Below are 48,411 nucleotides of genomic sequence, written 5' to 3' on the forward strand. Positions count from 1 at the left end.
GAAAGTGATAAAAATAGATGAAGAGCGTGTAAAAACTATTATGAACGTTGCCTTACAAATTGCAGCAGGTTTAGCTATTTTAAGTGAACCATTTTTACCGTTTACATCTAATAAGCTTAAGAATATACTAAATATCGATTCAAGCGCAGGTGATGGTCTAAATTGGAATGATGTTTCAACAAAAGAAGCTTTATTACAATCTGAACATCAAATAAACCAAGCCGAGCTATTATTTAGAAAAATTGAGGACAGTGAAATACAAACACAATTAGATAAGTTAGAAGCAACCAAAAAAGCGAACCAAAACGAAAACAAAAAACTAATGCCACAAAAAGATACCATAACATTCGATGATTTTTCAAAACTAGATATGCGTGTTGGCACTATTATCGAAGCTGAAAAAATGGCAAAAGCTAAGAAGCTTTTAGTTTTAAAAGTAGATACTGGCTTAGATGTTAGAACCATTGTTTCTGGTATTGCAGAAAGTTTTAAACCAGAGGAAATAGTTGGTAAAAAGGTTACTGTTTTAGTAAACCTTGCACCAAGAGCTTTACGCGGTGTTGATAGTGAAGGCATGATTTTAATGACTGAAAATGCCGATGGAAAATTAGTGTTTGTAAATCCAGATGAGGATAGTGTTGGTAATGGGGAAGGGATAAACTAAATACGATTTAAATATAACTTAAAAAGCCTTGGTGAATATTCACCAAGGCTTTTTGTTTTTAAATAGAACCCCGTTATAGACGTAATTATACTTTTAGGTTTTAAGGTGATATCCGTAAATCTTCAAAAAAAGAAAAGAAAGAATATTAAATTCTACACAAATACCTTCTATGGCTTGATTTCAATACCTAATAATGGGTATTTTTAAAAGTTCTAAACGATTTTACATGCAATTACTGCCATATATACTTAAATATACCCAACTACCAGAGAAGGGGATTCAAAATACTATTGAGCTTTTAAATGCCGATTGTACCATACCTTTCATTTCTAGATATCGTAAAGAAAGAACTGGTAATTTAGATGAAGTTCAAGTTGGTGCAATCGTTCAATTTAAAGAACAGTTCGAAGCACTAGAAAAAAGAAAAAAAGCGATAATTAAAGCTGTTGAAGATCAAGGGGAATTAACAGCTGAACTGAAACAAAAGTTCGCAAATTCTGAAGATCTTACCCAGTTAGAAGATTTATACCTCCCATTTAAAAAAAGTAAAAAGACAAAAGCAGAAGTTGCGCGTAAAAAAGGATTAGAGCCTTTAGCAAAAATCATTATGGCACAGCGTAATGATGATATCGAATTTACGGCTTCTAAATACCTCAGCAAAGAGGTAGAAAATGAAGATGATGCTTTAGAAGGCGCTCGACATATTATTTCTGAATGGATTAATGAACGTACAGATATAAGAAGTTCCATAAGATCTCAATTAGCACGATTTGCTATTATTAGTACCAAAGTAATTGGCACGAAAAAAGATGATGAAAAGGCGCAGAAATTCCGTGATTATTTTGACTGGAGCGAGCCTTTAAATAAATGTCCGTCGCACCGATTATTAGCAATTTTACGTGCCGAATCAGAGAAATTTATCCGGGTTAAAATTGAGCTAGATGACGAACGATTACTGGACCGAATTGAAAACAGAATTATAAAATCAAATAATGCCTGTGGCAAACAAATTATGCTTGCCATTGCAGATGCATATAAAAGGTTGCTTTTTCCGTCCTTATCCAACGAACTATTAAAAGTAGCCAAAGAAAAAGCAGATGAAGAAGCAATTGCTGTTTTCTCTAATAATCTAAGACAATTATTATTAGGGGCTCCACTAGGCGAAAAACGTATTCTTGCCATAGATCCAGGTTTTAGAACCGGCTGTAAAGTGGTTTGTTTAGATGCCCAAGGTAATTTGGTACACAATGAAACTATTTATCCGCATGCGCCACAAAATGATGTTGCTGGCGCAATAAAGAAATTAAGCTCGTTGGCAAATGCATATAAAATAGAAGCTATTGCCATTGGTAATGGTACGGCATCTAGAGAAACAGAGCAAGTGGTGAAGAAGGTGATTTTCAATAATCCGGTGGAAGTATTTATTGTAAGTGAAGCCGGTGCATCTATCTATTCTGCCTCTAAAATTGCTAGAGATGAATTCCCAAATTATGATGTAACCGTTCGTGGTGCTGTTTCTATCGGCAGACGTTTGGCTGATCCACTTGCCGAACTAGTGAAAATTGACCCAAAGTCTATTGGTGTAGGTCAATACCAACACGACGTTGATCAGAGTAAATTAAAAACATCTTTAGATACGGTTGTTGAAAGTTGTGTAAACTCCGTCGGCGTAAATATCAATACTGCTAGCGTTCCATTATTAAGTTATGTTTCTGGTATTGGTCCGAAATTAGCCGAAAATATCGTTGCTCAGAGAAAAGAGAAAGGTGCTTTTAAAAGCCGAAAAGATATTATGGATGTTCCGCGTTTAGGTGGTAAGGCATTTGAGCAAGGCGCAGCTTTTTTACGAATAAAAGACGCTAAGAATCCCCTTGACGACTCTGCCGTACACCCCGAAAGTTATGGTATAGTCAAACAGATGGCAAAAGATAAAGGAACAGAAATATTATCTTTGATTGGTAATAAATCTGTACTTAAAGAAATTAATCTGCAAAAGTATTGCACCAATGAAGTCGGGCTACCTACCTTAGAAGATATTCGTTCAGAGCTCGAAAAACCAGGTTTAGACCGTAGAGAAAAAGCCAAGGTATTTACATTTGACCAAACCATTAAATCGATTACAGATTTACATAGCGGGCAACTATTACCTGGCATTGTAAATAACATCACCAATTTCGGTTGTTTTGTAGATATCGGCATTAAAGAAAGTGGATTAATTCATGTTTCTAACCTATCTGACTCATTCGTAAAAGATGTAAATGAACATGTGCATTTACATCAGCAGATTATTGTAAAGGTTTTAGAAGTTGATGTTCAAAGAAAACGTATTCAATTAAAGCTGCATAAATAATTGAACCGATGCTGAAAATAGCGAATCACCCTATATATAAACATCCGTTACCAGAGGGACATCGTTTTCCTATGGAAAAATATGAGCTTTTACCACAGCAATTAATTTATGAAGGTACCTGCACCGAAGAAAATTTCTTTGAACCAGAACTACCAAACGACAAACATATTGTAGCAGTTCACGACCCTGAGTATTTCTATGATTTGTTGAATATGATGATTTCGCCTAAAATGGCACGTAAAATAGGTTTTCCCTTATCGGAAGATTTAGTAGAACGCGAACGTATAATAGCAGACGGTACCATAAAAGGATGTGAATATGCTTTAGAGTATGGTATTTCTATGAATATTGCCGGTGGAACCCATCATGCCTATAGCGATCATGGTGAGGCATTTTGTATGTTAAACGACCAAGCAATTGGCGCTAGATATCTATTGAGCAAAGGTCTTGCTAAAAAGATTCTCATTGTTGATCTAGATGTGCATCAAGGAAACGGAACAGCAGAAATATTTCAGAATGATAATGCGGTTTTTACATTTTCAATGCATGGGGAAAGTAATTATCCGTTTAAAAAAGAAAAGTCAGACTTAGATATTCCATTGCCAAAAGGAACCATTGACGAAACATATCTTTTTATACTAAAGGAAAATTTACCCAAACTAATCGATACAGTTAAGCCAGATTTCATCTTTTACCTCTGTGGTGTCGACATTCTAGAAAGTGACAAATTGGGCACCCTGAGTATGACATTAGAAGGATGTAAAAAACGGGATGAATTTGTTTTAACCACATGTCATAATTCAAATATACCTGTACAATGTAGTATGGGTGGTGGCTACTCACTGGACATTAAAATTATAGTTGAAGCCCATGCCAATACATTTCGATTGGCACAGAAGCTGTATTTTTAGAGCAAAATAAAATATCTTTTTGGTTATAATTAAAACCGGCAGAACTTTAAATTTGCAATATGAAAAATCTAATAATCCTCTTAGGCATAACATTTTGCATTTCATTAAACGCTCAAGATTCCGTAAAAGATTCTACAGAAACGCGTTGGAATATGTTTACCTATGATGTTAGTAGTATGTTTAGAGGCGTAGGTCATTCTTATGCGAGTCCGTTTCATTGGCAAGGAAAGCAATGGGCACAATTCGGTGCTGTTATTGGGGGTACAGGTTTGGTTTATTTAGTAGACGACGATACATCACGGTTCATTAGAAATAATAGAGAAGGCGTACCACAATTTATCCGTGATTATGGGGAACTTTACGGTAGCCCAGAAAATAATTATTTAGCAACATCAGGCGTATACGCTGTGGGATTAATTACAAAAAACGAAAAATTAAGAAGAACTGGGGTATTATTAATATCATCAGCGACTTCAGCGGGACTATTACAACAGGTATTAAAATCTGTAGTGGGTAGAGCAAGACCTTTGGCTAATTTAGGCAAAGACACATTCGACCCTTTCAATTCAAGTAGAAACTTCCATTCTTTTCCGTCTGGTCATGCTTTATTGGCATTTACAAATGCTTACGCCATTGGTAAACAATTTAAAAACCCATGGGTAAAAGCAGGTATTTACACTTTAGGCGCTATCCCAGGTATTTCTCGAGTTTGGGATGGTCAGCATTATTTGAGTGATATGGTGTTTGCATTTGCCATTAGTATTGCAACTGTAGAATCTATAGATAAATACCTAGACAGAAGATATGATGAAAAATACAACAACCAAAAGAAAATGGTAAGCTGGAATCTAAATTTCGGTCCGAGGCAAATGGGTGTAACCGTTAACTTTTAAACCGGACTACCATCCGTTTCTAAGAATCTAACATATACAACGCAAACTTAATCTTCCAATACGGCATTTTCTCTTCAAAGTATTCAAAATAGTCTTTTAGACCTGTGGCTTCGGTAAGTTCAGATTTTGCTTTTTCTATTTCTGCTATTTCTTTTGAATCAACAAACTGATTTAAATCGAGCTCTTCACCTTCGGCATGCTTTTTCATTAAATGTCCGTATATCGTATTCTCAGACAAGTTTCTTGATGTAGCGATTTCAGAAACCGTTGATCCTTTTCTGAACAGTTCAAAAGTTTGGTCGTGCGTTGCTTTTTTAGATTTCTTAGCAGGGGCGTTTTTGGTTATTTCAGCAATAAATACATCTGCATACTTTTCTAATTTCGCCTGCCCTACCCCAGAAACCTGCATAAATTCCTCTCTATTTTTCGGGAGTTTAGCCTCCATATCTTTTAAACTCGCATCGCCAAAAACAACATAAGCAGGTACATTCTGTTCCGTTGCAATTTGCTGCCTAAGTAAACGAAGCTTTTCGAATAAATTGGTTTTCGTAGTGCGTGATTTCGCGTCAGCCTTTGATTTTTCAGTCTCCTTCTGTAAAACTGCAAGCTGTACCTTTTTACCAGAAAATAAAACGTCTTTTGCTTGATCAGTCAACCCAAGTCTTGCACCTTCCCTAAAATTAATATCTAGCACCCCTTGGTTCAATAGCTGAATAACATATTGCTGCAAGTCTAACCAAGAGACATCTTTTACCGCGCCATAAGTTTTTATGTTCTGATAGCCTTTCTCTAAAACGTGTGCATTCTGTGCGCCCCTTAAAACATCGATCACCATACCCATCGGTTCTCGCTCTTTTAACCGAGCAACACCAGAGCATACTTTTTGCGCCAACAAGGTTGCGTCAAAATAAGCAGGGGGAGAATTACAGATATCACAATTACCACAACCTTCTGTTACTTGCTCTCCGAAGTAATTTAACAAAGCAATTCTGCGACAACTCAATGCCTCAGCGAATTGCTGCATACGCTCTAATTTTGCATATTCAACATCGGCATTTTCACTTTGTGTAATAAACCTACGTAATTGAGCGACATCGGCAAAACTGTAAAATAGTAAGGCGTGAGCTGGGAGTCCGTCACGACCACCACGACCAATTTCTTGGTAGTATCCTTCTATGTTCTTTGGCAGGTTATAATGAATGACCCAACGCACATTACTTTTATCGATACCCATACCAAAAGCAATGGTTGCGGCTATAATGGGCACCCTGTCTGTAATAAATTCTTCTTGCACGGTAGAGCGCTCATCTGAAGACATACCTGCGTGATAAGCTTTAGCTTTAAACCCTGCATTACGTAATTTCTCGGCAATAGACTCCGTGCTTTTTCTACTTAGGCAATATATAATTCCGCTTTCGTTCGGTCTATCATCTAAGAAATCGAGAATATGTTTAATTCTATCTTGAGCAGGCTTTACATCAAGGTATAAATTAGGTCTATTGAAAGATGCCAAATGACGCTCTGCATTCGGAATTTGTAATTGATCAGCGATATCGTCTTGAGTAGTCTTATCGGCAGTAGCCGTAAGTGCCATCACCGGTATATTCGGAAACCTTCTTTTTAATCCGCCAAGCTGAGTATATGCAGGTCTAAAATCATGCCCCCAAGATGAAATACAATGAGCCTCATCAACAGCGAAGAGACTGATTTTTAAGTTACCGAGAATGTTATTAAAAAAGCCCAAACTTTCTGGTGCTACATAGAATAGTTTCAACTCCCCTCTCTCTAATTTCCCAAGAATTTCTTGCTGAGTTTCTTGAGTCTGAGAGCTGTTATAATATTCAGCTGCAATTCCATTAGCTTTTAAAACATCTACTTGATCCTTCATTAAAGCAATTAGCGGAGAAATTACAATCGCAGTTCCTTCTAGAGCCAATGCTGTCAACTGATAACAAAGGGACTTACCCCCACCAGTTGGCATAATCGCCAACACATCTTTTTTACTAAGTGCATCTTCAATTATAGATAATTGATTCGGCTTAAATGAATCGTAACCAAAATGCTTTTTTAATAAGGGTATTAAGTCTTTTTCTGTTGTAATCATGTTTTGCAAAAATAGTGTTTGAAAATGTCTTTAGCGGATGTTTTCGTAGGATTAGATCTTTGCGAGGCACAAAGCAATCTGCCAAATTCGTGTACCGAACTAACAGATCACTTCGTCGTACCTCTTCATGAAGACGTATCAATCTACTTACCCAACATCAATAACTCATTACACCTAATTTCTGTAACATATCTTTTCTCACCTTCTTTGGTTTCATATGAGCGGTGGGTAAGTTTACCTTCTATGGCAACTTGCTTTCCTTTGGTTAAATAGTTTTCTACAATCTCAGCTGTTTTTCCCCAGGCTACAATATTATGCCATTGGGTATCATCAACTTTTTCACCTTTTGCGTTTTTATAACTATCTGTTGTTGCGATAGAAAACTTTGCCAATTTGGTGCCTCCTTCTAAGTTTACGATTTCTGGGTCTTGCCCTAAATTTCCAATCAACTGTACTTTGTTTTTTAATGCGTTCATCTCTCTAATTTTTATGGTTTAACAGTTCATACTATCAAGCCTTATCGACTCGACACTGCAAACCTAGAACAGCATTGAAACAATAATCGGTATGTAAACGTTTACTATCGTTTGTTATCGTTTACAGTCGTTTATAAACTTTTTTACAGCTACTAATCAGTTGTTTATATAAAATTAAAAATGAAATAAAAAAGAATCAAATTTTTAAATAGTAGAAAAATTCAAAATAAAACGAAAAATATTTATCACAAAAAGCAGTATTAATCAAATTTTACGATAGGTCCACCAATTCATATCTCTGGTTAATTCGTATCCTAATTTCTGATAAATTGGTATAGCCAAGTTTCCTTTATTGGTATGTAGAATAGGTGTTTTATTTACTTTTAAAATCTCTTTTGTAGTGTGCGCGATGAGTTGTTTTGCCAATCCTCTTTTAGTATAATCTGGATGTGTTACAACGGCACTTACTTCTATAAATAGGTTCGTTTGCATTCGCTGACCAGTTATAGAAACCAATTTTCCATCCTTAAAAATTCCGTAATAATTACCCATTTCAAAGGTTCTTCTACGATAATAACCAGGCATTACCAACCAGATTAAATCATATACCTCATCAATATATTCATTGGTCAGTAAGACAATATCTTCTGTGATTGAAACTTCCGGCAGTTGTTTTAAAACCATTTGGCAACCTTCGATTTTTCGTTCTAAAACAATTTTAGTGTCATCTATAATTGGGGTTTGATTCTCAGAAACGAAGAAGAAACTATCCGTCGTTTTTGTATATTGACCAGAAGCTTTTTTGGTTTTTAATTCATCAAAAAAAGACCCAAAAGTGCATACCTCTTGATCATAAAATCGCACACCGTCATATGCAACAACAAATTTTTTATGTGTTTCATTTAACGAATACCAAACCGGATTCTTAAGCTGCTCTTCTAACTTTACCATTTTAATATGATTCAAATCTTACGCAAATTATTAATTCCTAAACCAATATTACATCTTACTAAATAGAAAAATTATTTTAACACGCACAGAAAACAAGCTTACCGAACAATAGCTTATTCTCAATAAAAATTTATAAATTCAGAAAGCAGAGATAATAAGGGATAATTCAGATACATATCTCCCCATCTTAACAAATTCATAGTTTAATGGATATCATTAATTTTAGGTACTTAACAACGATTGTCTTTACTTCTATTTTTGGCGTTTTTGGCATATACCACTTACTGTCTTATCTCGTTTTAAGGCATAAAATTACACTGTACTATTTTATTCTAATATTAGGATTGACTTTACACTGGATTTTGTCTCTCATTATCAAAGGTTCTTACAGTAATCAGGTTATACTTATTGCTGATAAAGCCACACTTACTACGGCAATGATATCAACTTTTGGGCTATTAATGTTTACAAAAAGCTATCTAAACATTACTATAAATAACCGCCCTACATTATCAAAAATCTATAAAGTAATTACCCTAATTATAGTTTGCTTACCTATTTTACATATTCTAAACAATGTAATCACTAAAATAGAATGGCTAAATAGTTCTTTAATCATGCTTGCTGCATTCATAGCATTATCTACAGCACTTCTAAGCCTATTTTCAGGTATACGATTATATAAAGATGAAAAATTCAACAAATATTATTTGTATTCCTATACACCATATCTTCTTGCCTCAATTCTTTATGTAGGAGCATGGTTTACTAAGAAGTATTACAATGTCGATGGAGACCTTATAATACTACTAACCTCAATTCTTGTGACTTTTCAGTTAATTTTATTTTCAATTTTGGTTGGCTACAAGTATAAATCTATTGAAGATAATACTATAAAAATACAGGTTGATGCCAATAGCAAACTGATTACAGAAGTTGAAAAACAGACCAAACATTTACAAGTAGCTAAGCAAGAATTAGAATATAAAAATGAGGAACTTGAAAAAGTAAATAAACTTAAAAATAAATTATTCTCACTACTTACGCATGATGTAAGAGGGCCACTTAATAATGTGGGTACGATCATGGAAATGATTGAAAGTCAGTTAGCGGAAAGTGAATTAAAAGAGATTACAAAAAAATTGAAAAATGAGGTAACCGATAGAATTTCTATGGTTAATGTGTTACTAGATTGGTCTTACAATCAACTAGAAGGTGTCACTTTAGACAAAAAAATATGCGACTTAGAAATACTTTTCACTTCCATCAAAAAGGAGTTTAAAAGAATGGCGAATGAAAAGGGTATAGACATAGAATTGGCAATTTCTTGTCGAGAACTCCTTATTGATGAAAATATGTTAAAAGTCATTCTTCGTAATTTAACCTCTAATGCCCTCAAGTTTAGTGAGAAAGGTCAAAAAATAATATTATCCTCTAAATGCGTATCTGATATCGTTGAAATAGGTGTAAAAGATTTTGGATTAGGTATGAATACCGATTGGCAAAACACATCTGAAAGCAATGGCGTACCAACAGTAAGGCAAGGTACAGTTGGTGAAAAAGGAACCGGATTTGGTTTAATGATTACCAAAGATTTCGTAGAAATGAATGGTGGTACGATAAGTTGCAAAAGCGAGATAAATAAAGGTACAGAGTTCATTTTAAGCTTTAAAACCGCAACAAATGAGCAAGTAGCGCCTTAAATATAAACTGCAGGCATATTATTTAATTCTCCATCTAAACCTCTCCTTCTTGCGACATCAATCGTTGAAACTCAGCAACGAACAAACCAACTTCATACCCATCCATTAATGCATGATGCACATGTATTGATACTGACATAGATCTATGCTCTCCCTCACCAGTCATTTTACCAAATGAAATTTTTGGGCAGCTATCTGCAAATTCAAAATGTCGTGCATGAGAAACCGAAGTAAAATCGAGCCATGGCATACTAGAACAATGTAATACGTTGACACCGCATTCGGGCAATTCTAGTCCCGTTGATTTTTTTACCTCTTCAATTACATTGTTGGCAGCGTTTCTAAATTCATCAAACGACTCCTTATATTCAATATAAGAAAATCCGAATGTTCCGTTATCTCTACCTATAGTCGGCGATGCATGCAAATAATCATACTCGAACACCTTACCATCTTCAATACGATATTTAAACGCGGTTATGACATTGGCCGCCTTTAAAGTTCTATGCAAATAAATCAAGAAAAATGAGTTACCAGATTGTTTCGCATAATCATAAGCTTTAGAACAATTTACTTTTACGGTTACCCCATGAAAAGGTTCGCTGAACTGCGAAAAAAACTTAAAATGACCAGCCCTATTCCATTCCTCAATATTTAGTTCCTTCTTCATTAATATATGCTATTTCAAATTTTGATTTTTTTATTGACTATGGCAATAAATATACAACCTCGATTCATATTATAAAACGGAGTGTCTAAACCAACACATCATTACAAAATAATAATAATTTAAAATTCGATGCAGACATGCCAATCAAAAGAATTATTTTTTTCCTACCTTAAAACCTTTAAAATGTACAAATATATCATCCTAAAAAACAAATTAACGAGTCCCCATAGGGCATATTAAACTATTACATTAAAAATTTAAAATGTAAGAAAACGAATTGAAAGACCAATGTGTAACGGATAATATTGTGGCAAATAACAGACCGCTAAAAATTAAAGGGAATTTACAAATTCAATTAGCCTCTGGCGAAACTGTTACTAAAGAAGGTACAACTGGTTTTTGTCGTTGCGGAGTTTCAGAAAACAAATCATTTTGCGATATATCTCATAGAAAAAATAGATTTTATCGGATAACAAAACAATAGCCTATAGTAATGGAATTAGCCATACATAATTGGATGCGTGCCGAATCGCTTGAACACACACTCAATAGAATCAACAAATTAGATTACACCTATATAGAAATACAGGGTGCACCCGAGAGTTACGACATTAAAAAAACGCAACTTCTTTTAGACATCTATGGTATAAAATGTTGGGGTTCTGTAACCTTAATGTTAGACCAGCGAAATTTACTTGCGAAGAATCCGACCCAAAGAAAATTGTCGGTTCAATATGTAAAAGATGTTGCTAAAATGGTGTACGAATTAGGCGGTAAGGTAATTTCATTAGTACCGGCTACTGTTGGTAAGATTGTACCTGATGCCAAACAAGATGAGGAGTGGGATTGGGCTGTTGAAGGCATACAAGAAATCTATAAATACACTGAAGATCACGGTCTACAAATTGGTATAGAACCTATAAACCGTTTTGAAACCTACTTTATAAACAGAGGTGAACAGGCATTGGCATTGGCTGAAGCTGTAGGACCTAATTGCGGAGTCTGCCTAGACACTTTTCACATGAATTTAGAAGAGGTTAATATGTACGAGACTATAAAAAAAGTAGGCAAGCGATTGGTGAATTTTCATGTCGCCGACAATAACAGAATGGCACCTGGTATGGGTCATTTAAATTGGTCTAAAATAATTACCTCGCTAAAAGAAATTGAATACGACAAAGTGCTTTCAGTAGAGTTTTGTGCTCCTTTAGATAGAACTCCCGCTAATCCTTTTCCGAATTCGATTGAAGTTAATCCTGTGGGATTAACTGCCGAGCAGAAGAAATTCTTGGAAGATCATGGTAGTTCTGCCACTACCGATGAATTTTATACCATGCTTACCAAAAAGTCTATAGATACTCTAAAAACGCTCATTTAATGAAAATAACCAACATAGAAGCATTTTGGTTGCGCTGCCCTATACCAAAAGAAAAACAACATTTTTCTGATTACGGATTACTGACAAATTTCGACATGACTTTAGTGGTCGTTACTACAGATACTGGTTTACAAGGTTTCGGCGAAGCAAAAGCCGCTGTGGGTTCATCGGGTTCATGCGCTTCTATCGTTAGTTGCATTGAAAATGAATTAAAACCACAACTTATTGGTAAAGATGCCCGAAATATTTCTCGCATATGGGAACATATTTATAATGGCACCAGAGATCATTATTCACTTTCCAGAGGACGTAAATTTCCTATTTTAGGACGAAGAGGATTGACCATTTCTGCCATGAGCGGAATTGACACTGCCCTTTGGGATATAAAAGGAAAAACTCTAGGCGTACCTGTTGTTGAACTATTAGGTGGAAGTTGTCGCGATAAAATGCCAGCCTACGCAAGTGGCGGATGGGCAAAAGCAGATGCTATTGGTGACCAATTATTGGGCTACACCTCTAAAGGATTCAGCGGAGTAAAAATGCGAGTTGGTATTATGGATCAAACCGTTGCAGAGAGTATAAAAAGAGTGAAAGCAGCCCGCGAAGCTTTACCAGAACATATAAAATTAATGACTGACGCTCACGGCACTTTTAGTGTACCAGAAGCAAAACAATTTACTAAGGGCGTAGAAGATTGTAATCTATATTGGTTAGAAGAACCTATAAGTCCCGATAACAAAATTGGCACAGCCGAAGTTCGTGCAAACACCTTTATACCCATTGCGGCAGGCGAAAGTGAGTACACCGCTTTTGATGTTCGCGATTTAATAGCCGAGCGCGCTTTAGATATCTTGCAACCCGATTGTGCAATTATCGGCGGGATCACCGAAGCTATGCGCGTATCACAATTAGCACATACATACCAGTTAGAATTGGCGCCACATTGTTGGGGATCTGCATTTTCATTTATGGCGGGGTTATCGGTTGCATTCGCCTCTCCGTCTGCAAATGTTATTGAGTTCTCGTTAGGAGGAAACCCAATGATGTATGATTTGGTTGAAGAAGATATTACGGTCGATAAAAAAGGAATGCTTATAGCACCAGATAAACCAGGATTGGGTTTGACCCCGAATTGGGATTTTGTAAAAGACTTTAAACAATAAATTATGGCAAAGGCGGTACATATAAATCACGTTGCTTTAGTGGTCACCAACCTTGAAGAAGCATGTAAATTTTATGAAGAAGAACTGGGGTTAGAACCTATACCAGCATTTTTATTCGATTATCCCACAGCCTTTTTTAAGTTCAATGATGAGCAGCAATTACATTTGACCGAGTGGGAAGATGAATTTTCGTTCAGAGGTCATATTTGTGTTCAGGTAGATGATATTAATGCAATGTTCTTTCGGATGAAGGAATTAGGTGTTATCGATATTAAACCATGGGGCAATGTACGTCAATTACCAGATGGGGCCATTCAAATGTTTGTTCGTGACCCATCGGGAAATTTAGTAGAGTTGTCTTCCGTCCCTGGAGATTATATCGACCCAAAGATACTTGAAGACGAGTTGTTTAAGGAAGGAATTTATGTATCGGGAAGAAATGATTTCCGCGGATACAAATCTAAAGACGCCACCCTTTACCATAAATCTGATGAGTAAGAATATCCTTTTATTGGAAACTGTTGCCGATGATGCTATGCGCATGCTGGAAGAAGCATCAGACATGAATATTTTAACCGGATATGATGAAGCATCACTTCAAAGTCAAATTCAGAACAACAAGATTGATGCAATCATTACACGCGGTATAGGTCAGGTGCGAGACTTGTTAATGGAGCAATTATCCGACTTAAAAGTAATATCGCGCTGCGGAGTAGGTTTAGACAATATTGATGTTTCTAGTGCTACCAAAAGAGGTATCAAAGTAGTAAACGCACCCAATTCTAATACAGATACCATTGCCGAACATACCATTGCCCTTTTACTAATGCTTCAACGTAATTTATACAATGCCGTAACCATGGTCAAAGAAAATAGATGGGCAGACAGAGGCACTTATATCGGCGATGAAACTCACGGAAAAACCTTAGGGATCATCGGCATGGGCAATATTGGTAAAAAAGTAGCGAAAATTGCTACAGCCTTGGGAATAAATGTGGTGTATTGGAGTTCTAAAAAAGAGGATGTTCCGTACACCTTTATGGAATTTGACCAACTTTTAAACGCATCAGATAGTATTAGTTTACACCTACCTCTCACTCCCAAAACTGAAAACCTTATTAATGCATCGGCATTTTCAAAAATGAAATCTTCAGCTTTATTAATAAATACAGCAAGAGGCGGAATTATTGATCAGAAAGAATTATTCAAGGCATTACAAAGTAATAAAATAGCAGGTTTTGCCGCTGATGTTTTATCACACGAACCACCAGTTGAGAACGACCCTTTTTTACAGTTAGAAAATGTTTTGATTACTGCCCACTTAGGGAGCTTAACCAAAACTACATACACAAAAATGTGTACCATGACGGTTGAAAACACTTTGGCAATTTTGAGAGGTGAAGCTCCAATGGCGAATTGTATTTTTAATAAAAATGATCTAGTAATAAGCTAAAAATAAACATGAGAACTTTTAAAATCATAATTACCCTAATTTTAATTATTTGTCCATTATTGAGTATAGACGCTCAAATATCGGTCAATCAAGACCGATTAGAAAAACGGATTATGGATCTTGCCCAGTTTGGCATACAAGAAAATGGCGAAACCGAACGTGTTGCTTTTAGTGATGCCGATATTGCAGCCCAGCAATGGGTTATTGAGCAATTAAAAGCTATGGATATTGAAACCCATATCGATTTTGCCGGCAATGTAATTGGTATACGAAAAGGGACAAAACCAAATATGAAACCTATCTCATTTGGCTCACATATAGACCGCGTTCCGCATGGTGGCAATTATGATGGTTGTGTTGGTAGTATGGCTTCTTTAGAAGTTCTTAAAGTGCTTGATGAAAATAAAGTCAAAACCAAACATCCATTAGAAATTATCATATTCTCTAATGAAGAAGGTGGTGTTGTAGGTAGTAGAGCAATCGCAGGGCATTTAAACGAAAGTGCTTTTACTGTTAAAAATTCAACAGGATATACCATCGGCGAAGGTATGATGAGATTAGGCGGAGATACCACTAGGCTTGCCGAAGTTGCACGTAAAAAAGGAGATGTTGCTGCCTTTTTAGAACTACACATTGAACAAGGAGGTACTCTTGAAAAAGAAAATTTAGAGATTGGTATTGTCAAAGGTATTGTGGGACTTAAATGGTGGGATGTTGAATTCAACGGTTTTGCCAACCATGCCGGTACAACACCAATGAATGCAAGAAAAGACGCGCTCTTAGCAGCCTCAAAATTCATCATTGCGGTCAACGAAGTTGCCACAAGTTTCACCGGCTCACAAGTTGCAACTGTTGGTCGAATAAAGTCAGAACCAGGAGCACCTAATGTTATTCCTGGTCATGTGGTTACGAGTCTTGAAATTAGAGATTTGTCGTCTGAGGTTATTGAAAAGGTATATGCTGCTATCGAAAAAAGAGCAGAAGAAATTAGCAAGGAATCTGGCGTAGATATCACTTTTAACAAACTAGATACTACAGCAGACCCAGCAATCATGGATTCAACTATACAATTTGAAATTGAAAAAAGTGTTCAATCACTTGAATTGAGTTACAAATCAATGCCAAGTGGCGCTGGTCATGACGCCCAAGACATGGCACTTATTGCACCAACGGGTATGATATTCGTGCCGAGTAAAAATGGCATTAGTCATTCTCCGAAGGAATTTACCTCGGCAATTGACATGGCAAACGGTGCCAATGTATTATTGCAGACTATTTTAGCATTAGACAAAAAGCTTAAATAATAGTTTTAAAAAACCTTTTATCTATCTGCGAATTATATATTCTAAAGTAACGAATACTAAATAACTAAATCGCACTTAAAAAGAAAGCTGTGAGGAAAATTGTGTTTTTCCAATTAAAGAAAATCTACCTAGATTCTTGGAGTAATCCAATTTAAAAACAACTTACAGTTCTTTATTAAAAAAAAACATAGATTTCTCAGTCGAGGAATCAGTATCTAAACCATGACCTTCATCCTTGATAACGTCTAGCAGAAAAACTCTATCAGACCCTATATTTTGTTCCTGTAAAAAGGCAATATATTTGGCGCTATCATAAACAGGTATAAGCTCGTCCAGTTCACCATTAATTAGCAGGGTACTCGGATATAGGCGATTTTCCTTTAAATTATAAACAGGGTCAAGCCCCAAAAGTGATTTTAAACCTTCTAATGTAGATGTAGTACCAAAATCGTAATCATTATCACTTGCATTATAATTTTCTTGGTAAGACAATCTTAAAGGGTTTAATAATGGCACTTCACCTACTGCCGCCTTGAACATTTCCGGGTTTTCATTTATTGCCATACCCGCTGTAATTCCGCCCGCACTACTAAAATAAAGCCCTAATCTGTCTTTGTGTGTGAATTTTTGATCCTTAAGATATTGAGAACAGGCAAGTAAGTCTTCCCAAGAACGATACTTATTTTCTTTAATGGCATTCTTATACCAAGACAATCCTTTTTCAGAACCTCCCCTAACGTGGGCTATTGCAAAAACATTTCCCTTTTTTACAAAATCAAGAACAGCACTACTGTAATAAGGTTCCATTGAAATGCCGTAAGAGCCATAAGTTGTTATAATTGCCTTTTGTGGATTTTTCGGATTAAAATTATTTGGCTTTATGATAGTCATAGGAACGATAGTTCCGTCACATGAATTAACTTCTACTATTTCAGTTTTTATGTCGTTAAATTCCAGTGGAGTCTTCCTTGTAACTTCTTCATTAATCTTGATATTCAAGGAATCGTCGATGTCTATAAAAACATAATTTTCTTTCCAGCTCGATTGCAATAATGTAATAGTGCTTAGACAAGTATCCCAAGTATAGAACCTTAGACCAGTAATTGGATAATCTAGTTCTATTAATGTAATAGTATTATTTTTATCGACGGCATAAACTTTATGCTCGATGCCATACTTAGAAGTAATGACATAAGCGTTATCGTTAGAAATCGCATAACTTGTTATTATGTATTCATCTTCTGGTTTAAAAAGTACTATATCCTTACTAGCGTCCTTAATATTATCTACTGTAGTTTTTACCAGGGTTTTTTGTCCGTTCTTGTATCTTAAGAAATACATTTCACCATTTCTTTCATTGGGGTAATACAGCACACTATCTTTTAAGTTCATCACTTGTTTCCATGTTGGTTTATTTGTAACTGTTTTCAATGATGTATTAAAACCTTCGTAGCTTTCTGAACCACTAATTAATTCTGCCTGAAGAATGTCGGAACCAAAATTAATATTAGGTCTTATAAAATGTTCTTCATTATGCCCCGGTATATCGTCACCGGTCAATATTTTTTTCATACTTCCGGTAGAAATATCAGCTAACACTAAATATGAATTCTTGGAGTTGTCAGGGTTTGGCCATCCTGTAAAAACAATTTGATTTTCGTTAGCCCAGACAGCATATGAGACTTGTTGTGTGCTCATATCCTTAGCTGTTTCGAATAATATTTCTTTGCTATTTATATCGATTACCCTTAAATAATCACCATTACTATCGCTAACAAAAAGAATAAACTTTGTTCCTTCCTTATTCGGCTTATATGCATGTATCGTATAATCGTAACTAGCCGAAAATATAAGCTTTAGTTCGTTGGTAATTCTAGACCTTTTATTTAAAACTTGGGTAGAATCATTATCTCCCCAGTAGTAATATGCATCATTACTGTTTTTAAGCCAATAGTAATCTGGATTGGTCGTTTTATTAATGTAATCCAAACTCCCTCTATATTTTTGAATTGAATTACTAGAGTAATAGTCATTAACTAAGGAATCCTGAATTGCCAACCATTTTTTAGTTTTAGGGTCTTCAACATCTTCTAGATTTGAAAAAATATTTGAATATTCTATGCCATGCTCATTGACCAACTTATTACTGTTTTCTAGATAAGGGTATTCTATTGAATTAGATTTTTGACTTGTAAATGAAATCAAAACTAAAAGCAAAATAGAAGTAAAATAATATTTCATAAGTTCAAGAATATATTGCTATATAGATTAGCATAAATATACAAACCACCTTCGGAATTACAACTAAACAACATTTATGTAAGCCCGAATACAAAAAAACAAAGTGACTTATAAATTAATTATATTTAATCAAAGAAAATCTACCTCGTTTCCTTCAAAAATCCAATAAATTTTAACAACATTCTTCTTCCCTTAAATTAGTACCTTAGTTCGACAAACTATCTTGAACATGAAAAAAGGACTACTCTTTGGTGCATACTTATTATGCGCCACTTTCGGATTTTCTCAATCCACAGAAGACATCATTAATGCCATCGAAAAAGAAGGCATTGAAAATTCTCAATTAGAGCAATTAGCTTACGAATTAATGGACCTCAACGGACCACGTTTAGTAGGTACGCCAGAGATGAAAACAGCGCATGATTGGGCAATAAATACCTATAAAAAATGGGGTATTTCTGCTGAAAACCAACAATGGGGAACTTGGAAAGGTTGGCAAAGAGGTATTACTCATGTAGACATGGTATCGCCACGAGTAGCATCACTTCACGCTACACAATTGGCATGGAACCCAGGCACAAGCGCTAAAGGTGTTACCGCATCTTTAATTACATTACCTAGTTTCAGAGACTCATTATCATTTGTAAAGTGGCTTCCTAGTGTGAAAGGAAAAATAGTAATGATTAGCATGTTACAACCCACAGGTAGACCTGATGAAAACTGGGAAGAATACGCGACAGAAGCATCCTTCGAGAAAATGAAAACCGAGCGCGATTCTATTGAAAAAATATGGAGACAAAATATTAATAATACAGGCTATACTAGTAGAAACATCAATTCTGCATTTGAAAGAGCAGGTGCCGTAGGTATTGCACAATCGAGATGGTCTGAGGGTTTTGGAGCTAACAAAATTTTCAGCGCAGGTACCGATAAAATTCCTGACGTAGATATTTCTTTAGAAGATTATGGAATGTTGTACAGAATGGTAGAACATGGTGCCGACACTAAAATTAAAATAGTGGCGGAATCTAAAGATTTAGGTGTAGTACCTGCTTTTAATACTATTGCAACCATACCAGGCACAGAATTCCCAGATGAGTACGTAATTCTTTCTGCTCATTTCGATTCATGGGATGGTGGTACCGGTGCAACAGACAACGGTACAGGTACTATTACCATGTTAGAAGCTGCACGTATACTAAAAAAGGTGTATCCTAATCCGAAAAGAACGATTTTAATAGGTCATTGGGGTAGTGAAGAACAAGGCTTAAATGGTTCGAGCTCTTTTGTAGAAGATCATCCAGAAATTGTGGCAGGTGTACAAGCAGTTTTTAATCAAGATAATGGTACCGGTCGCGTTGTAAACTTATCGGGACAAGGGTTTCTTCACGCTTATGATTATTTAGGGCGTTGGTTAGAAGCAGTTCCTGAAACGTATAAAAATGAGATTGAAACTACCTTCCCAGGTTCACCAGGTCGTGGTGGATCTGATTATGCATCGTTCGTAGCAGCAGGTGCTCCCGCTTTTTCGTTAAGCTCTCTTAGTTGGGATTATTGGAATTACACATGGCACACAAATTTAGATACATACGACAAAATTGTTTTCGATGATGTACGTAACAATGCAATTCTAACGGCTATACTTACCTATATGGCTTGTGAAGATCCAGAGAAAACATCGCGCGAAAAAGCCGTGTTAGGTATTAACCCAAGATCTGGTGAAAAAGGAGAATGGCCAACGCCAAGAACACCACAACGTAAAGGTGGACAAGACGAATAAATAATTATAATTGATTTTCAAGCTCAAGGCTATCTGCTGCTTGTAGTGCTTTCTTTATAGCAGTACTCCACAGTGCATAGCCTTGTTTGTTTAAATGCAATCCGTCAGAAAGGTATAATTCTGGTATCGGTCTGTTATCTGTGGTAATCATCTGTGCAAAAACATTGATGTATTGCGCTTTTAATTCTGTAATGAAATATTTGGACAACATTAAATTGGTCTCCATAATCAGTGGAATTAAAGCTTCACGCTCTACACTAGGTTTTAAACTGATTAACGCCAATTCTGCATCGGGATATTTATTAGTTATCAACCCCACCAACTCCATACAACCAGAAAGTACCTCTTGCGGAGTTTTACCACTATTTAAATCATTCTCCCCAGCGTACAATACTATTTTAGACGGTTTCGCTTCAGTAAATATCTCATCGAAATAATGAATACACCAAGCAAATGTAGACCCGCCAAAACCGAGGTTTACCACATTGAACGGACTAAGGTCTCGCTTCATATTTACCCACAAACGCACCGAAGAACTTCCGTAGAAAGCTATCAGATTCTCTTGGGTCGGTAATTTAGCTACTCGCCTTTTAAGTCGTTTTATTTCATTGCACCAAATAGCAGGTGGCTCCTCTAAATTGTCCACACCAGAACTAGACACGTTCAACTGTTCAGCTCTTTCAATCGCTTCTTGTACATAGCCTTGATATTCCGCTTGGTATTGCTCCATAAAAGCATATAAATCGTCATTGCTTTTAGAAGGTACTTTTTCACTCAGTAAAAAAGGTTTTTTAATGGTACAGTAGTATAAAGATTTGCCAATTCTATGGTCAAAATTTACCATGACTACAGGTATTATATAAGGCTCTGGCTCAGTATGTAATGCCAATTTAAAAGCGCCCATTTTAAAAGGACCTGGAGATTCGTCTGTTCTGTAAGAGGTGCCTTCAGGGCTTATAATTAAATTGAATTTCTGTTTTAAATGTTTAGATGCTTCACTGTAAAATATACTTCTTGCCTCTTCTTTTCTATTATTAGAAGTTTCGTCAGATTCTTTGGTATACACATTTATATAACCAAGGTTGTCGTAGTAATTCTGATGACCGTATTCTTGTCCCTGCCCTATTCTAACTGTTCTTATACCCGGTTCTTGATATTTTTTATATAAGACCATGGCACTTAGAAAATGAGAATCAAGGGTAATCTGAAAATTATTATTTAGTGTATAATGTGGGTCATTGATTAAGTGGTTATAAATAAAAATATTACCAGTATCATTAGGCAAATTATCCCAACCTTCAATAATATAGGGCACGTTTTTAAACACCTTCATGGTCAACTCGGCGCAAACCTTTCTATTTTGCTTAGCATCTATACTATTCTTTTCTGCTACATTCTCATAAATCTGCTGTAAACCGCTTATAAACTCATGCTCTTTTTGATCTTCACCCAGCAGTTCTAAACTTAATGAGGCAATATGCCGTTCGAGAGCAGTTCCATTCTTAACCAGACCTGTTAAGGCATCATAGGCAAACTGCTTGGTCGTATTACTTTTTAATAGATGTGGCACTTGGTGTAAAGGTGATGATAAAAATAGACGCGATTTATTATTCTTAATCAATTGATAAACGGCCTGCAGATTGTGCTTGCCCAACAAGCCAACATAGCGTACAAAAGCAGCATTTAGCTGATTGCCCATAAGCCACAATAATCGCTGATAAAATTGACCTTCGAAAGCATCATCAATTTGAAACAATTTCATTAAATCGCCTTCAGGAATAAAATAAGCAGAGGTCTTAGTGTTCGTAATAGCAGAGCAAATATCTTTCTCCTTCAATAGGCATGACCACCCAAATACAAATCCGGAATTTTTAATCGAGCGCTGTTTAATCTCAATCGTGTTCTCAATTCGTTTAACTGTAACTTCTCCGTGAATAAGAATAAACAAACCATTACTAGAACCGTCTTGTACATATAAAATTTCATCTGGCTCATATTCTCTACGTTCTGCCAACGCAGCTAAAGCCATTAAATTTTTTTCTTCAAAATAATCTAGAAATGGTGATCGTCGCATTAATGAAACAATTTCTTCTTGTTCGGCAACGGGCGATATAAAAAACTGACGGTCTTCGACAAAAGGCTGAAACCTTACGGGACTCAATAATTCAGTTTGCTTCGTTAAGGCAGTATGCAATACACGGTATAATTTTGAACCAATATTCTTAAGTAAAATATTCTGATGTCCTTTTTTCAAATACGTGTCTAGCTCGTGAAATGGTATTTCAAAAAACGATGCTTTTGGTGAAGCAACAGTAGCTTTATACGTAAATCGTTTGGGAGTATTGAATCCGTTTAAACCGATAGTAGAAAAAGGTTCTGAGTTTTGACAAACGAGAATATCACTTTCAGGATTATCGAGTGAAATGTAATAGTTTATACTACCTTCTATAAGCCATCTAAATGTGCTGACCTTTTTATGAATATAACTGATAGCATATCCTTTAGCGTATGTTTTCAACTCTCCGTTCGGGAAATATTCTTTTAATTTTTTAGTAGTTATTTCTTGCTTTAAAACTCTATTTTGGTGTATCATACTCCTTCTAACTTAACCAGATAAAAGCGAAAAAAAAAGGACTGCCAACATTAAAACCAATTTGTCATTATAGCAAATTGATATTGGTTAAAACCATAAAATTCACCCCCTTAAACTTAGAATAACCAAATTCAATACATGGGCTATCTTTTTACATGCGCTTTTATTATCTTACCTATTCAACAACAAATACAGACCACATCATGAAAACCATCAGACTTTTGTTAGCCCTCCTCATTATGGCACCGTTAGCAATGCATTCTCAAAGAAGAAAAAGCAAAACTACCCAACCCGTTATAAAATTAGAGGATTCCCTTTTTACAGGGTTAAAATGGAGAAACATTGGTCCGTTTAGAGGTGGTAGAAGTGTTGCTTCTACTGGTGTATTAGGTCAGCCAATGGTCTACTATATGGGAACTGTTGGTGGCGGAATATGGAAAACTACGGATGACGGAATCACTTGGAAAAATATTTCTGACGGATTTTTAAAAACAGCTACAGTTGGCGCCATTTCTGTATCTGAAAGTAACCCGAACATTGTAGTAGCGGGTATGGGCGAACATGCTGCCCGTGGTGTTATGACCTCAATGGGTGACGGAGTCTATAAATCTACAGACGCGGGAAAGACATGGAAACATATGGGACTTAATGAAACAAGACATATTTCTGATGTAATTATTGACCCTAAAAATCCTGATATCATATTTGTATCTGCGCAAGGCGCACAATACGGACCTTCATCGCAACGCGGTATTTATAAATCTACCGATGGTGGCAAAACTTGGAAAAATGTGCTATTTGTGGATACGATAACAGGAGCGTCTGCCTTATCGATGGATATGACCAACCCGACAATTTTATACGCAGCAATGTGGCAACACAGACGTTTTCCTTGGACAATAGAATCTGGAGGCAAAAATTCAGGAATATACAAATCGACAGATAGTGGCGAAACTTGGGAACAATTAAAAGAAGGCTTACCCAAAGAAATGGGGAAAGCAGGTATTTCTGTTTCTCGTGCCAACCCTGAACGTGTATTTGCTGTTATTGAAGCAGAGGGAGAAAGAGGGGGCGTATACCGTTCTGACGATGCCGGTAAAAAATGGAACTTAATCAATAAAGACCGTATCAATATTACTCGTTCTTGGTATTACATGGAGATTTTTGCAGACACCCAAAATGAAGACATTGTGTATGTTTTAAATGCACCTGTAACGAAGTCTATAGATGGTGGTAAATCATTTTCACCGCTATCTACTCCGCATGGTGATAATCACGATTTATGGATAGACCCCTTGAATAACCAACGTATGGTAAATTCAAATGATGGCGGATCAAATATTTCTAACAACGGCGGAAAAAGTTGGAGCACACAAGAAAATCAAAACACAGCACAATTTTACAGAGTTATTACAGATAATCTAGTGCCTTATAATGTGTACGGCGGTCAACAAGACAACTCTACCGTTGCGATTGCATCTAGAACAAATGATGATGGTATAGATTGGAAAGATTGGTATGCTGTTGCTGGTGGTGAAAGCGCCTTTTTAGCATTCGACCCAGATAATCCAGAGTTGATTTATGGTGGAACATACCAAGGTAATATTGATAAGTGGGATGCCAATACGAAGGAATCTAAACCTATTAAAGAATACCCTGAACTAGGTTTGAGCATATCACCAGAAAATGCAAAGTACCGTTATAACTGGAATGCCCCTATTATTACATCGCCTCATGACAGAAAAACAATTTACCATGGTGGTAACGTCGTATTCAAATCTACCGATGAAGGTCAAAACTGGTCGGTTATTAGTCCTGATCTAACAAGAGATGAAAAAGACAAACACGGTCTTGGCGGTGGTCCGTTTACAAATGAAGCAGCAGGTGGCGAAATATATAACACCTTAACATACCTAACAGCATCTCCACATGAAGAGGGAGTTATTTGGTCTGGTAGCGATGATGGTTTGGTACATATTACCAAAGACGGTGGTGATAATTGGGCAAATGTTACTCCCGCTGGTGCTAAAGAAGGCATAATTAATAGTATTGAAGTTTCGCCACATGACCCAGCAACAGCTTACATTGTGTTGATGCGTTACAAATCGATGGATTTTGAAAACTACATCTACAAAACCACAGATTACGGAACTACTTGGACAAAGATTGTCAATGGAATAACTGGCGACAATACATTTACACGTGTAGTAAGAGAAGACAAAAAAGTAAAAGGACTACTTTACGCAGGTACAGAAACTGGCTTATTTATTTCGTTAGATGACGGTTTAAATTGGCAACCGTTACAATTAAACTTACCCCTGACGCCAATTAATGATTTAGTTATTCAAGATAATGATTTGGTTGCTGCAACTGCCGGTCGTGCATTTTGGATTCTAGATGACTTAGCAGCTATACAGAATAGCACTACCTCAAAACAAGGGCTAAACATTTTTAAACCAAAAGACACGTATTTGTTTATTGGAGGTTCTAATGAAAAACCAGTTACTGGTTTGGGCAGCAACCCAAAAAGCGGAGTAACTTTCGATTATTATTTAAGCGAAGTACAAGACAGTACCGAATTAAAATTAGAAGTACTAAAAGACGGTGAAGTAATTAGAACCATAACTAACCAAAAAGATAAGAAATTTAAATCTTGGCCAGGCGGACCATCAAAACCAGCTATTCTTGCCTCTAAAAAAGGATATAACCGTTTTACTTGGGATTTTAAAAGAGAGCCATTACCTGCCGTGGACAAGGTTTTTGTACTAGGCGGATTAAACGGATCTACGGTTAGCCCTGGTGATTATAAGTTGAAATTAACCTTAGGCGAGCAGACCGTGGAAACTAGCGTAACTATTTTACCACACCCAAAAGTAAAGGCTAGTATGGCAGACTATGCAGAACAACAAACAATGATGAAAACCATTGAAACGACTGTAATGGAAATACATACTGCTGTTAACGATATGCAGTCTGCAAAATCGCAATTAAAACAGTATAATAATTTACTTGCCGATAACACGAAAGCAGAAGCTCTTTTAACACAGGGCGATTCTTTGACTAAACGAATAAACACATGGCAACAAAACCTAATTCAGCCTAACCAGAAAACTTTTCAAGATGTTATCAATTTTGAAAATAAACTGAATTCGCAATTATTGAATTTAAGAGGTTATATAGATTCTGCCGAGCCAAAGGTTACCGCTGGTGCAAAAGAGCGTTTAAAAGATCTATTAGCAATGTGGAATACATTTAAAACTGCGCATGATGAAATTATAAATACTGAAATGAAGGCATATAATACTAAGTTTCAAAGTTTAGATATCCCTGCTATTATATTACCAAAAAGTCAAAACTAAATAATTGGAAAAAATAATATTAGATAAAACATTTAAGGGAGAAATCTATACTTCTACCAGATTACCGAGAGCTGAGTATGAAAATTGCATTTTTGAGGGCTGTGATTTTTCTAAAGGGTATTTAGATAACCAAATCTTTTTAGAATGTGAGTTTATTGATTGTAATTTGAGCAATGCCAATATTGTAAATACCACTTTTAAAGAAGTGAAATTTTCGCACTGTAAACTTATGGGGCTGGCTTTTAATACTTGCAATGCATTTTTGATGGATTTATCCTTTTTTGATTGTAATTTGAGTTATGCCAGCTTCACAGAATTAAAATTAGCAGGTCAAGTTTTTATGTCTTGTAAACTTGAAGAAGCTGACTTTGGCGATTGCGATTTAAGCAAATCAAAATTTGATGAATGCAACTTAGAACGAGCTGTATTCGGGAGAACCAATTTGCAAAAAGCCGATTTTAGTACGGCCACAAATTTCAGTATTGACCCTGATAATAATTCTATGTCAGGAGCCATATTTTCAAAAGATAATCTTGAGGGATTGTTACAGAAACACAAGCTTAAGATTTTGAGGTAATTTTAAAAAGAAAAACTTATGTACGAATATCAATATGTTAAACTAGCCTTAGGAGGAATATTTACTTCGAAACCAAATTCAGACTACAAAGAAATTATAGCGTCTAAAGCAAAAGAAGGATGGCGTTTTGTTCAAATATTCGCACCTGCAACATCTGGCTATGGTTCTGCATCTTATTTTGAATTAATATTCGAGAAAAAAGTGGATTAAAAAATGAACCAAAAAATAAAATCAAAAATTATTAATGTATGCGATGCCAAAATTGCTGCAAAAGGGGAAAATGTAGGACTTTCATTCTATGCTTTTTTCAAAAACAAAAATGACAACCCAGAACTTTTAATGGAAGTTGCACAATGGTGGATTCTAGAACATAAGCTCGACCATTTTGAAAAGGCTATTAAGATTAAAGAAATGGTAAAATCTATTAACTAATACCTAGATGAAAAACATATTTCTTATTCTATTATTAACAGTAATCTTTACTAGTTGTGGTAATCAAAAGTTAAGTCACAAAGAAACTGTCAATAGGTATTACAAAGCTTTTGATTCTGGCGACTTCGACAAAATAAAGCGGGTTACACATGATAGTATCACCATGATGAATGGTGATTTTGTAACGCCTTTTGACAATAATAATTTTTATGAATTCTATAAATGGGATTCCGTTTTTAAACCATCATACAAGATCATTGAATTGACCGAACAGAACAATGACGTGATTGCAACTATCACTCAAAAGAATATTCGTAATGAGTTTTTAAAGAACAACCCGTTACAATTTAAAGTCAAGCTATCTTTTTCCGCAGATAAAATATCAAGACTTGAAGAATTAGAATACATCGATGTAAACTGGCAAGAATGGAATCAAGAGAAAGATTCTTTAGTGAATTGGATAAAAGTAAATCATCCAAATCTTGATGGTTTTGTGAATGACATGACTTTGGCTGGAGCAATGAAATATTTGAAGGCGATTGAATTATATGAGGGCCGGGAATAGTTAGGAACTACGTACAATGAAAAAAATTATTTATTTATTTCTCTTTATAATTTCAACTATTATCATTTCTGGGTTGTATGGCATTATACACAATCAAATTACATATACCATATCAAGTGAGTACTTTATACTTTTTAAATTTATTCAACATCATCTACCTGAATATTATTCTAAACCTGCTAGATTAGGCGCTAGTATAATTGGCTGGAATTAATAATTGAGCAAGTCTAAGAACCACAATGTCTTTTTTGTTCCACAGCATACATTTAGATATTAACAATTAAAATTATTAAGTATCTTTCGCAGAATTTTTCAATTAAAAATCAAAACAACATTAATTAACTAATTATTAATCAAAACATTAACCATGAAAAAAATCACTTTATTAGTAGCATTATTTACTATTGGCTTTTCGTATGCACAATCACCATTAGAAGAAGGGGCATTACAAGCAAATGCAGGAGTTGGCTTTTCAGGATGGGGAACTCCTATTTACGCAGGTTTAGAATATGGCGTAGCTCCAAATATTTCTGTCGGAGGCGAATTGTCTTATCAAACGTACAACTACGGTAGCGGTTTTGGTAGCGACTACAAGAGCTCAATATTTGGTATTACAGGTAATGGTAATTACCACTTTAATGAAGTTTTTGAAATTCCAAGTCAGTGGGATTTATATGCAGGTGCTAATTTGACTTACTATAGTTGGTCTACCAAAATTAACGGTAGCACAGTTACTGATGTTGACGTTGATAATTTCGGTATTGGTCTACAAGTAGGTGGTCGCTATTTCTTCGATGACAACTTTGCAATCAACCTTCAGGTAGGTGGTGGAAACGTTGTAAGTGGAGGTAGAATCGGTATCACTTATAAATTGTAAATATAATTATTATATCAATAAGGGATGATTTATCAGTTTGTAAATCATCCCTTGTTTTATTTGAATACAATTGATGTCCTTTTTTGTATTCAATTAAACAATATAAAATCACTAACAATATCTTCCAGTATTTTTCTTAATTTAAAATATAAGAACACTTTATAAATTTACTATCACTTTTATAGCTTAGGAGCTTATTTTTACCATATGGAAGACAAGTTACATTCACTAAGACAACATTTTGAGGAAATCGTTTCTTTAACTGATGATGAGTGGAACTTTGTAAAATCGCACTTTGAATTTAAAAGCCTTAAAAAACACCAATTTTTAATACAAGTGGGGCAACCTGTAGCTTTTGAATATTGGATTATTAATGGTTTAGTTAAAGCGTATTCTATTGACGAAAAAGGCAAAGAACACATTCTTCAATTTGCCATGGAAGACTATTGGGTAAGCGACCATTGTGCTTTTCAACATCAAGAACTTGGTACTATTTTTGTTGATTGCCTTGAAGATTCTGAGTTTTTCTGTTTATCCCTAGAGAACAGAGAAAAGATTTGTTTTGAAGTACCTGCTGTAGCCAACTTCTTCAGAATTAAATCTAACCACGGTTATATCAATTTGCAACAAAGAATCCTTTCTTTACTTACAATGACCGCAGAAAGTAGATATGAGTATCTACTAAATAAACTTCCAAAATTAATACAACGCGTTCCTAAAAAATTAATCGCTTCTTATTTAGGCGTATCCAGAGAGACTCTAAGTCGTTTTAACGGGTAAATGATTGAAGTATGCTATGAGTAAAAGAAAACAATTTATAAAACCAATTAAGATTAGAAGCGACCAAGAAGGGCATAGGCAAGCTACTTGGATTGAGCTATTTATTGACTTAGCTTTCGTACTAGGAATTTCACAAATTGGAAATGTGTTTTCAGATGGATTTACTGCGAGTTCATTAATTAACTATGCCTTATTATTTCTATTGTTCTTTTGGATTTGGAATCGATTTACTTGGTATGCATCTATGTATGATAATGATGATATCCCTTATCGCATATGCTATTTAACCCTTATTTTTCCTGTATTGGGTATCGCGAGTGAAATTGAGAGTATTTTATTGGGTGATTTTCACAATGCGATAATTTATTACCTCTTCATAAATTTATTATTATTATATCTTTGGAGTAGGGTTATAAGACGAGCCAATAAATTAAAAAAGAACGCTTGGTTCTTTTTTGGAGGATACGCGATCAGCACAATTCTCATTAGCATTTCATTATTTACAACAGTCCAGTTTCAAATTGTCCTTCTTTTATTCGGCTTTGCTTTTGAGTTTTTAGGTCCAGTGTTGGGATGGTATTTTAGTAAAAGTAAAATACCTATTCATTCAGACCACGTAATTGAGAGGCACGGTCTGTTTACAATAATTTTACTGGGCGAATGTATTGTTGCGATTTCTTTAAATTTCAATGCCGTTTTTTTAACTGAAAACTGGTATGTATTGTTTTTTTCATTTATAATAGTTTTAAGTTTATGGTGGCTTTATTTCGATTGTGGTTATGGCTATACGACCAAACTCTCGAAAAATATTACCAAAGTATTTGAGTTTGGTTATGGTCAATTTTTTGTCTATCTCGCCATAGCATTTTCTGGAATAACTTTAGAGTATGCATTGCATAGCACAAGTGGTAATCATCACCTTGATGGTTTTTTACCTGGACAAATTCTTATATGCGCAATAGGCTTTTTTATCTTCGCCTTAAGTGCCGTACAGCTGTTGATTTCTAATGATAAACCTCTATGGGTGTATCTTCCAAGGATTACGTTTAGCCTAATACTCATTGGATGTGGATTGTTTCCTGTTTTTAAAGAAAACAAACACTTCATAATTCTTACATCAATTTTAATATTGTCGTTGACAGTCAATGACGTATATCAATGGGCAAAATATAATTTAACACATTCCAGCGGCACCGCTTAAAAACTACTGAAATCTATTTTTGAAAGAGCCAGAAGTACGAGCTATAAGACATATAAATTATCGATTCTAGCTATTATGTGTTTGGACCTTTCGTACTAATAAATCATTCATTTTTAATAAAAGTATTAAGTCGAATTTACGGCTAATTGTGATATACATCACTTTAAATTGGTGATGTATGTCCTCGCACACCCCTTGGTTTTTATAGAATTTTGTATCGAACAATTAAATACAATGTACTATGAAAACTACAAGAACACTTTTTCTATTATTTTCGGTAATTGCCATAGGTTTTAATGCCTATGCGCAAGAAGGCAAAAGACCTTCAATGGGAAACTCTTACGGTATTATCAATATTGACGAATATGTTAAACTACTACCGGAAACCAACAAAGGCATTATCAAAGACATCAGACTAATAGACCGTGAACACGCAGGTGTTAGAATCTTTAGATTGTATGACGAAGTGCCGATGCACTACCACGCTAAATCTGATGCTTATCTCTATATCTTAAATGGCAAAGCTGAATTTTATGTAGCAGACAAAGGACCAGTTGTAGCAGGAAAAGGCGACTTGCTTTTCTGGGCTAAAGGAACACCTCACGGCAATGGTAAAATTTTAGAAGGTCCGTTAGACGTTCTCGTTTTTGACGCAATAGCCAGAGACCCTAGCGATGTTATTTGGGTAGACCCTTCAACCCAAAAGAAATTTTTAGGCAACTAATCAAATTATAATAAATTTTAAAAAATAAATACAATGAAAATTATAACAATATTAAAAACAGTCTTGTTCGCACTTGTAATGAATTTTACACTATCAATACAAGCACAATTAGAAACCATAGCTACTTTTCCTGAGGCAAGACCTGGGAATATTACAGTCTCTAACGATGGAAGAATATTTGTAACAATGAGCGCATTAAGTGCTTCAAAATATATGGTGAAAGAAATTTTGCCAAATGGAGAAGCTATTCCTTTTGGAGATAAAGAATGGATCGTAAAACCAGAAAACGGAAGCATAAAAGGTATCAATTCAACTATCGGAATTCAAGCTGATGCTAACGGAATTCTTTGGGTGTTAGATATGGGTAATGGAAAACAAAATCAGGCTCCAAAATTGGTGGGTTTTGATTTGGTTACTGGTAACGTAACAAAGGTTTTTCCTATTCCGAATACGGTATTGTCAACAAAACCTTTTTTACAGGATTTTGTGATTGATGTAAAAAACAACACTGCTGTAATTGCAGATATGACCGATGCTTTAAATCCGCCAATTGCTCCAGCTTTTGTTGTGATTAACTTAGAAACAGGTTACATAAGACGTGTTTTGGAAGGGAATGCCTCATTTTTACCTGCTGATGAACCAGTGAAAATTCACGGAAGATTGGTCTCTCACCAAAGAAAAGACGGCACTACCATTCAGCCAAGATATCCTTTAAACCCAATTTCTATAGATGACGAAAACAATTACATCTATTATGGAGCAATGGGAAACACCAAAATTTACCGCATACCGTCTGCTTTATTAGCTGATGAAAGTAAGCAAGACAGCGACCTAAATAAGTACATCGAGTTTTATGCCAACAAACCAAAATCTGACGGATTTAAAGTAGGTGCAAACGGAAAAGTATATGTAACCGATGTTGAAAATTCAGCTATTGTAGAAAGTACGCCTGCTGGAATGAAAACCATTGCGCAATCTAAAAAAGACCTGTCTTGGCCCGATGGTGTTGCCATACACGGTAACTACTTATATATCGTAGCAAATCAACTTCACAACCTTCCTTTATTAAATGAAGGAAAAGATGCTAGTAAACCGCCTTACTTGGTGTTAAAAATGAAGATTCAAGAGTAGGTATTTCAAAAAAAATAAGTGATGTATGCGCAGTATTAAATGTGACATACATCACTTTAAAATGGTGATGTACATCCTCGCACACCCCTTGCTTTAATCGGAAATTTGTATAAGAAATTTAAAAAAATATTAAAATGAAAACAATAGTAAATACATTAAAAACAATTGCCTTAGCAGCTACACTTTTTACTGCTTTAACTACAAACGCACAACAAGTACCAACGTCACCTTATGGTGCAGACGATGAAATTGGCGCACTAAACCTTTTGAATGAAGAAACAGTTTTGGATGCCGTAAAATTGGTTAAAAAAGGAAAAGTATACCGCTTAGGAATGGTGGTAAATGCTCAAACTGCAGCTTTCCGTCACAGATACTTTCACATTGAAACGTTACAACCAGAAACTGCTGCTGCAGGTTCTAACAAATTCACTTACGTAGATGACCAATTAATTGGTTGGACAGGTGTTGGGTCTCAAATAAACGGATTAGCACATTATGGTAGAGACAATGTACATTATAACGGACATAAAGTTGAAGATTTTTTAACTGTTTCTGGTGTAAAAAAATTAGGTCTAGAAAAATTACCTCCAATTGTAACTAGAGGTGTTGTATTGGATATGCGCTCATATTACAATCAAGATATTGTAAAAGAAGGCACTGTTTTTACAGTAGCAGACATTGAAAAAGTAGCCAAAAAACAAGGCATTGAAATCCGTAAAGGTGATGTGGTATTGTTCTATACGGGATGGACAAAACTAATGGGTAAAGATGATAAACGCTATTTAGCTGGTGGACCTGGAATTGGTATAGAAGCTGCGCATTATCTAGGCAAAAAAGGAGTTGTGGCGGCAGGTGCAGATAACTGGTCTTTTGAGGCTGTACCCCACGAAAATAGCGCACTTTCTTTTCCTGTAAATCAAATGATGGCAACTGAATATGGTGTACAAGTATTAGAAAATATTCTTGTAGATGAGTTGGTTGAGGATAAAGCTTGGGAATTCCTGTTTGTATTAGGTCACCCTTTATATGAAGGCTCTACACAAGTACAAATAAACCCTGTTGCTATTAAATAAGAATAACAAAAACGAATAGAAATTATGGAAACATCAACAATACATAGAGATACTACGGTAGCTAAAAAGAAAGGACTACCGGCAGCATTATGGGCATTGACCATAAGTGCATTTGCCATAGGAACAACAGAATTTGTAATTGTAGGTTTACTATCTACCGTTGCAAATGATTTAGGGACATCGTTAACATCCGCAGGATTATTAGTAAGTCTCTATGCTATTGGTGTTGCTATTGGTGCACCAATACTAACTGCCCTAACAGGTAAAATTCCAAGAAAACAGTTATTAATGGGTATTATGGTGCTATTTATAATTGGTAACGGATTAGCAGCAATTGCACCAAGTTTTGAATTATTGCTATTATCAAGAGTGGTAACAGGTTTTGCACACGGTGTATTCTTTTCTATCGGTTCTACCATTGCCGCTAGTTTGGTGCCAAAAGATAAGAGAGCAACTGCCATTTCAATAATGTTTGCAGGTCTTACTGTGGCTATTGTAACTGGTGTGCCTTTAGGCACATACATAGGTCAGAATTTTGGCTGGAGAGCAACCTTTATTGGTGTTGCCCTTTTAGGATTAGTAGGTGCAATAGCTAGTTTAGCTTTGGTTCCTAAAAACATCAAACAATCTGAACCATTACGCTTTATTGACCAATTAAAAGTGATTAAAAATCCGTCTATTTTATTGGTGTTAGCCATTACCGCATTTGGTTATGGTGGTACATTTGTCACCTTCACATATTTGACGCCATTATTGGAAGAAGTAACCGGTTTCTCTTCAAATATGACCAGTGTATTCCTTTTAATTTATGGTATCGCTATTGCCATAGGAAATATTATTGGTGGTAAAGTATCTAACAACAAACCCGGAAAAGCATTACTGGTAATGTTCGCGTTACAAGCCATTGTGTTGTTTGTGTTATACTTTACGGCTTCAAGTCAGATTTTTGCAATAATAACATTGTTTTTTATGGGAATACTTGCCTTTTCGAACGTGCCAGCATTGCAATTATACGTAGTGAAAATGGCGGAAAAGTACTTACCAGGAACAGAAGACGTAGCATCTGCATTAAACATTGCAGCATTTAACGTAGGTATTGCTATTGGTGCTTATGTAGGCGGAATGGTTGTAGAATCGAGCTTAGGTATTGCAGCAACACCTTGGGTAGGTGGTATTCTAGTGATTGTAGGATTGTTGTTGACCCTAGTTTTATTCAAAAAAGAAAAAATATAAATAATGACTGCATTAAAATTTAGAAATAACGACGAAATGCCAATTTTAGGCTTAGGAACGTTTCGTTCTGAACCTAATGAAGTGTACAATGCGGTACTTTCCGCTATTAAAATAGGATACAAACATATAGATTGTGCTGCGGCTTACGGAAACGAGAAAGAAGTAGGTAACGCCATTGCCGAAGCAATTAAACAAGGTTTAGTCACACGAAAAGATTTATGGGTGACTTCAAAATTATGGAATGCTTCCCATGGTGAGGAAAATGTGATTCCAGCATTGCATCAAACATTAGAAGATTTACAGCTAGATTATCTAGACCTGTATCTTATCCACTGGCCTATCGCTCTTAAAAAAGGAACAGAAATGCCAGAAAACGCATCCGATTTTATTCCACTTTCAGAAGTACCATTAACCAATACTTGGAAAGGTATGGAAGCTGCTTTAGAGCAAGGTCTTGCAAAGCATATTGGCGTGAGTAACTTTAATGAAAATCAACTTAAAGAAGTATTGGCGACTGCAGTGCATCAACCAGAGATGAATCAAGTGGAAATGCATCCGTTTTTACAACAAGAAGAATTAAAAACATTCTGCTTACAACACGATATTCTGCTAACCGCTTACGCACCTTTAGGTTCGCTTGTAGATAAAAACACCACGCTACGTTTGTTGGAAAATGATACGATAAAAAACATAGCCGACTCAAGAAATATGTCGCCTGCACAAGTAGCATTGGCATTTACGATGCAACGAGGTATTGCGGTCATTCCTAAATCGATTAATGAAGCACGATTACTTCAAAATTTAGAAACGATAAACCATACACTTACTGAAGAAGATATGGCGTTGTTGATGGATTTAGATAAGGGACACCGCTTTATAGATGGCAAATTTTGGGAAGTTGAAAACGGCCTATACACTGCAGATAGTATCTGGAATAACTAATCTTGAAAATCATCAGGTGTCTTCACAGAAACCTGATGATTTCAAAAACAAATAACACTATGAATCAATTTGATAAACTATATAGACCAGGTAAAATGACACTTGGTATAGAGTTTCCTTTAGATAATGATTGGTCATCAGAAGGAAATCGCAAACGGTTGGAAGATAACAGACCTTTTGGCGTGCCCGATATTTCTAACCATTTGGCATTAGCAAAACAAATTGATGAAGCAGGGTTCGCTGCTTTATGGTTGCGAGATGTTCCTGTATATGACCCTAATTTTGGTGATGGTGCTCAATTGTTTGACACCTTGCCGTACTTGGGATATTTATCTGCTGCTACCAAAAACATTTTGTTGGGTATAGCTGCCATAGTATTACCTCTACAACAGCCTATAAAATTGGCAAAAGCTGCTGCTACCATAGATAATTTAAGTGACGGAAGACTTTTGTTAGGTTTGGGTTTGGGCGACAGACCTGTGGAGTTCCCAATGTACAATATCGATTATAATAAAAGACCAGAAATCTTTAGAAACAATCTTGATATCATTAAAGAAGCTTGGAAAACGAATAGCGATTTAAAATCTAAATATGATTTTTTAAATAGCGGTATTGAAGTCTATCCTAAACCGAAAAAAGACATTCCACTTGTAGTAGCTGGTCATTCAGGACAAAGTATTAATTGGATTGCCAAAAACGCGCAAGCTTGGTTTAATTACCCACGACCCGTAGCAGAAACTTTAGAAAACAGAAAATACTGGTGTAACGCCTTGTATGATGAAGACCAAGCGGCCAAACCTTATATTTCGGCCATACATTTAAACTTAGATCCAAATGATAATGCTACTTTTAAACCACAGCGTTTCGGTGGTACAGTAGGTATTAACCATCTTACCGAATATTTAAAAGCATATGAAAATGTTGGTGTTAACCATATGGCAATAAACCTTAGAAAATCTGAAACTCCCGTAAGTGAGGCTATAGCTAAAATTGAGAAGGTTGTATTGCCGGAGTTTTTAAATAATTATATTGTTAATGAATTATAATTTTTGATAGAAGGTAAACAACAAGGCTATTTGAAAAAAATAAAATAAACACTTCATGAATAAAGTACACCACACCGCCATCATCTGCTCTAATTACGAAGTTTCTAAAAAATTCTACATAGAAGTTTTAGAGTTAGAAATCATTCGAGAGGTATATCGAGAAGAGCGACAATCTTACAAATTAGATTTGGCATTGAAAGGTGAGTATATCATTGAATTGTTCTCTTTCCCTAATCCGCCAAAACGACCGTCAAGACCAGAGTCATGCGGACTGCGACATATTGCATTTGAGGTCGATGATTTAGAGAATATAATTGCACATTGTAAAAAACACGATGTAATTGCAGAACCTATTCGTATCGACGAATTTACCAACAAGCGATTCACTTTTATTGCCGATCCAGATGACTTACCTATAGAGTTTTATGAAAAATAAGCGAAGCCGTTTGTAAACGTTTAATTTGTATCTTGTTGCAAATACTAGAACATGAAATTACTTCTACTTTTCTTACTTTCATCAATGTGTTTGCTACAAGCACAAAATACAGTTTCTTTTGAAGAAGGAATGATTAGTCCGGCTGCGACATTGAACAATATAGAATGGCTTGCGGGACACTGGAAAGGAAAAGCCTTTGGCGGAATTGCTGAGGAAATATGGTCTCCACCTGCAGATGGTTCAATGATGTTCTCCTTTAGATTACTAGATAAAGGTGAAGTAAGCTTTTATGAATTCGGTCATCTTATTGAGATAGATGGAACACTCATCTTACAACTCAAACATTTCGATGCTAATTTAAGTGGTTGGGAAGAACGAGATGAAAATATAGAATTTAGATTAGTTAAAATAGAAGAAAACAAATTTTATTTTGATGATTTTACTATTGAGCGCATATCTGACAAAGAAATAAACATGCATGTAGAGGTTGGTGAAGAAGACGGAACATCGAACGAAGTTACCTTTAACTACCATAGACAATAGATGGAAAGAGCCTGTTTAGAATGTGGAAATAAGGTTATGGGCAGGATCGACAAAAAGTTCTGTAATGATCACTGCCGTAATACGTTTAACAATAGGGTTAACCCAGATAGTAAAAACCTTATTAGGAACATTAATAATAAGCTTCGCAAAAACTACCGTATTCTTGATAGTTATAAATTAAAAGATGGCAAGACGAAAACCACCCGTATGCGGTTAATAGATAAAGGTTTTGATTTTGACTTCATCACCAATCTGTACACCACAAAAAAAGGCACTACATATTTCTTTTTATATGATTTAGGTTATTTACCACTTGACAATGATTTTTACATGATTGTAAAGAGGGAATAGTTGGCTGTTGGCTGTTGGCTGTTGGCTGTTGGCTGTTGGCTGTTGGCTGTTGGCTGTTGGCTGTTGGCTGTTGGCTGTTGGCGTTATATAAAAAAAAGTCTCCAAAAAGGAGACTTTTTTTATAAGTTAACTTCATACTTTGTACTTCATACTTTGTACTTCATACTTTGTACTTCATACTTTGTACTTCTTACTTAACACTTTATGCTCTGTACTTAATAAAATTTATTTCCAATTATGTCCACTTAATTTCAGTGCAGCCACAACGATATCTTTTCTACTTATTTGACCTACCAAAATTCCGTTTTTCATAACAGGTAGTCTTCTTCTATTGTGTTGTGCAAAAATACCTGCTGCGTCAAAAATTGAAATATCATGAGGTATTGTCTCTACTGACTTTGTCATGAAATTCTCTACACTCTTATCTAAAATAGGTTGATTAAAGTAACGACTTTCAGAAATCTGCTTCATACAATCGGCTTCAGAAATGATCCCCACTAGAAATCCGTTGTTGTCCAAAACCGGTCCACCAGATATATGATGCTTGGCAAATTTCTCCATTACGGCTAAAATTGAATCATCTGGCGAAAAAGTGATTAACTTAGTCGTCATATAATCAGCGACCAAAATTGGGGCATCAAATTCCTTTTTAAATACTTTTCGAACACCTTGAAAGCTTTTGATTCCCATGACAGTTTATTTAGAGGTTGATTACTAAAGATAACAAATAAAACGAATTACACTAATAATTTTCGATGTATACCAATTTATAATCAGTATTTTAAGACTTTTTAAAAGAATATCACAATCATGAAAAAAACACCAACCTTACTAACATTGCTCCTAATTATACTTGCCACCTATTGGAGTTTTCGCGTGCTTTTACCACAGTATAACGAGGACGCAACAATTGTTAAAACCGAGTTTTCTACAGATAGAGCTTTAGTGCATGTAAAAGAAATATCGAAAGAACCGCATGGCGTTGGTTTTCCTGCACATACTACCGTTCGCAACTATATTACTGAAGAACTTCAAAAATTAGGCTTAGAAACTTCTTTGCAAGAAGGGTATACTGCTGGCGATTGGGGTAATTTGAGTAAAGCTGAAAATATACTAGCCCGAATTAAAGGCAACGAATCGGGCAAGGCACTATTATTATTAAGTCACTATGATAGTAACCCACATTCTTCATTAGGCGCAAGTGATGCAGGTAGTGGTGTTGCTACGATTTTAGAAGGTGTAAGGGCTTTTTTAAAAACCAATGCCACACCTAAAAACGATATAATCATTCTTATATCAGATGCTGAAGAATTAGGTCTCAATGGTGCAGATTTGTTTGTAGATAAGCATGAATGGCTAAAAGATGTTGGCTTGGTTTTAAATTTTGAAGCCCGTGGCAGCGGCGGACCAAGTTACATGTTGATGGAAACCAATAGAGGAAATAGCAAATTGATTTCTGAATTTATAGCTGCAAATCCTGAGTTTCCCGTAGCGAATTCACTTGCCTATAGCATCTATAAAATGTTGCCCAATGATACCGATTTAACCGTATTTAGAGAAGATGGCGACGTTGAGGGTTTCAACTTCGCATTTATTGATGACCATTTCGATTATCATACTCAGATAGATAATTACGAAAGATTAGACAGAAATACCTTGGCGCACCAAGGTAGCTACCTTATGCCTTTATTAACTTATTTCAGTAATGCCGATATCACCAACTTAAAAAGTCTTGATGACAATGTATATTTTAATGTGCCATTTTTTAAAATGGTGTCATATCCGTTTACTTGGATCATGCCAATGTTTGTTATTGCCATTCTCTTTTTTATAGTATTATTGATTTCCGGATTTCGAAAAAAAGTATTGAATGGAAAAGATATTCTAAAAGGATTTATTCCCGTACTCTTCACTTTGGTCATTAATGGAGTGGTAGGTTTCTTCAGTTGGCAATTTTTAAAATGGTTATACCCGGCATATAATGATATTTTACATGGTTTCACCTATAACGGTCACGCCTATATATTTGCTTTCTCCTTATTTTCTTTGGGCACTTGTTTCTATGCCTATTATAAATTTAAAGTGATTAAAACGGCAAATTTACTGGTTGCCCCATTTATTATATGGATTATCATTTGCGGTCTAATAGCGGTGCATTTAAAAGGCGCTGCATTTTTCATTATACCTTTATATAGCTTTTTAGTTGCCTTTTATGTGCATATCAACCAAAAAAATCCCGATGCGTTCTTATTGGTATTTCTAGGCATACCGGCAATATTCATATTCGCACCGTTCGTAAAAATGTTTCCGGTTGGGCTAGGTCTTAAAATGATGGTAGCCTCTACCCTACTGACGACATTAATTTTCTTTTTATTACTTCCATTGATAACCAAATACAGAAAAAAAGGTGCTTTAGCGTTTCTAAGTTTCTTACTATTTGCTGGCTTTTTGATATCGGCACATATAGATTCTGGCTTTACGAAAGACAGACCAAAACCGACAAGTTTATTATACGTTTTAGATACCGATGAAAATGAAGCGAAGTGGGCAACTTACGAGCATCAACCATCTGACTGGACTTCGCAATACATCACCAAAAAATCGGCAGACAGTCTTCTTTTTAAAAAGACCATAAGCAGCAAATACGGTTCTAATTTTACGTTTACAAATGAAGCTCCGTTAAAGAATGTACCAAAACCAACTATTGAGGTGCAACTAGACACTATTGCAAATAACATTCGTACAGTTCATTTATGTATTACTCCGAATCGACCTATAAACCGTTTAGAGGTGTTCACCAATGATGTCGATATAGTAAAGGCAGATATAAACGGAATAGAACTATCTGAGTATTTTCTTAAAAACAGATATGGCGGTAGGCTAGTTACCCATTATATTAGTGATAAAAATTACACCGATATTATTTTAGAAGTCCCGCAAGATCAAGAATTGGAACTTACAGTTTATGAAGCTTCTAACGATTTACTTAAAAATGGATTGTTCTCTATACCGCAACGAAAAGAAGACCAAATACCAATGCCGTTTGTATTGAACGATGCTATTTTAACCATACAAAAAGTAAAATTTGACTAAGAAAATAGGTGTTATAGGTTGTGGATGGCTTGGACTACCATTGGCTGAAAATTTAATTGCCAACGGCTATACTGTAAACGGAACTTCTACTTCTAATGAGAAAATTACGGTCTTAAAAGAGAAAGGCATCACTCCGTTTAAAATAGTTTTATCTGAAAAGGAAATTAAAGGTGATATCCATGCATTTCTTGATTCAGTCTCGGTACTGGTTATAAATATTCCGCCGAAACTAAGAGGAAAAGGTCCGAAGGAAAGTTACATCGCAAAGATTGCATTACTACACGAGGCTATTAAAAAATCGGCAGTAAAAAATATCATATTTGCCAGTAGCACTGCTGTTTATGGTGATACCGAGGGTACGGTTACAGAGAAAACAACACCACAACCCACCACTGAATCTGGTATACAATTAGTACAGTGCGAAGACCTTTTAAAAAATGATAAAGCGTTAAATACCACGATCATTCGATTTGGCGGATTGATTGGACCCAACAGACACCCCGTAAGCATGCTATCGGGCAGAGAAAATCTTAGCGGTGGTGACGCCCCTGTTAACTTAATTCATTTAGATGATTGTATAGGCATCATCAAAAGTATTATAGCCCGTAACCATTACAATGATGTTTTGAATGCAGTATACCCAGATCATCCGTCTAAAAAAGAATATTATACCCAACAAGCAGAAAAAAGAGGTATACCTGCGCCAGAATATACGGCAACAGGTAAAAATCAAAAAATTGTTACATTTTGTAGTATTTTTCTTATTAATTACTATAAGTTTCTTACATCTATTAATTAACCCTTTACAACACATAGCATCCCTTTCACAACAAACACCCTAAAACAGCGTTAATATATTGTTGACATTCAACTACTTATCGACGTATGACATACCTTTGTTTAACAATATAAAACCATATATTATGAAGAAAGATAAATTACGGGAGAGGGTTTTAGTTGAATTAGAGAAGCTCATCTCCCTAAGTTGCAAGAACCCGAACGGTTCTAAAAAGTATGAAGATTTACATATTGCATTATTGAAAAAGTATTATAATGCGACGAATGTAACTATAGACTATCATCGCCATAGAATTAAAATGGAGGTAATAGAAGACGATAGTTTATACGATCCAAAAAAGGTGAACACCTATTTACCAACATTTTACACTAATTTATTATTTAATAACCTGTGTAAATTTCTAATTTCATGTGTTGAAAAAGACAACAAGAGTATTGGTTTTTATAGCCAACTTTTAAATTCTTTTAGAAAATCGAACAACAGTTTAGAATTGGCTTAGGCTTTCAAATTTTAACTTATTTAAAAGGTGCCCTGTAGGGTGCCTTTTTTCATTTCTAACATTTAAACCTTTCCTTAACAGGATCATAGAAAATATTTTAATAGTTTAGCGCACTTTAAACAGAACAAGAAAGATGAAAAAATCAGTTTTAATAGTAGTAGCTGCAGTATTATTGTCAGGTAGTTATGGATATTCGCAGACCAAATCAGAATTGCTAAAGCATTACGAAGCATTTTATGATCAAATGCGGTTACAGGGCGATGTTGATGGTGTAATCAATGCATTGACTCACTTAAATATCTTATCTCCATCTCAACAACGTAATGATACCCTTGCATATATCTATGCAAATGACAATCAACATTTACAGGCATTGAACATTATCGGAATCGAGAAATTAGATTCAGATTCTAATCTGGCCATTCAAGTAAAAGCGGTTTCTTTAAAAGCTATGAACCAGCCAAAAAGAGCTTTAGAGCAGTTTGAAGCTTTATATTTAAGAGATCCAAATGCATACCTTGCCTATGAATTGGCAGATTTAAAAGTACAAACCGGCGATAACGTAGGTGCAATGAAACATGTTGAATATGGTATTTTAAATGCTACAGATGATATGAAATATGCATTCTATGAGCGTCAACAACCATATGAAGTTCCTTTAAAAGCTGCATTTATTCATGTAAAAGCACTTATACAATATAATATGGATAAAAGTAATATTGACCAAGCAATAGCAACTTTAGACGAGGCTTTGGCAATTGACCCTAATTTCAACTTAGCTAGTTTAAGCAAGCAAGCACTGACCTCTAGAAAAGAGTCGCCAGAAGAGAAGAAATAAGACCGAATTGTTATTGAACCAAAAAAGGCGAATCGTACAGATTCGCCTTTTTTTATTAATTTTTCTGAAAGTCTTTTAAGAGCAAATCATCTTTTTCTTTTTTCAGCTCTACCAGCCTGTCTACCAAATCATTTGGCACGGCTATAGACAAAACATAATGTGCCACTTTCCAATCACCATCCACTTTTTTCAAGATACCTGATCCACGGCAAATTTTCATTTGGGTATCTAACAACTCATCGAACCACGCTAGATTTGCATCATCATTGACATAAATATTTCGTTCTATAGCTGTAAAATTCCATGCTTTGCCCTTATCAAAATAGGGTTTAGAAAAGCTCATAAATTCGTCGCGCTGCCAGTTTTCTGTAGCGTCGGTACCAATAAATACGGCATCGTCAGTCATTAATGCAAAATAAGCATCAAAATCTGCCCTACCTGCGGCCAAATGCCAATCGTCTACTATCTTGCTAATTTGTTTTTTTTCGTTTTGTTGTGCAAATAGCACTGTAGACATCAATACTAGTAATAAACTAATTCTCTTCATTTGCACGTAATTCTTCTGATAAGGTATTATTTACCTCAACGTTAAATTGATTTCTTAAATCATTATAGGCCGTAATCATTTGTAAAATGGATTCTTTCGGATTCTGTCGGTACTCCAAATCTCCCTTGGTTTTTAAAACGAAGGTTTTAAAAAGCTTCTGACGACCTTTTATTTGTGGAATATTAAATTTTTCAGGATACTCGGCAAGCTCCATTTTATTCTGATTCTCTATCAACTCTTCAACTACAAGGGTAAAATCTTCAATATTTTCAGAAGTATAGATTTTATCGAAACTCTTGTCTAAAGCACTGTATTCGCGCCAATCGTTTAAAATTAACTGTGCCTTTGGATCTGCGCGTATTTTTGTTGGCAAACTATCTGTTGTCTCTTCCCAACGAGATTCATGAACAGTAGCAATATCTGATGGAGCATCTTTACAAGAAGCGACCAGTGTAACGATGAATAAAAAAAAGATAATTTTGGACATAAGCGAATGTACAAATTTTAAGAAAAGGTATCTTTATCTCAAATTCATTTAACGAAATTTTTAATGCCAAAATACATATTGATTATCGGGGCCTGTGGTCAAATAGGTACAGAACTAACCCTAACACTTAGAGAAAAATACGGCAGCGACTATGTTATCGCCAGCGATATTAGAGAAGGTAACGATGAACTAATGCAATCTGGGCCGTTTGAAATTTTAGACGCCACTAACTACGATGCACTTGAAGAAATTATTGCCTATCATGACATCTCTGAGGTATATTTAATGGCGGCAATGTTGAGTGCAACCGCAGAGAAATTCCCCATGCGTGCATGGAACCTTAATATGAACACCCTTTTCAATGTATTGAATTTAGCAAAGGAAAAAAAGATAAACAAGATTTTCTGGCCTTCTAGTATTGCTGTTTTTGGTCCAAATACTCCCAAAGAAGATACACCTCAGAATACCATAATGGAACCTAGTACGGTTTATGGCATAAGCAAACAAAGTGGAGAACGTTGGTGCGAGTATTACTTTAATAAGTTTAATGTGGATGTGAGAAGTATTCGTTACCCGGGACTTATCAGCTGGAAAACTATGCCAGGTGGCGGAACTACAGATTACGCCGTAGAAATCTATCATAAAGCACTTTCTGATGGCTCATATACCTGCTTTCTTGAAGAAGATACTAAATTACCAATGATGTTCATGGACGATGCCATACGTGCCACATTACAGATTATGGAAGCACCAGAAGATTATATTAAAGAACGTTCTTCTTACAATTTAGCAGCAATGAGTTTTACACCGAAAGAAATAGCCGAAAATATTAAAGCCGTTCTACCAAAATTTAAAATTGCCTACGAACCAGATTTTAGACAACAGATTGCGAATTCATGGCCAAGTAGCATCGATGATACCACTGCACAAAAAGATTGGGGTTGGAAAGCAGAATTTGACCTTCAAAAAACTACGGAAGTAATGTTAGAAAATTTGAAGAACAGGGTTTAACCTGTTCTTCAAATTTATTTTAATTAGCAAATTTCAATCGCTTTTCAATTGCCATGATCATAGCATTGGCGATATCTTTACCCGTAGCATTTTCAATACCTTCTAAACCTGGCGAAGAGTTAACCTCTAACAACAATGGTCCTTTATTAGAACGAATAATATCTACACCGGCAACAGCAAGGTTCAATACCTTGGCAGCCTTTAACGCTAATTTCTTTTCATCGGGAGTGATCTTAATAATTGAGGCTATACCACCTTGGTGAATATTAGCTCTAAACTCCCCTTTTTGAGCTTGGCGTTGCATACTTGCGACTACTTTACCATTAACCACGAAACAACGAATATCTTGCCCGTTTGCTTCTTTAATAAACTCTTGTACCAGAATATTGGTATTAACACTTTTAAACGCGTTAATAACACTTTCTGCAGCCTTGTTGGTTTCTGCCAAAACAACACCTTTACCTTGGGTACTTTCTAAAAGCTTAATAATTAGCGGCGCACCATTAACCATTTTGATCAGGTCTTTGGTATCCATCGGCGATTTTGCAAAACCTGTAATAGGAATATGAATATCGTTCTTTGAGAATAACTGCGACGCAAATAACTTGTCTCTAGATTGGGTAATGGCCTCTGCAGAGTTTTGACAATACACGCCCAAGTTATTGAATTGGCGTATTAATGCACAACCATAAAAAGTTACCGACGGTTTAATGCGTGGTATAACAGCATCGTAATCTTTTAAAATGATGCCACCACGATATCTAATTTCTGGAGAATGCGCATCTAGTTTCATATAGGCCTGCTCTACATTTAAGAAATCAATTTCATGACCTCTAGCTTCAGCGGCTTCCATAATTCTTTTGTTACTATATAAGCTTGGGTTACTAGCCAATAAAGCAATTTTTAATCCGGTTTTTTCTTTAAAGTAAGGCGCGTACATTTTATTGACTTCTGCATCTTCAAAGTTTTGCAATTGATAATTTAAAGCAGGGTTCACTATAAAACGATCGTTCAATGCCTCTCTTCCCAACAGCATACGAAACTCCATCGTATCTCTATTTGCTAGCGTAAGCTCTATTTCAAAAGTAGATTCACCAATAGTTACAGGTGTTTTTATAACCAAACGTTCTTCTGAAATACCAGAAGAACTTTTTACCATACGACGGTCTACCAATCTTGCTTGGCATTCGATGCCAATACTCCGGTTTTCTTGTAATGGACTCACCTCGAATTTAACCCATTCATGACCACCTTTTGATACTATTTTTAAATTGGTAGCTTGTATGGAAGATGTTTTAGCTCCAGAATCTACCCTTGCTTTTATAGCTGGGATGCCTAAGTCATTAAAAACACACCACTCTTCACTGCCTATTATTTGTAAATTATCCAATATTTATTTTTTTTGACTCCGTACAAACGGAGTTATAATTATTTCTTTTTTAACTCAAATAAATCTGTTCTTCTATCTTTCAAATTACGTACAGCTCCAAATTGATTAAGCTCTCGCAGTAGGTCAATATCCACATCTGCGATTAAGATCATTTCTGTATTTGGGGTAGCTTCCGCTTTAATACCATTGGTTGGAAAAGAGAAATCGCATGGAGTAAATACCATCGATTGAGCGAACTGTATATCCATATTCTCAACATTTGGCAAGTTACCGACACTACCGGCAATAGCTACGTAGCATTCGTTTTCGATTGCTCTTGCTTGAGCGCAATGGCGTACACGAGAATATCCATTTTGGGTATCGGTCAGGAACGGAACAAATAAAATATCCATACCATCATCTGCCAGTAACCTACTTAATTCAGGAAATTCAGAATCATAACAAATCAAAATCCCTATTTTACCACAATCGGTGTCAAAAGTCTTTAACTGTGTACCACCTTGCATTCCCCAAATCTTTGCTTCATCTGGGGTAACGTGTAGCTTTTCATAACGCTCCATACTACCATCGCGTCTACATAAATATCCTACATTATAAAGACGTCCATCTATCATTTCAGGCATACTACCAGAAATAATATTGATATTATAAGAAATGGAGAATTCAGAAAATCTCTGAACTATGGCTTGGGTATGTTTAGCCAGCTCTCTAATAGCATCGGCTGTAGACATATGATTGTTCCCTGCCATTAAGGGTGCGTTAAAAAACTCTGGAAATAGCGCAAAATCGGACCTATAACCAGAAACAGAATCTATAAAAAATTCCGCTTGTTGCAGAAGTTCCTCTAAGTCTTTGTAAGGGCGCATTTGCCATTGAATCAACCCTAAACGAACAATTGACTTTTTGGTAGCCGCCTTTTTATTTGGTTTTTGATAATAAATATTATCCCATTCCATAAGAATAGCAAAGTCTTGAGAAGCTTTATCACCATCTAAATACCCTTTCATTACTTTAGCAGGATGAAAGTCGTTACTGATTTGAAAACTCAGTACTGGATCATGAATTTCTTTACGACGAACCTTTGCTATATATTCTTTTGGCGAAAGTTCTGAAGCATGTGAATGGTAGTTAGGCATACGGCCCCCAAATACAATACTTTTTAGATTTAACTTCTCACATAGTTCTTTTCTATAATCATATAAACGTCGACCTAAACGTAAGCCCCTAAAACTAGGTTTTATAAAAACTTCTATGCCATAAAGCACATCGCCTTCATCATCGTGGGTATCGAAAGTATATTTACCAGTAATTTGTTCATAAGTATGGCTATCGTCGAACGCATCATAATCAACAATTATAGACAGCGCTACGCCAGCTATTTGCCCATTGATTTTTATAACTACTTGGCCTTCTGGAAATTTATCGATTAAAGATTTTATATGTTCCTCTTTCCAATATGAACCAGGCATATTGGTATAAGCAGAAATCATAGCTGCTTTTAATTCTTGATAATCTTCAAGATCCAAAAACTTTAATTCGATATTTTCAATTTCGTCAATTTTCATTAATCTGTTGTATGCACAACGATATTTAGTTTAATTTATATGTAGAAAAATTTTTCCGGCTTACTAGAAGCAAGCCGGAAATTTAATAAAGTAATCTTAGTGGTATATCAGAAAAATTAATCTTCGTCTGCACCATCGACCATATCCTCTGGATCTGGCTCAACTACTGCTGTTGGATCATCATCATCGAAATCTTCGTAATCATCCTCATCATAATTTTCCATGGTATACTCAAGCTTGGCACTGATTTTCACCAAATATTTAGTGTCTTCAGTTAA

General features: G+C 35.5%; 45 protein-coding genes (1 of these 45 running past the window's edge). 34 read left to right on the forward strand and 11 right to left on the reverse strand.

Features of this window, described 5'->3' with window-relative positions:
• The 4 genes from metG to ACEN2N_RS03855 all read left to right on the forward strand — a co-directional run.
• Positions 1–664 carry the end of a methionine--tRNA ligase gene (metG, locus tag ACEN2N_RS03840; RefSeq protein ID WP_441823074.1) on the forward strand. It extends 1,415 nt beyond the left edge of the window, so 664 of the gene's 2,079 nt are visible here — the last part of the coding sequence; the start codon falls outside the window, past its left edge; its stop codon occupies positions 662–664.
• A 226-nt stretch (positions 665–890) separates the two neighbouring features.
• Positions 891–3,014, forward strand: coding sequence for a Tex family protein (locus ACEN2N_RS03845; RefSeq protein ID WP_441823075.1), 2,124 nt, complete (start codon positions 891–893; stop codon positions 3,012–3,014).
• A gap of 8 nt (positions 3,015–3,022) precedes the next feature.
• Complete coding sequence (locus ACEN2N_RS03850; protein WP_441823076.1) at positions 3,023–3,925, forward strand: histone deacetylase family protein; 903 nt, start codon at positions 3,023–3,025, stop codon at positions 3,923–3,925.
• Positions 3,926–3,984: 59 nt separating this feature from the next.
• Positions 3,985–4,818 (forward strand): phosphatase PAP2 family protein, encoded by an 834-nt coding sequence (locus tag ACEN2N_RS03855; RefSeq protein ID WP_441823077.1) that lies wholly within the window; start codon positions 3,985–3,987, stop codon positions 4,816–4,818.
• A 19-nt stretch (positions 4,819–4,837) separates the two neighbouring features.
• On the opposite strand, the gene recQ is transcribed toward ACEN2N_RS03855, so the two are convergent.
• The 3 genes from recQ to ACEN2N_RS03870 all read right to left on the reverse strand — a co-directional run bounded on the left by recQ (position 4,838) and on the right by ACEN2N_RS03870 (position 8,349).
• Positions 4,838–6,922 (reverse strand): DNA helicase RecQ, encoded by a 2,085-nt coding sequence (recQ, locus tag ACEN2N_RS03860; RefSeq protein WP_441823078.1) that lies wholly within the window; start codon positions 6,920–6,922, stop codon positions 4,838–4,840.
• Between the two features lie 143 nt (positions 6,923–7,065).
• Complete coding sequence (locus ACEN2N_RS03865) at positions 7,066–7,398, reverse strand: single-stranded DNA-binding protein (RefSeq protein ID WP_441823079.1); 333 nt, start codon at positions 7,396–7,398, stop codon at positions 7,066–7,068.
• 264 nt (positions 7,399–7,662) lie between these two features.
• Positions 7,663–8,349 carry a GNAT family N-acetyltransferase gene (locus ACEN2N_RS03870; protein WP_441823080.1) on the reverse strand — a complete coding sequence of 229 codons (687 nt, stop codon included), beginning with the start codon at positions 8,347–8,349 and terminating at the stop codon, positions 7,663–7,665.
• 206 nt (positions 8,350–8,555) lie between these two features.
• On the opposite strand from ACEN2N_RS03870, the gene ACEN2N_RS03875 reads away from it, so the two are divergent.
• Positions 8,556–10,052, forward strand: coding sequence for a sensor histidine kinase (locus ACEN2N_RS03875; RefSeq protein WP_441823081.1), 1,497 nt, complete (start codon positions 8,556–8,558; stop codon positions 10,050–10,052).
• Between the two features lie 34 nt (positions 10,053–10,086).
• On the opposite strand, the gene ACEN2N_RS03880 is transcribed toward ACEN2N_RS03875, so the two are convergent.
• A complete protein-coding gene (locus tag ACEN2N_RS03880; RefSeq protein WP_441823082.1) occupies positions 10,087–10,722 on the reverse strand; it encodes a CatA-like O-acetyltransferase in 636 nt (211 codons plus the stop codon).
• A 307-nt stretch (positions 10,723–11,029) separates the two neighbouring features.
• Here ACEN2N_RS03880 and ACEN2N_RS03885 point away from each other — a divergent pair, with 307 nt between their 5' ends.
• Genes ACEN2N_RS03885 through ACEN2N_RS03910 form a run of 6 tightly spaced genes read left to right on the forward strand, consistent with a single transcriptional unit; the run spans position 11,030 to position 16,020 of the window.
• Positions 11,030–11,206 carry a CDGSH iron-sulfur domain-containing protein gene (locus ACEN2N_RS03885; RefSeq protein ID WP_441823127.1) on the forward strand — a complete coding sequence of 59 codons (177 nt, stop codon included), beginning with the start codon at positions 11,030–11,032 and terminating at the stop codon, positions 11,204–11,206.
• 9 nt (positions 11,207–11,215) lie between these two features.
• Positions 11,216–12,100, forward strand: a complete 885-nt coding sequence (locus ACEN2N_RS03890; RefSeq protein ID WP_441823083.1) for a sugar phosphate isomerase/epimerase family protein — start codon at positions 11,216–11,218, stop codon at positions 12,098–12,100.
• On the forward strand, positions 12,100–13,263 hold the full coding sequence (locus tag ACEN2N_RS03895; RefSeq protein WP_441823084.1) for a mandelate racemase/muconate lactonizing enzyme family protein: 1,164 nt from the start codon (positions 12,100–12,102) through the stop codon (positions 13,261–13,263). Before ACEN2N_RS03890 ends, ACEN2N_RS03895 begins: the two co-directional genes overlap by 1 nt.
• 3 nt (positions 13,264–13,266) lie before the next feature.
• Positions 13,267–13,761, forward strand: a complete 495-nt coding sequence (locus tag ACEN2N_RS03900; protein WP_441823085.1) for a VOC family protein — start codon at positions 13,267–13,269, stop codon at positions 13,759–13,761.
• Positions 13,754–14,716: a 2-hydroxyacid dehydrogenase gene (locus ACEN2N_RS03905; RefSeq protein WP_441823086.1), complete on the forward strand. Its 963-nt coding sequence runs from the start codon at positions 13,754–13,756 to the stop codon at positions 14,714–14,716. The genes ACEN2N_RS03900 and ACEN2N_RS03905 overlap by 8 nt, the downstream gene beginning before the upstream one ends.
• Positions 14,717–14,724: 8 nt before the next feature.
• Positions 14,725–16,020: a Zn-dependent hydrolase gene (locus tag ACEN2N_RS03910; protein WP_441823087.1), complete on the forward strand. Its 1,296-nt coding sequence runs from the start codon at positions 14,725–14,727 to the stop codon at positions 16,018–16,020.
• A gap of 162 nt (positions 16,021–16,182) precedes the next feature.
• Here ACEN2N_RS03910 and ACEN2N_RS03915 read toward each other — a convergent pair whose 3' ends face one another.
• A complete protein-coding gene (locus tag ACEN2N_RS03915; RefSeq protein ID WP_441823088.1) occupies positions 16,183–18,261 on the reverse strand; it encodes a prolyl oligopeptidase family serine peptidase in 2,079 nt (692 codons plus the stop codon).
• Between the two features lie 229 nt (positions 18,262–18,490).
• On the opposite strand from ACEN2N_RS03915, the gene ACEN2N_RS03920 reads away from it, so the two are divergent.
• Positions 18,491–20,041: a M20/M25/M40 family metallo-hydrolase gene (locus ACEN2N_RS03920; RefSeq protein WP_441823089.1), complete on the forward strand. Its 1,551-nt coding sequence runs from the start codon at positions 18,491–18,493 to the stop codon at positions 20,039–20,041.
• Between the two features lie 4 nt (positions 20,042–20,045).
• On the opposite strand, the gene ACEN2N_RS03925 is transcribed toward ACEN2N_RS03920, so the two are convergent.
• Positions 20,046–22,634 (reverse strand): cyclic nucleotide-binding domain-containing protein, encoded by a 2,589-nt coding sequence (locus ACEN2N_RS03925; RefSeq protein WP_441823090.1) that lies wholly within the window; start codon positions 22,632–22,634, stop codon positions 20,046–20,048.
• A 203-nt stretch (positions 22,635–22,837) separates the two neighbouring features.
• Between ACEN2N_RS03925 and ACEN2N_RS03930 the strand changes: the two genes are divergently transcribed.
• The 17 genes from ACEN2N_RS03930 (at position 22,838) to ACEN2N_RS04010 (ending at position 37,904) form a co-directional block, all read left to right on the forward strand.
• Entirely contained in the window at positions 22,838–25,993 is a 3,156-nt protein-coding gene (locus tag ACEN2N_RS03930) for a WD40/YVTN/BNR-like repeat-containing protein (RefSeq protein ID WP_441823091.1), read from the forward strand.
• Positions 25,994–25,997: 4 nt separating this feature from the next.
• Positions 25,998–26,570, forward strand: coding sequence for a pentapeptide repeat-containing protein (locus ACEN2N_RS03935; RefSeq protein WP_441823092.1), 573 nt, complete (start codon positions 25,998–26,000; stop codon positions 26,568–26,570).
• Positions 26,571–26,588: 18 nt separating this feature from the next.
• Positions 26,589–26,780, forward strand: a complete 192-nt coding sequence (locus ACEN2N_RS03940; protein WP_441823093.1) for a DUF4177 domain-containing protein — start codon at positions 26,589–26,591, stop codon at positions 26,778–26,780.
• A 3-nt stretch (positions 26,781–26,783) separates the two neighbouring features.
• A complete protein-coding gene (locus tag ACEN2N_RS03945) occupies positions 26,784–27,002 on the forward strand; it encodes a DUF6500 family protein (RefSeq protein WP_441823094.1) in 219 nt (72 codons plus the stop codon).
• Between the two features lie 7 nt (positions 27,003–27,009).
• A complete protein-coding gene (locus ACEN2N_RS03950; protein ID WP_441823095.1) occupies positions 27,010–27,567 on the forward strand; it encodes a hypothetical protein in 558 nt (185 codons plus the stop codon).
• Positions 27,568–27,934: 367 nt separating this feature from the next.
• Entirely contained in the window at positions 27,935–28,444 is a 510-nt protein-coding gene (locus tag ACEN2N_RS03955) for an outer membrane beta-barrel protein (protein ID WP_441823096.1), read from the forward strand.
• A 207-nt stretch (positions 28,445–28,651) separates the two neighbouring features.
• The gene (locus ACEN2N_RS03960) at positions 28,652–29,224 is read left to right on the forward strand and encodes a Crp/Fnr family transcriptional regulator (RefSeq protein WP_441823097.1); all 573 of its coding nucleotides are present in this window, start codon (positions 28,652–28,654) and stop codon (positions 29,222–29,224) included.
• Positions 29,225–29,240: 16 nt separating this feature from the next.
• Positions 29,241–30,425, forward strand: coding sequence for a low temperature requirement protein A (locus tag ACEN2N_RS03965; protein WP_441823098.1), 1,185 nt, complete (start codon positions 29,241–29,243; stop codon positions 30,423–30,425).
• Between the two features lie 241 nt (positions 30,426–30,666).
• Positions 30,667–31,149, forward strand: a complete 483-nt coding sequence (locus ACEN2N_RS03970) for a cupin domain-containing protein (RefSeq protein WP_441823099.1) — start codon at positions 30,667–30,669, stop codon at positions 31,147–31,149.
• Between the two features lie 33 nt (positions 31,150–31,182).
• Entirely contained in the window at positions 31,183–32,280 is a 1,098-nt protein-coding gene (locus tag ACEN2N_RS03975; protein WP_441823100.1) for an L-dopachrome tautomerase-related protein, read from the forward strand.
• A gap of 134 nt (positions 32,281–32,414) precedes the next feature.
• A complete protein-coding gene (locus ACEN2N_RS03980) occupies positions 32,415–33,353 on the forward strand; it encodes a cyclase family protein (RefSeq protein WP_441823101.1) in 939 nt (312 codons plus the stop codon).
• A 24-nt stretch (positions 33,354–33,377) separates the two neighbouring features.
• A complete protein-coding gene (locus tag ACEN2N_RS03985; RefSeq protein ID WP_441823102.1) occupies positions 33,378–34,586 on the forward strand; it encodes an MFS transporter in 1,209 nt (402 codons plus the stop codon).
• Between the two features lie 3 nt (positions 34,587–34,589).
• Positions 34,590–35,528: an aldo/keto reductase gene (locus tag ACEN2N_RS03990; protein ID WP_441823103.1), complete on the forward strand. Its 939-nt coding sequence runs from the start codon at positions 34,590–34,592 to the stop codon at positions 35,526–35,528.
• Positions 35,529–35,587: 59 nt separating this feature from the next.
• Complete coding sequence (locus tag ACEN2N_RS03995; protein WP_441823104.1) at positions 35,588–36,574, forward strand: TIGR03571 family LLM class oxidoreductase; 987 nt, start codon at positions 35,588–35,590, stop codon at positions 36,572–36,574.
• 55 nt (positions 36,575–36,629) lie between these two features.
• Positions 36,630–37,010 (forward strand): SMU1112c/YaeR family gloxylase I-like metalloprotein, encoded by a 381-nt coding sequence (gene gloA2, locus ACEN2N_RS04000; protein WP_441823105.1) that lies wholly within the window; start codon positions 36,630–36,632, stop codon positions 37,008–37,010.
• Between the two features lie 51 nt (positions 37,011–37,061).
• On the forward strand, positions 37,062–37,553 hold the full coding sequence (locus ACEN2N_RS04005) for a DUF6265 family protein (RefSeq protein WP_441823106.1): 492 nt from the start codon (positions 37,062–37,064) through the stop codon (positions 37,551–37,553).
• Positions 37,554–37,904: a hypothetical protein gene (locus tag ACEN2N_RS04010; RefSeq protein ID WP_441823107.1), complete on the forward strand. Its 351-nt coding sequence runs from the start codon at positions 37,554–37,556 to the stop codon at positions 37,902–37,904.
• A 225-nt stretch (positions 37,905–38,129) separates the two neighbouring features.
• Here the strand turns inward: ACEN2N_RS04010 and ACEN2N_RS04015 are convergent, their stop codons facing one another.
• Complete coding sequence (locus tag ACEN2N_RS04015) at positions 38,130–38,594, reverse strand: CBS domain-containing protein (protein ID WP_423996958.1); 465 nt, start codon at positions 38,592–38,594, stop codon at positions 38,130–38,132.
• 120 nt (positions 38,595–38,714) lie between these two features.
• On the opposite strand from ACEN2N_RS04015, the gene ACEN2N_RS04020 reads away from it, so the two are divergent.
• The 4 genes from ACEN2N_RS04020 (at position 38,715) to ACEN2N_RS04035 (ending at position 43,133) form a co-directional block, all read left to right on the forward strand.
• Positions 38,715–40,997, forward strand: coding sequence for a M28 family peptidase (locus ACEN2N_RS04020; RefSeq protein WP_441823108.1), 2,283 nt, complete (start codon positions 38,715–38,717; stop codon positions 40,995–40,997).
• Positions 40,990–41,796, forward strand: coding sequence for an SDR family oxidoreductase (locus ACEN2N_RS04025; RefSeq protein WP_441823109.1), 807 nt, complete (start codon positions 40,990–40,992; stop codon positions 41,794–41,796). Before ACEN2N_RS04020 ends, ACEN2N_RS04025 begins: the two co-directional genes overlap by 8 nt.
• 124 nt (positions 41,797–41,920) lie before the next feature.
• Positions 41,921–42,295, forward strand: a complete 375-nt coding sequence (locus tag ACEN2N_RS04030; protein ID WP_441823110.1) for a hypothetical protein — start codon at positions 41,921–41,923, stop codon at positions 42,293–42,295.
• A gap of 133 nt (positions 42,296–42,428) precedes the next feature.
• On the forward strand, positions 42,429–43,133 hold the full coding sequence (locus ACEN2N_RS04035) for a hypothetical protein (RefSeq protein WP_441823111.1): 705 nt from the start codon (positions 42,429–42,431) through the stop codon (positions 43,131–43,133).
• Between the two features lie 55 nt (positions 43,134–43,188).
• Here ACEN2N_RS04035 and ACEN2N_RS04040 read toward each other — a convergent pair whose 3' ends face one another.
• Together ACEN2N_RS04040 and ACEN2N_RS04045 are read right to left on the reverse strand one after the other, a co-directional pair.
• Positions 43,189–43,680 (reverse strand): nuclear transport factor 2 family protein, encoded by a 492-nt coding sequence (locus ACEN2N_RS04040; protein ID WP_441823112.1) that lies wholly within the window; start codon positions 43,678–43,680, stop codon positions 43,189–43,191.
• Positions 43,667–44,167: a hypothetical protein gene (locus ACEN2N_RS04045; RefSeq protein WP_441823113.1), complete on the reverse strand. Its 501-nt coding sequence runs from the start codon at positions 44,165–44,167 to the stop codon at positions 43,667–43,669. Before ACEN2N_RS04045 ends, ACEN2N_RS04040 begins: the two co-directional genes overlap by 14 nt.
• 63 nt (positions 44,168–44,230) lie before the next feature.
• On the opposite strand from ACEN2N_RS04045, the gene ACEN2N_RS04050 reads away from it, so the two are divergent.
• A complete protein-coding gene (locus tag ACEN2N_RS04050) occupies positions 44,231–45,178 on the forward strand; it encodes an NAD-dependent epimerase/dehydratase family protein (RefSeq protein WP_441823114.1) in 948 nt (315 codons plus the stop codon).
• Between the two features lie 19 nt (positions 45,179–45,197).
• Here the strand turns inward: ACEN2N_RS04050 and rimK are convergent, their stop codons facing one another.
• Positions 45,198–46,571, reverse strand: a complete 1,374-nt coding sequence (gene rimK, locus ACEN2N_RS04055; RefSeq protein WP_424004463.1) for a 30S ribosomal protein S6--L-glutamate ligase — start codon at positions 46,569–46,571, stop codon at positions 45,198–45,200.
• Between the two features lie 35 nt (positions 46,572–46,606).
• Positions 46,607–48,133 (reverse strand): bifunctional GNAT family N-acetyltransferase/carbon-nitrogen hydrolase family protein, encoded by a 1,527-nt coding sequence (locus tag ACEN2N_RS04060; RefSeq protein ID WP_441823115.1) that lies wholly within the window; start codon positions 48,131–48,133, stop codon positions 46,607–46,609.
• Positions 48,134–48,411 lie beyond the last annotated feature (278 nt).

It is taken from the genome of Maribacter spongiicola (assembly GCF_052119685.1).
GTDB classification, from domain to species: domain Bacteria; phylum Bacteroidota; class Bacteroidia; order Flavobacteriales; family Flavobacteriaceae; genus Maribacter; species Maribacter spongiicola_A.

What these genes read in the sequence shown, in the direction of transcription:
- ACEN2N_RS04015 (WP_423996958.1), bottom strand. Translation starts at nt 38,594, where the DNA reads ATGGGAATCAAAAGCTTTCAAGGTGTTCGAAAAGTATTTAAAAAGGAA.
- ACEN2N_RS03880 (WP_441823082.1), bottom strand. Translation starts at nt 10,722, where the DNA reads ATGAAGAAGGAACTAAATATTGAGGAATGGAATAGGGCTGGTCATTTT.
- ACEN2N_RS03925 (WP_441823090.1), bottom strand. Translation starts at nt 22,634, where the DNA reads ATGATACACCAAAATAGAGTTTTAAAGCAAGAAATAACTACTAAAAAA.
- ACEN2N_RS03990 (WP_441823103.1), top strand. Translation starts at nt 34,590, where the DNA reads ATGACTGCATTAAAATTTAGAAATAACGACGAAATGCCAATTTTAGGC.
- ACEN2N_RS04030 (WP_441823110.1), top strand. Translation starts at nt 41,921, where the DNA reads ATGAAGAAAGATAAATTACGGGAGAGGGTTTTAGTTGAATTAGAGAAG.
- ACEN2N_RS04060 (WP_441823115.1), bottom strand. Translation starts at nt 48,133, where the DNA reads ATGAAAATTGACGAAATTGAAAATATCGAATTAAAGTTTTTGGATCTT.
- ACEN2N_RS03855 (WP_441823077.1), top strand. Translation starts at nt 3,985, where the DNA reads ATGAAAAATCTAATAATCCTCTTAGGCATAACATTTTGCATTTCATTA.
- ACEN2N_RS03980 (WP_441823101.1), top strand. Translation starts at nt 32,415, where the DNA reads ATGAAAACAATAGTAAATACATTAAAAACAATTGCCTTAGCAGCTACA.
- ACEN2N_RS03940 (WP_441823093.1), top strand. Translation starts at nt 26,589, where the DNA reads ATGTACGAATATCAATATGTTAAACTAGCCTTAGGAGGAATATTTACT.
- gloA2 (WP_441823105.1), top strand. Translation starts at nt 36,630, where the DNA reads ATGAATAAAGTACACCACACCGCCATCATCTGCTCTAATTACGAAGTT.
- ACEN2N_RS03850 (WP_441823076.1), top strand. Translation starts at nt 3,023, where the DNA reads ATGCTGAAAATAGCGAATCACCCTATATATAAACATCCGTTACCAGAG.
- ACEN2N_RS03915 (WP_441823088.1), bottom strand. Translation starts at nt 18,261, where the DNA reads ATGAAATATTATTTTACTTCTATTTTGCTTTTAGTTTTGATTTCATTT.
- ACEN2N_RS03920 (WP_441823089.1), top strand. Translation starts at nt 18,491, where the DNA reads ATGAAAAAAGGACTACTCTTTGGTGCATACTTATTATGCGCCACTTTC.
- ACEN2N_RS03930 (WP_441823091.1), top strand. Translation starts at nt 22,838, where the DNA reads ATGAAAACCATCAGACTTTTGTTAGCCCTCCTCATTATGGCACCGTTA.
- ACEN2N_RS03995 (WP_441823104.1), top strand. Translation starts at nt 35,588, where the DNA reads ATGAATCAATTTGATAAACTATATAGACCAGGTAAAATGACACTTGGT.
- ACEN2N_RS03945 (WP_441823094.1), top strand. Translation starts at nt 26,784, where the DNA reads ATGAACCAAAAAATAAAATCAAAAATTATTAATGTATGCGATGCCAAA.
- ACEN2N_RS03910 (WP_441823087.1), top strand. Translation starts at nt 14,725, where the DNA reads ATGAGAACTTTTAAAATCATAATTACCCTAATTTTAATTATTTGTCCA.
- ACEN2N_RS04040 (WP_441823112.1), bottom strand. Translation starts at nt 43,680, where the DNA reads ATGAAGAGAATTAGTTTATTACTAGTATTGATGTCTACAGTGCTATTT.
- ACEN2N_RS03955 (WP_441823096.1), top strand. Translation starts at nt 27,935, where the DNA reads ATGAAAAAAATCACTTTATTAGTAGCATTATTTACTATTGGCTTTTCG.
- ACEN2N_RS03900 (WP_441823085.1), top strand. Translation starts at nt 13,267, where the DNA reads ATGGCAAAGGCGGTACATATAAATCACGTTGCTTTAGTGGTCACCAAC.
- ACEN2N_RS03950 (WP_441823095.1), top strand. Translation starts at nt 27,010, where the DNA reads ATGAAAAACATATTTCTTATTCTATTATTAACAGTAATCTTTACTAGT.
- ACEN2N_RS03890 (WP_441823083.1), top strand. Translation starts at nt 11,216, where the DNA reads ATGGAATTAGCCATACATAATTGGATGCGTGCCGAATCGCTTGAACAC.
- ACEN2N_RS03905 (WP_441823086.1), top strand. Translation starts at nt 13,754, where the DNA reads ATGAGTAAGAATATCCTTTTATTGGAAACTGTTGCCGATGATGCTATG.
- ACEN2N_RS03875 (WP_441823081.1), top strand. Translation starts at nt 8,556, where the DNA reads ATGGATATCATTAATTTTAGGTACTTAACAACGATTGTCTTTACTTCT.
- ACEN2N_RS03895 (WP_441823084.1), top strand. Translation starts at nt 12,100, where the DNA reads ATGAAAATAACCAACATAGAAGCATTTTGGTTGCGCTGCCCTATACCA.
- recQ (WP_441823078.1), bottom strand. Translation starts at nt 6,922, where the DNA reads ATGATTACAACAGAAAAAGACTTAATACCCTTATTAAAAAAGCATTTT.
- ACEN2N_RS04005 (WP_441823106.1), top strand. Translation starts at nt 37,062, where the DNA reads ATGAAATTACTTCTACTTTTCTTACTTTCATCAATGTGTTTGCTACAA.
- ACEN2N_RS04050 (WP_441823114.1), top strand. Translation starts at nt 44,231, where the DNA reads ATGCCAAAATACATATTGATTATCGGGGCCTGTGGTCAAATAGGTACA.
- ACEN2N_RS03865 (WP_441823079.1), bottom strand. Translation starts at nt 7,398, where the DNA reads ATGAACGCATTAAAAAACAAAGTACAGTTGATTGGAAATTTAGGGCAA.
- ACEN2N_RS03970 (WP_441823099.1), top strand. Translation starts at nt 30,667, where the DNA reads ATGAAAACTACAAGAACACTTTTTCTATTATTTTCGGTAATTGCCATA.
- ACEN2N_RS03965 (WP_441823098.1), top strand. Translation starts at nt 29,241, where the DNA reads ATGAGTAAAAGAAAACAATTTATAAAACCAATTAAGATTAGAAGCGAC.
- ACEN2N_RS04010 (WP_441823107.1), top strand. Translation starts at nt 37,554, where the DNA reads ATGGAAAGAGCCTGTTTAGAATGTGGAAATAAGGTTATGGGCAGGATC.
- ACEN2N_RS04035 (WP_441823111.1), top strand. Translation starts at nt 42,429, where the DNA reads ATGAAAAAATCAGTTTTAATAGTAGTAGCTGCAGTATTATTGTCAGGT.
- ACEN2N_RS03985 (WP_441823102.1), top strand. Translation starts at nt 33,378, where the DNA reads ATGGAAACATCAACAATACATAGAGATACTACGGTAGCTAAAAAGAAA.
- ACEN2N_RS03975 (WP_441823100.1), top strand. Translation starts at nt 31,183, where the DNA reads ATGAAAATTATAACAATATTAAAAACAGTCTTGTTCGCACTTGTAATG.
- ACEN2N_RS03960 (WP_441823097.1), top strand. Translation starts at nt 28,652, where the DNA reads ATGGAAGACAAGTTACATTCACTAAGACAACATTTTGAGGAAATCGTT.
- ACEN2N_RS03845 (WP_441823075.1), top strand. Translation starts at nt 891, where the DNA reads ATGCAATTACTGCCATATATACTTAAATATACCCAACTACCAGAGAAG.
- ACEN2N_RS04020 (WP_441823108.1), top strand. Translation starts at nt 38,715, where the DNA reads ATGAAAAAAACACCAACCTTACTAACATTGCTCCTAATTATACTTGCC.
- ACEN2N_RS03870 (WP_441823080.1), bottom strand. Translation starts at nt 8,349, where the DNA reads ATGGTAAAGTTAGAAGAGCAGCTTAAGAATCCGGTTTGGTATTCGTTA.
- ACEN2N_RS04045 (WP_441823113.1), bottom strand. Translation starts at nt 44,167, where the DNA reads ATGTCCAAAATTATCTTTTTTTTATTCATCGTTACACTGGTCGCTTCT.